This is a genomic window from Exiguobacterium sp. SH1S21, from assembly GCF_004337175.1.
Taxonomy (GTDB): Bacteria; Bacillota; Bacilli; order Exiguobacteriales; family Exiguobacteriaceae; genus Exiguobacterium; species Exiguobacterium aurantiacum_A.
In genome coordinates this window covers 170,720-211,114 of the sequence record NZ_SJUY01000006.1, presented here as the reverse complement: position 1 = coordinate 211,114, position 40,395 = coordinate 170,720, and the positions used below count along the sequence as shown (strand labels likewise).

The following is a 40,395-nucleotide window of genomic DNA, read 5'->3' as shown; positions in this document are numbered from 1 at the left end:
TTCAGGGAACAATCCCTTGTCTGGTGGCGATAGCGAAGCGGCCACACCCGTTCCCATGCCGAACACGGAAGTTAAGCGCTTCAGCGCCGAAAGTAGTTGGGGGTCTCCCCCTGTGAGGATAGGACGTCGCCAGGCAAACGGTGGTTCTGGAGCATTCGCTCAAGGGCCGCCGCTTTTTTGTATTTTGTATCGTGACTCAAATGAAGGAGAGGAATAACAGATGGCCAAGAAAATCAAAGTATACGTCGAGCCAAACGAGACAGTCGGTGAGTGTTTAGACCGAATCGCTCAAATGGGGTATCGCCCGGTACGAAGGATTGAAAAGCCTGTCTTTGAAAAAACGGGAACCAAAGACGAACCTGTTCATTCTCATCAATCAATCTTATTTGAGTGCGTTGCTCTCAAACCATAATGCCAAACCGTCACGAATGCGTGGCGGTTTTTTTTGTTTTTGTAAAAACATCGTAAAGACGAACGATAAATATTCAGACAATTAAATTGTTCGCTGTTTGTTGACATGTTTTCAAAGAACAAGGTACGATAGGCTTGTGAGTTAAGAAAATCAAATATTGCTCCATATAATCGCAAGGAAATGGCTTGCAAGTTTCTACCTGATCACCGATTCTGATCAGACTATGGGGTATAGCCGACATTTTTTTGTCATGGCCTATACCCTAAACTGTTTAATCAGTTTAGGGATTTCTTTATTTAAGGGGGACGTTGATGTGAAGGCAACAGTAGGTGTGATCATGGGAAGTTCTTCTGACTGGGAGACGATGAAGCATGCGTGCGACGCGCTAGAAGAGTTAGACATTCCATACGAAAAGCAAGTCGTCTCCGCGCATCGAACGCCGGACTTGATGTTCCAATACGCCGAAGCGGCTCGGGAACGAGGGATACATGTCATCATCGCCGGTGCAGGCGGGGCGGCCCACCTTCCGGGTATGGTAGCAGCGAAGACGACGCTTCCGGTCATCGGAGTCCCGATTCAATCGAAAGCACTGAACGGACTTGATTCGTTACTGTCAATCGTTCAGATGCCAGCAGGTGTTCCTGTCGCAACGGTCGCCATCGGTAAAGCCGGAGCGACAAACGCCGGACTGTTTGCCGCTCAAATTCTCAGTCTTCAATTCCCTGAAGTCATCGATCGTCTAGAAACGTATCGTCAACAAAAACGAGACATGGCGCTGCGCGGAACGGAGGAGCTAGTCTAATGAGAATCGGGATATTAGGCGGAGGACAGTTAGGGAGGATGATGTCACTCAGTGCGAGCGCAATGGGTTACGAGACGCTCAGTCTCGACCCGAACCCGAAGGCTCCGGCAGCCCAAGTCGCACCGAGTATCGTCGCCGGGTTCGACGACATCTCAGCGGCAAAAGAACTAGCAGCCCGTTCAGACATCGTCACGTACGAGTTTGAAAATATCGACTCGGCGATGATTGAGGCGATTTCCGATAAATGTCCGCAAGGGATGGACGTGTTAACAGCGACGCAGCATCGTCTGTTCGAAAAACAGATGATCGAGGCGGCCGGATTGCATGTAGCACCTTACGTGCCGGTCCGATCGGTACGGGACGTTTACCGGGCCGAAGATTTGCTAGGACTTCCATTGGTCATCAAAACATGCCGCTTCGGTTATGACGGGAAAGGGCAAACCGTGGTCCGAACATCACAGGACGTACGCGCGTTCATAGAACAGTTCAATGAAGATGAATATGTCGCCGAGGCGTGGTTGCCATTCCGAAAAGAAATCTCGGTCATCGTGACGAGAGGCGCACATGAGACGACAACATTCCCAATCAGTGAAAACATCCATCAAAATAACATCTTACATTTATCGATCGTTCCGGCCCGGCTCGACACCGGCATTCTAGAAGATGCGCGCCATTTAGCACTTCAGCTCGCTGACCATGTCGGATTGATCGGCACGCTCGCCGTCGAGCTGTTCGTGATGGAGGACGGTTCACTATATGTGAATGAACTGGCCCCACGCCCCCACAATTCAGGGCATTATACGATTGACGCCTGCGAGACGTCACAGTTCGAACAACACATCCGCGCGATTACGGGCATGTCACTCGGACGGACGACACAGTACACACCGGTCGTCATGGTCAATCTGCTCGGCGAACATATGGATAAAGTGAACCCACAAACGTTACCATCGAATGTTAAACTACATCTGTATGGAAAAGAAGAAGCGAAACCCGGACGGAAAATGGGGCACTTGAACGTGCTCGGCAGTACCGTCGAGGACGCGCTTCACACCATCGAACAACTGGCAATTTGGAAGGAGACCGTTTTATGATTTCACGTTACACCCGTCCCGAGATGGCGGCGATTTGGACAGATGAGAACAAGTTTGATGCATGGCTCAAAGTAGAACTTTACGCTTGCGAGGCGTGGAGCGAACTAGGCGTCATCCCGAAAGAGGACGTCAACGTATTATGGGACAAGGCATCATTCGATGTCGAGCGTATCCTTGAGATCGAGCAGGAGACGCGCCATGACGTCATCGCCTTCACACGGGCCGTCTCAGAGACGCTCGGAGACGAGAAGAAATGGGTCCATTACGGTCTCACGTCGACCGATGTCGTCGATACGGCGCTATCGTACTTGATCAAACAAGCGAATGACATCCTTGAAGCCGATATCGATCGCTTCATCGACATCCTCGCCGAGAAAGCGAAAGCCCACAAATATGACATCATGATGGGGCGTACACACGGAGTCCACGCAGAACCGACGACGTTCGGTTTGAAACTCGCACTCTGGTACGAAGAGATGAAGCGAAACAAGAAACGGTTCATGGCCGCACGCGAGACGATCGAGTTTGGAAAAATGAGCGGCGCCGTCGGGACGTTCGCAAACATCGACCCGTTCATCGAGTCGTATGTGTGTGACAAGTTAGGGATTCAAGCAGCCCCGATCTCGACACAGACGTTACAGCGTGACCGCCACGCCGAGTACATGTCGACGCTTGCTTTGATCGCCACATCCATCGAGAAAATGGCGACCGAGATCCGCGGCCTTCAAAAGACAGAGACACGTGAGGTCGAAGAGTTTTTCGCCAAAGGCCAAAAAGGTTCGTCGGCGATGCCGCATAAACGTAACCCGATCGGTTCGGAGAACATGACGGGACTCGCCCGCGTGATTCGCGGTCATATGGTGACGGCATATGAGAACGTCCCGCTTTGGCACGAACGCGATATCTCGCACTCGTCAGCGGAACGGATCATCCTCCCTGACGCGACCGGCCTTCTGAACTACATGCTCAACCGCTTCGGCAACATCGTGAAGAACTTGACGGTGTTCCCGGACAACATGCGCCGCAACATGGACCGGACGTTCGGCATCATCTTCTCGCAACGCATCCTGCTCGCCTTGATCGAGAAAGGCTGGTCACGTGAAGCCGCTTATGACGCGGTCCAACCGAAAGCGATGCAAGCGTGGGAAGAAGAAACAATGTTCCGGACGTTGATCGAGCAAGATGCCGAGATGGGCGCACTCTTCACGAGTGACGAGCTCGATGACTTGTTCGACCCGAGCCATCACGTACGTCGTGTCGATACAATCTTTGAACGCTGTGGTTTGTGATCGTTGAGGGGCGCTATGCCCCTCTCACTTTAAAGGGGGACGATACAGGTGGAAGCAATCTACGAAGGTAAGGCGAAAGCGTTATACGAGACAGAAGAACAAGGTGTGCTCCGTGTCTACTATAAAGATGACGCGACGGCATTCAACGGAGAGAAAAAACAATCGATCGCAGGGAAAGGCGTGTTGAACAACGCCATCACGACGCGTTTGTTCGAGCTCATGCACGACAACAAGATTCCGACCCACTTCATCAAGAAACTGTCAGACCGCGAGCAGCTCGTACGCCGCGTCGACATCATCCCGCTTGAAGTCGTCGTACGCAACGTCGCCGCAGGGAGTCTCGCTAAACGGCTCGGCTGGGAAGAAGGGACGCCGCTGTTGTCGCCGATTGTCGAGTTCTACTATAAAGATGACGCACTCGGAGATCCGCTTTTAACAGAGGACCATATCCGTTTACTGCAAGTCGCCACACACAAAGAAGTCGAAACATTGCGACAACTCGGGTTGTGGGTGAACGATGTCTTGCTCGACTTCTTCGACAAACACGGTATCGATTTGATCGACTTTAAACTTGAGTTCGGTAAACTCGATGACACGATCATCCTCGCCGATGAGATTTCGCCCGACACGTGTCGCCTGTGGGATAAAGAGACGAAACAAAAGCTCGACAAAGACGTGTTCCGCAGAGACCTCGGATCACTGACAGAGACGTACGGCCAATTGTTAACACGCATAGGGGGAACTGACCAATGAAAAAAGTAAACGTGTACGTGACATTACGTGAAAGTGTACTTGACCCACAAGGCGTCGCCGTCAAAGGCGGACTCGAGCATCTCGGCTTCGCAGGCGTCGAATCAGTACGGATCGGTAAAGTCATCGAACTTCAAGTCGCAGACGAGACGACCGAGGCGATGGTCCGTGACATGTGCGAGAAATTGCTCGTCAACACGGTCATTGAGAACTATCGGATCGAGATGGGGGTACTCGCATGAGGTTCGCAGTCATCGTCTTCCCGGGATCAAACTGTGACCTCGACATGTATCATGCGGTCAAAGACGTGCTCGGGGAGGAAGCGGAATATGTATTCCACACGGAGACGTCACTTGTCGGTTTTGATGGTGTGCTGTTACCAGGCGGGTTCTCATACGGGGACTACTTGCGTTGCGGCGCGATCGCCCAGTTCTCACCGATTATGAGTGAGGTGAAGCGGTTCGCTGAAGAGGGACGTCCGGTACTCGGCGTCTGCAACGGGTTCCAAGTGCTCGTCGAGGCAGGACTTCTACCCGGCGTATTGATGCGCAACCGTGATTTGAAGTTCATGTGCAAGACGGTCGAACTGAAAGTCGAGACGAACGAGACGATGTTTACGAGCGATTATGCGGTGGGCGAGACGATTCGCGTCCCGATTGCACATGGAGAAGGCAACTACTACTGTGACGAAGCAACACTTGAGACATTGCGAACGAATGGCCAGATCGCTTTCACCTACACAGACAACCCGAACGGATCGGTCGCGAACATCGCGGGCATCACAAACGCGCAAGGAAACGTGCTCGGCATGATGCCGCACCCGGAACGAGCGGTCGAGGCGATGCTCGGCGGAGAAGACGGCAAACGGTTATTCACTTCGATTGTAAAATGGGGGACACGACATGTTACTTACAACTGAACCGACAGCGACGCACATCCGTGAACAAAGACTGTATGCCACAATGGGGCTCACTGACGACGAATACGCACTCGTCGTCTCGCTCTTAGGCCGTGACCCGAACTACACCGAGATCGGTTTATTTTCGGTCATGTGGTCTGAACACTGTTCGTACAAAAACTCGAAGCCAGTGCTCCGTAAATTCCCAACGACCGGAAAACACGTCCTTCAAGGACCCGGTGAAGGGGCTGGAATCGTCGATATCGGCGATGGTCAGGCGGTCGCCTTCAAAATCGAGAGCCATAACCACCCGTCGGCCATCGAGCCGTATCAAGGTGCGGCGACAGGTGTCGGCGGGATTATCCGCGACATCTTCTCGATGGGCGCACGTCCGGTCGCACTCCTCAACTCGCTCCGCTTCGGAGATTTGAACGAATCACGTGTGAAACATCTCTTCGGCCACGTCGTCTCCGGCATCGCTGGCTACGGCAACTGTGTCGGCATCCCGACGGTCGGCGGAGAAGTCGCGTTCGATCCGGCCTACGCCGGCAACCCGCTCGTCAACGCGATGTGTGTCGGTCTCATCCGCCACGAAGACATTCAAAAAGGGATTGCCGAAGGAGTCGGCAACTCGGTCATGTACGTCGGGGCGACAACGGGACGCGACGGCATTCACGGTGCCACGTTCGCCTCTGAAGAGCTCGGCGAAGACGCCGATGAGAAACGTCCGGCCGTCCAAGTCGGCGACCCGTTCATGGAGAAGTTGTTGATCGAGGCGTGTCTTGAAGTCATCAAACATCCGGCCCTCGTCGGCATTCAAGACATGGGTGCGGCCGGTCTGACGTCGTCTTCGGCTGAGATGGCATCGAAAGCGGGCATGGGTATCGAGATGAACCTCGACCTCGTCCCACAACGTGAGACGGATATGACGCCTTACGAGATGATGTTGTCCGAGTCACAAGAACGGATGCTCCTCGTCGTCAAGGCAGGACACGAAGACGAGATTGAAGCGATCGTAACGAAGTGGGGACTTCATGCGATCAAGATCGGCGAAGTCATCGAGCAGAAAGTGCTCCGTCTCGTCCATCACGGCGAAGTAGCCGCTGAAGTGCCAGTCGACGCGCTCGCGGAAGATGCGCCAGTCTACCATAAACCGTCAAAAGTTCCAGCATACTACGAGGCGTTCCAAGCGATGACACCAGTTCAACCGGTAGTCACAGACGTGCTCGCGACGTGGAAAGACGTGCTCGCGATGCCGACGATTGCTTCGAAACGCTGGGTGTACGAGCAATACGACCATATGGTCCAAACGTCGACCGTCGTTGCACCAGGCAGCGACGCGGCCGTCATCCGGATCCGTGACACGGACAAGTCGCTCGCGATGACGACCGACTGTAACGCGAAATATGTCTACCTCGACCCGCGCGTCGGCGGTGCCATCGCAGTCGCTGAAGCGGCGCGCAACATCATCGCGAGCGGTGCCGAACCACTCGCGCTCACCGATTGCTTGAACTTTGGGAGTCCGGACAAACCGGAAGGGTTCTGGCAGCTCGACCAAGCCGTCGAAGGTATGGCCGAGGCGTGTTTAGCACTCGACACACCGGTCATCGGCGGGAACGTCTCGCTTTATAACGAGTCGAACGGGACGGCGATCTACCCGACACCGGTCGTCGGCATGGTCGGTTTGATCACGAAGCCGGAACATATCACGACGTCACACGCCAAGACAGCGGGAGATGTCATCTTCCTTCTCGGTGATACGAAGCCTGAATTTGGCGGCAGCGCGCTACAAATGTTGCAAGACGGAAAAGTGAGCGGACAAGCACCGACGCTCGACCTCGAGATCGAGAGCCGTCACCAGCAATCTCTGCTCACGGCAATTCGTCAAGGACTCGTCACGGCAGCTCACGACGTCTCAGAAGGTGGCTTAGCGGCGGCACTCCCTGAGCTCGTGTTCGGAACGGGATTCGGTGCAGACGTCAGCGTCGGCACGGATCTCGTGACGACACTGTTCAGCGAGTCACAGTCGCGCTTCCTCGTTACGGTCGCGCCAATTCACGCGGACACGTTCGCCAAATTGACGAACGCCACACGAATCGGTCAAGTGACCGAAGTGGCGCAACTGAAGGTCCGCTCGAGCGATCGGTTAATTGAAATGGACGTCACTGAACTTGAACGTGTATGGGAAGGAGCTATTCCATGTTATATGACATCCGAGGCATGAACGAGGAGTGTGGGGTGTTCGGGGTGTTCAATCACCACGAAGCGTCACACCTCGCCTACTACGGACTGCACAGCCTGCAACACCGAGGTCAGGAAGGGACGGGTATCGTCACGACCGACGGCGAACGTCTGCACGCGAAACGCGGGCTCGGTCTCGTCGCCGAAGTGTTCGACGAACTGTCGCTCGATGCCCTCACCGGACATCACGCCATCGGTCACGTCCGTTATTCGACCGCGGGCGGCAACACGCTTGAGAATGTCCAACCGCTCCATTTCAAATCGCTCACCGGGGACCTTGCGATGGCGCATAACGGCAACCTCGTCAACGCCAACGAGTTGAAGCATATGCTCGAGGCAGAAGGAGCGATCTTTCAGACGACGTCTGACACGGAAGTCGTCGCCCACTTAATCAAACGGAGCCGCGGCAACTCGTTGAAAGAGCGGATCTCGGACAGCTTGGCGCGTCTCGTCGGCGCGTTCGCATTTCTTTTCTTGACGGAAGACGCGCTCTACGTCGGCGTCGATGTCCATGGTTTGCGTCCCCTCTCGCTCGGAAAGACTGAAGACGGGGCGTTCGTGTTCGCTTCAGAGACGTGCGCGTTCGACGTCGTGGGGGCGACGTACGTACGTGACGTCGAACCGGGCGAGCTGTTGATGATCACGAAAGACGGGATCGTCTCAGAACGTTACAGTGAAGCAGCGGTCCGGGCGATGTGTTCAATGGAATACATCTACTTCTCGCGGCCAGACTCGATCATCGATGGGATCAACGTGCATACGGCCCGTAAGGCGATGGGGAAAAAGATGTTCAACGAGGCACCGGTCGAGGCGGATGTCGTGACTGGTGTCCCGGACTCGAGCATCTCGGCAGCCATCGGGTACGCCGAGGCGAGCGGGATCCCGTACGAAATGGGTCTCATCAAAAACCGTTATGTCGGGCGGACGTTCATACAGCCGTCACAAGAATTGCGTGAGCGCGGCGTCAAGATGAAGCTGTCGGCGCTTCGTGGGGTTGTCAACGGCAAGCGTGTCATCATGGTCGATGATTCGATCGTCCGGGGCACGACGAGCCGTCGCATCGTCAAGTTGCTGCGGGAAGCCGGGGCAACCGAAGTACATGTGCGCATCACGTCACCACCGATCAAACATCCGTGCTATTACGGTATCGATACATCATCAAAGGACGAGTTGATCGCGGCCACCAAATCGATCGAAGAGATTAAACAAGAGATCGGGGCCGACTCATTAGCGTTCCTCACATTAGACGGTACGGTCGAAGCGATCGGCCGACCGTTCGAAGGAAACTTGCGCGGGCAGTGTGCCGCTTGCTTCACCGGACTTTATCCAACTGAACTGGCGGAACTTGTGACAGAGACAAAAGCTTGAGGGGGACTGACGATGAGTTTAAGATATGAACAAGCGGGTGTGAATTTAGAGGCAGGTTATGAAGCGGTGTCACGCATGAAGCGTCACGTCGCACGGACGATGCGTCCAGAAGTGATGACCGGACTTGGCAGTTTCGGGGCGATGATCGATCTCGGCTCGATGCAATTGAAACATCCGATCCTCGTGAGCGGGACGGACGGGGTCGGCACGAAGCTAAAACTCGCGTTCGCGCTCGACCAACATGATACGATTGGAATCGATTGCGTGGCGATGTGCGTCAACGACTGTCTCGTCCACGGAGCCGAACCGCTCTACTTCTTAGACTATATCGCGACTGGAAAAGCGGAACCGGCGAAGCTCGAACGCATCGTCGCGGGTGTGGCCGAAGGCTGCGTCCAAGCAGGGTGTGCCCTCGTCGGCGGCGAGACGGCCGAGATGCCGGGCATGTATCCGGACGGGGAGTACGATATCGCCGGGTTTGCCGTCGGTGTCGTCGAGAAAGAGCTACTCATCGATGGACGGACGATCGAAGCGGGGGACATCGTTCTAGGGTTAGCTTCGTCAGGTGTCCATTCGAACGGTTTCTCGCTCGTTCGTCACATCGTCGAGGCGCAAGGGCTTGAGTACATGGATGAAATCGCGATGCTCGATACGACGCTCGGGAACGCCTTATTGCTACCGACCCGCATCTATTCGGAAGCGGCGAAAGCGGCCATTTCGACCGGGCTCGTCCAAGGGATGGCCCACATCACTGGCGGCGGTTTCTATGAGAACGTGCCGCGCATGCTGCCTGAAGGTCTTGGTGTCACGTTTGACGCATCAAGCTGGCCGAGCCTGCCGGTATTCGACTGGCTCGAACAAGTCGGCCACGTGTCGAAGCAAGAGATGTTCAACGTGTTCAATATGGGCATCGGCTTCATGATCACGGTACGTCCCGAAGACGTCGACACGGTACAAGCCGCGCTCGAACGGATCGGGGAGACGTCGCATCGGATCGGCAAAGTCGAAGCGAAACCAGGCGTCCGGATTATGGGGGTCGACCAGTGAAGCGGTTCGCTATCTTCGCCTCTGGCTCTGGGAGCAACGCCGAAGCGATTTGGGAAGCGATTGAGCGTGGCGAGCTGAGCGGACAGTGTATGCTCCTCGTCACGGATAAGCCTGAGGCGAAAGTGCTCGAGCGGGCAGACCGTCATCATATCCAGACGTTCTCGTTCAAGCCGAAAGCGTATGCGTCAAAGTCAGAGTTTGAGTGGGAGCTGCTCGTTCTGTTAGAAGCGCTACACGTCGACTATATCGTCTTGGCGGGTTATATGCGTTTAATCGGAGATGTGCTGCTCGCGGCGTATCCGGGTCGGATCATCAACATCCACCCGTCGCTCTTGCCGGCCTTCCCAGGAAAAGACGCGATCGGTCAAGCGCTTGCGGCGAACGTGTCGACGAGCGGTGTCACCGTCCATTACGTCGACGCCGGGATGGACACGGGTCCAATCATCGCGCAACAAGAAGTCGACATCGCGGGATGTGACCGCATCGAGGCGGCCCACCGGATTCAAGCGATCGAACACCAACTCTATCCACGCGTACTACAACAAGTGTTGAACCAACAGGAGGTTTTCAAGTGAGAGCATTACTGAGTGTGTCAGATAAAACAGGTATCGTCGAACTCGCGCGCGTCTTGCACGACGCGGGCATCGAACTCATCTCTACAGGTGGGACGGAAGCGGCACTCGTCGCGGCCGGACTGCCCGTGAAAAATATTTCGGAAGTGACATCGTTCCCCGAGATGCTCGATGGACGTGTCAAGACGCTGCATCCGCTCGTCCATGGCGGTCTGCTCGGACGTCGTGATTTAGACTCACACGTCGAACAGATGAAACATCACCATATTGAGCCGATCGACTACGTCGTCGTCAACTTGTATCCGTTCAAAGAGACGATCGCAAAAGAGAACGCGACGTATGAAGAGGCGATTGAAAACATCGATATCGGTGGCCCGAGCATGCTCCGTTCAGCCGCGAAAAACCATGCCAGCGTGACGGTCGTCGTCGACCCGGCCGACTACGGCAACGTTGCCGCAGAGATTCAGAATGGCGGTACGTCGTTTGAGACGCGGCAACGACTCGCTTTGAGGGCGTTCCGTCATACGGCAGCGTACGACGCCTTGATTGCCGACTATTTAGGTCAGCAAATCGGCGAGACGTTCCCGGAACAGCTGACGGTCACGTACGAAAAAGTCCAAGACCTTCGTTACGGGGAGAACCCGCACCAACAGGCGGCGTTCTATAAGACACCGCTCTATGACGGCATGACGCTCGCCAACGCGGTGCAACTCCACGGCAAAGAACTCTCGTATAACAACATCCAAGATACGAACGCGGCGCTCGAGGCGCTCAGCGAGTTGACGGAACCGGCAGCGGTCGTCGTCAAACATATGAATCCATGCGGTGTCGCTGTCGGTCGGACGATCAGCCAAGCGTTCGCTCGCGCCCATGCGGCCGACCCGATCTCGATTTTCGGCGGTATCGTCGCCCTCAATCGTGAAGTCGACCTCGAGACGGCAGAAGCGCTCCGCAACATCTTCTTAGAGATCGTCATTGCCCCATCCTTTAGTGAGGCAGCACTTGACCGATTGAAAGAGAAAAAGAATTTACGTCTATTGACGCTTGAGATGGGGCAGATGACAGGCATGCGTCTGACGGCAGTCGCGGGCGGTCTCCTCGTCCAAGACGGCGACGACATGATACTCGACGATGCTTCGTGCCAAATCGTGACCGACCGTCGTCCGACGGCGGCCGAATGGGAAGACTTGAAGCTCGCGTGGCGTGTCGTCAAACACGTGAAATCAAACGCAATCGTCGTGGCGAAAGACGAGACGACGATCGGCATCGGTGCCGGACAGATGAACCGAGTCGGTGCGGCGAAAATCGCTTTCGAACAGGCAGGGGACCGTGCAGTCGGTGCCGCGCTTGGCAGCGACGCGTTCTTCCCGATGGGCGATACGGTCGAAGCTGCAGCTGCAGCCGGCATTACGGCCATCATCCAGCCAGGTGGTTCGATTCGGGACGACGAGTCGATTGAAGCGGCGAACCGTCACGGCATTACGATGGTGTTCACTTCAGTCCGACATTTCAAACATTGAGAGGAGCAAGAGGATGAACGTACTCGTCATTGGCCGCGGCGGCCGTGAACACGCGCTCGCGTGGAAGTTGAGACAAGACGGGCATGACGTATTCGTCGCCCCGGGTAACTTGAACATGGACGGTGTGACGTGTGTGCCGATTGAAGAGACGGACGTCACCGCACTCGTCCGCTTCGCAGAGACCGAAGACATCGATTGGACGATCGTCGGGCCTGAGTCAGCGCTCATGGCGGGTGTCGTCGATGCGTTCAACGCGAGCGGACGACGCATCTTTGGACCGACGAAAGCAGCGGCGTTGCTAGAAGGCAGCAAAGCGTTCGCGAAAGAAATCATGCGTGAAGCGAACATCCCGACAGCAGCTTATGAGACGTTCACGGAAGCGGAAGCTGCGCTCGCTTATATTGAGTCAATCGGGGCACCGCTCGTCGTCAAAGCGGACGGTCTTGCAGCTGGAAAAGGAGTCACGGTCGCCTTCTCGCTCGATGAGGCACGTGCGGCGATTCGCGACATCTTCACGACCGACAAGTTCGGTGACCAGTCACGCGTCGTCATCGAAGAATTTTTGGACGGAGAAGAGTTTTCACTCATGGCGTTCGTCTCCGGTGAACACGTCATCCCGATGATCACGTCGCAAGACCATAAGCGCGCGTTCGACGGGGACAAAGGACCGAACACGGGCGGGATGGGCGCGTATAGCCCGATGCCGCATTTAGAAGAAGCCGTTTATAGTGAGTCGGTAGAGCGTGTGCTCGTCCCGCTCGCGCGGGCGATGGTGGAGCGGGGGACGCCGTTCGAAGGATTTTTATATGCGGGTCTGATTCTGACGGAAGACGGACCGAAAGTGATCGAGTTCAACGCCCGGTTCGGTGACCCGGAAACGGAAGTCATCCTCCCGAACTTGGCGTCGCCGCTCCTTGACGTCATCGAGGCGGTCGTCGCTAAACGACCGTATGCGATTGAATGGCTTGACGGGTATACGATCGGTGTCGTCGTCGCGGCCGCCGGTTATCCGGAACGAGCGACGACAGGGCAAGTGCTCTCAGATTTTGAGCGCTTACCGAAAGACGTGCTCGTGTTTCATGCGGGGACGACGCGTGACGGTAGTCACATCATCGGGAACGGTGGGCGACTGTTCGTCATCACGTCGACGAAACCGACCTTGCTTGAAGCGAAGACGGCCGTTTACGCCGCGCTCGAACAGTTAACATTACCGCACACGTTCTATCGTCGAGACATCGGCGGACGGGCGCTTGCGCGGATTTTTTAAAGGATGGGTCAACCCATCCTTTTTTTCATGCGAAAAAAAGGGAATACCGGCTTCCTGCTCTACAATGGTGAAGTAGATTGAAGGAAGAAGGTGGTCGACGTGCGCATTCGGACGAAGCTGATGATTGCGGTTGCCGTGAATATACTCGTGTTTGTCGGTATCATCTTTTTTGTGATCCGTCCCTACTTTATCGAAAAAAGCATGGAGCAAGACCGTCAAACGGTCGAGAGTCAAGTTGCGAGTGTGACCGAGACGCTCGCGAATCGAAAAAGTACGCTTGAACGGACGCTCGTCGACTGGGCGGTTTGGAACGACACGTATACGTTCATTCAAAATCAGAACGATTCTTACATAGCGAGCAACATAAGTGAGGAGTCGCTCGAAAACTTGGGTGTGCAAGCGATTGTGTACTTGAATCGTGAAGGCGAGGTCCACTATTCGACATTCCGTCAAGAAGACGCCCCGTTGACTAAAGCCGATCGACAAACGATCATCTCAGATATTACGAATCGGTTGAGCCCGGTCCCAGAAACACAAGACGGTGTATATGACAGCGACTATGGACCGATCCTATACGCCAGTCACCCGATCTTACGGAGTGACAGGAGCGGACCTGTTCAAGGAACGCTCGTCATGCTTGAATTTATTGATGTGGATTTTTTGGCAGACTTAAGCGCCCAGACGAAAATCCCGCTGACGATCCAACCTGTCCAACATAATGAGACGAAGATGACGCTCAAAAACGACGGGACCGAGGTAGTCGTGCCACTCGATACCGTCTTTCAAACGGCAGACTTTGAAGTCGGCTTTATCGTCGAACCGACCCATTACCAGAACACGATCTCGATGCTGAGGCTAGGGATGTTGTCGTTGCTTGTTTTAGCGTTAGGTCTGTTCTTGTCGCTTCTATGGACGATTCATCATGTCGTGATTCGGCGGGTGATGGAAATCGTCGATGAGTTGAAACACATCACGGTCGAGCGGGATAGCCGGCTCCGTCTGCGTCGAGATCAACATAGCCGAGACGAGATCGAACAGATGGCGACGAGCATGAACGAAGTGCTCTCGGCACTCGAAGATACGCGGGCAGAAGTGCTCGATCGCGCGTTTCGTGATGCGTTGACGTTGCTGCCAAACCGGCTCGCCCTCGAAGACTATTTTTCGACCATAAGGGGGAGCCATGAACGGATCGGTGTGATCGGTTTGGACTTAGACGACTTCCGACGTATCAACGACCAGTTCGGTCACCGTACCGGTGATGCCGTCTTGATTTACATCGCGTCGCGTCTGAATTTCTATAAAGAAGCCGGATTTGCGGCCCGGCTAGGTGCGGATGAGTTCATTTTCTTGCACCCGGATTGGACATTCGAAGAATTGAAGCCGATCGCGCGACGGCTGACGAAAGATTTGAAAAACTGGTCCGACGTGAACGGTGTCAAAGGAATGACGGCGACAATCGGTCTTGATGTATTCGCCTGTCGCGAGTCGCATCATACGTACGAAGTCATGATGGGACGTCTCGACGTCGTCATCCATGAGGCCAAACTGTCCGGGAAAAATCGGATCCTGTCGTTCCAAGACATCGAGGATGGAAGTCACTATCTCCAGACGCTCGAGATGGAGCGTGACTTACGCTACGCGCTTGAACATGATGAGTTCGAGCTATACTACCAGCCGATCGTGTCCCCACGCCCGTTCGCTGTCCGCGGGGTCGAGGCACTCATTCGCTGGAACCATCCGGGTAAAGGACAAATTTCACCTGGGCTGTTTATCCCGATTGCGGAGCAACTGGGACTCATCTCGGATATCGGACGCTGGGTACTCAGGCAGTCCATATTGGAGATGAAAGAGCACGCAGCCCGCCATCACTTGTTCTTGTCGATCAACGTCTCGAAGCGTCAAATTGCGGACGGTTCGTTCCTTCAGGAGTTAGAGGATGTGTTGCACGAAACAGGGTTTGACCCGCTCCTGCTTCATGTCGAGATTACGGAGAGCGAGGTCGGGGGTAACTTGTATGAGCTGCAACAGTTCATCCGTTCGCTCAAAGCGATCGGCGTCAAGATCTCACTCGACGACTTCGGTGTCGGCACATCGTCGCTGTCGTTCTTGCAGTCGCTGCAACTCGATATCATCAAGATTGATCAAAACTTCGTCAAAGGGATTCCCGAGAACACGTTCGATCGGGCCCTCCTTGAAGGACTTTACCAGACGTTCCATACGCTCGGGCTCGACATCGTCACCGAAGGGGTCGAACGTCCGGAACAGCTCGCGTTCGTGCTCGAGCATAGCGGTTCATTGATTCAAGGCTACCATTACAGTAAGCCGGTTCCGCTCGCGCAACTGGAGCATTATTTGAAGAAAACGGCAACGATGTACGATTGGTGAAGGCGCCTCTGTGAAGAGGCGTCTTTATTATGTGAATTTCGTGTGAATTCCGTTACAATTGGCAACATAGCTTGCAGGTGTTTCATAGAAAAGGTAAACTTGAAACAAATGAAAGAAAACGCTTACAATATTATTTTTTGATACTATTGAAGCGATTAAGGGAGGACTGGGTTCGATGCCTTTAAAACGATCGGCGCGGGCACCGTGGTCAAAAGCGATGATTCGCTCACAACTTGAAGTCGTGGATCAATTGCGACCACCTTCGCTCGTATTGACAAATGCCACATACTTAAACGTGTACGTGAAACAGTGGAAACAGGCTAACATATGGATTGAAAACGACCGCATCGTTTACGTCGGACCAGACGTGCCGGATTCGGCCGTCGAGACGGTCGACATGACCGGGAAATATATCGTACCAGGTTACATCGAGCCGCACGCGCATCCGTTCCAACTTTATAATCCGGCGACGCTGTCGAAGTATGCAGGCGAGCGGGGTACGACGACGCTCGTGAACGATAACATGCTTCTTTTTTTACAAGACAAGGAGCAAGCGTTTGCGCAACTCGAGGCGATTCAACAGCTCCCGACGAGTACGTATTGGTGGGCTCGGCTCGACACGCAAACCGAGCTCGACCGCGACAGCGTCCTCGTCGATTCGGAGCGCGTCCACGCGTGGTTCAATCATCCTGACGTCGTCATGGCCGGAGAATTGACGGCTTGGCCGCGTACGTTAAAAGGTGACGATGAGATGCTCCAATGGATGCTCGACGCGGAGACGTGCGGTCTCCCGGTCGAAGGACATTTCCCAGGCGCGTCCGCGAAGACGTTGACGAAGATGGCGTTGATGGGTGTTCACAGCGACCATGAGGCGATGACGGCGAACGAGGCGTTATGCCGACTCGAACACGGTTATACGACGACGCTCCGCCATTCGTCGATCCGTCCCGATTTGCCGGGCATGATTCGCGGGTTATTGGACGCAGGTCTCGAAGCGTACGACCACTTGATGGTGACGACGGACGGTTCGACGCCTGGATTTTATCAAGACGGCCTTCAGGACGCGCTCGTGAAGATTATGATCGAGGCAGGTCTGCCTGCCATCGAGGCGTATCGGATCGTGTCGCTCAACGTGGCGCGGCATTTCGGACTCGATCACGTCCTCGGCTCGATTGCACCGGGGCGGATCGCCCACTTGAACATTCTCGATGCAATCGATGAGCCGCGTCCGTCTGCCGTAATCGCGAAAGGCCAATGGATTTACCGGGACGGGGCCTCGCTCTTCCCGAACGAACTCGTCGAGGCGGCGCTCGCGCTCATGCCGGCGACCGACGTCACGATCGACTTGACGCCAAACGATTTATCGTTCAGCATGCCGGTCGGTCTCGATATGGTCAACTCGGTCATCATGAAGCTGTTTAAAATTACACACGACACCGGTCAAGACGAACTGCCGCGTGATTGCGACGAATCGTTCTTGATGCTGTTAGATAAAGAAGGGAAATGGCGGCTCAATACGGTATTGAAAGGGTTCGCCAACGATTTCGGCGGTCTTGTCAGCTCGTATTCGATCAGTGGCGACTACTTGATCCTCGGGAAGTGTAAACAAGACATGTTGATGGCGTTCGAACGGATGAGAGAGCTCGGCGGCGGGATCGTCCTCGTTGACCGGGGGGGAATCATCGCGGAGATCCCGTTACCGCTTTGCGGGATGACTTCGACAGAGCCGCTCGAACAATTGATTGTCCAAGAACAACGGTTGCGTGCCGAGCTGATCGCCCGCGGCTATCACTTCGAGGACCCGATCTATACGTTGCTGTTCCTGGCGTCGACCCACTTGCCTTACGTCCGGGCGACACCGCTCGGTATATACGAAGTTATGAAAAAACAAATACTATTTCCGGCGATTTTACGATGAACAGTTGAGTCCGAGCCGGTCGTGCTTTAGAATGATAAAGAAGTACGATGAGAGAGGATGCTTGCGGATGCAACTCGATAAATTACGAGGACGAGAGCTCGATCAGCTTTTTGAAGCGATTTTGAAGCTCGACACACTCGAAGACTGTTATCAACTATTCGAAGATTTAGCGACCGTCAACGAAGTGCAGGCGTTGTCCCAACGGTTAGAAGTGGCACGCCAAATTCGTGAAGGCAGCACGTATCATAAAATTGAAGAAGCGACAGGTGCTTCGACGGCCACGATTTCTCGCGTCAAGCGTTGCTTGAATTACGGGTCAGGCGGCTATGATCTTGCCCTTGAACGTCTACAACAATCAGAAGGTGACTCGTAAGAGTCATCTTGTTTTTGATGGAGAGGAGGGGCGAGATGCAAGATAAGTTCATGAAACGAAATTTACAATTGTTCTTTCGAAAGTTGACACCGGTACAGACGCTCGTTTTAATTTATAGCGCGGCGGTCGTTCTTTCCGTGGTTTTGCTGGCGCTACCAATCGCAAGACAACCAGGTGTCACCATCACGTTCACCGATCTCGTCTTCTTCGCGGTCAGTTGTGTCAGTGTTACCGGACTCACCCCGATTGTCGTGACTGATACGTTCTCGACGTTCGGACTGTTCATCATTTTGTTCATCGTCCAAGTGAGTGGGGTCGGTTTGATCAGTCTCCACGTCATCATGTGGATTTTGCTCGGGAAACGGATCGGTTTCCGTGAGCGCCAGTTGATTTTGCGCGACCAAAACCAGACGTCAATGTCCGGGATTGTCAAATATATCGCGGAAATCGTCATTACCGTTATCACGATTGAAGCAATCGGGGCCATCCTGCTCGGGGTCCATTACTTAAACTACTTTGACACGGCTGGAGAGGCGTTCCTGCAAGGGCTATTCGGTTCGATCAGTGCGACGACGAACGCCGGGTTCGACATTACCGGCAGCTCGCTCGCCCCGTTCCGAGAAGACCCGTTCGTCATCTTCACGCAAATCGTGCTCATGACAGGCGGAGCGATCGGCTTCCCGGTGCTCGTCGAGATTCGGACGTACTTGACGAACCGGATCAGTCGTAAGAGCGAGAACTTCCCACGCCGCTTTTCTTTATTCACAAAGTTGACGGTGTCGACGTTCTTCAGTTTGATTGCGATCGGAGCGGTCGGGCTGTTCTTGTTCGAATACAATAATGCGTTCAAAGATTTACCGCTTTGGCTCGCGCTTTCTGATTCATTGTTCCAGTCTGTGACGACACGAAACGGGGGATTGACGACAGTCGACGTCAACTTGTTCTCCGAAGGCAGTATGCTGCTCTTATCCATCTTGATGTTCATCGGGGCCTCGCCGTCTTCTGTCGGTGGGGGGATTCGGACGACGACGTTCGCCGTCGCCGTGCTCGGGGTCATCGCGTTCATTCGCGGGGACTCGTCCATCAAGGTGTTCGGACGTGAGATCGTGCTTCAAGATATTTGGAAGGCGTTCGTGATCATCACGGTATCGCTTGCCGTCCTGCTTACGGCTGTGTTGATTCTTACGTTCTTTGAGGATGCCTCGCTCACGCGCATCTTGTTTGAGGCGTGTTCGGCGTTCGGGACGACCGGGCTTTCGGTCGGGCTCTCGTCTGAGTTTAGCAACGTCGGTAAATGGGTGCTCACCATACTCATGTTCATCGGTCGGATCGGTGTCATCGCCTTCATCTTGCTCTTGCAACGGAGACAGCCGAAGCGAATGTACAACTATCCGAAAGAATCGATTATCTTAGGTTAAGGAGATTGTGACATGAAGGCATTTTGGATCAATTTCGGTTACGTGTTCGCTGTTCCGGTGTTGCCGTTTATCGCCGTCGTGAACGGGACGGCGCTTTGTTCGCCGGATTCACCGCTACTCGATATCCCCGTGCTTGGCTTTTTCTTGGCCAACCCGCTCTGGTTCGTCCCGGTCTATGGTTTGTTCGCGCTCCTCGTCGCCAAATGGTTGACGGAGCGCGAGCGTAGCCGGACCGCACGTACATGACTTGCTTCGGCAAGTCTTTTTTTGTCCAACAGATGCAACCTGTCCTAAAAATCGCTACACTAGAGAAGGTATCGAATGGAGGGAAGATGGATGGATTTTCAGACGTGGCGCCATGTGTTTAAACTGGACCCGAACAAACAGCTCGATGAATCGGCACTTGCCGCGCTCGTCCGTTCAGGTACGGACGCGTTTCTCATCGGTGGTACGGACGGGGTCGATGCGGAGAACACGTTTGCCCTTTACGCACGGCTGCAAGGTTGTGGGATTCCGGTCGCGCTCGAGATGAGTCATCCTGAACATGCCATCCGTGGATTCGATCATTACTTTATCCCGACGGTGTTGAACGCCGACACCGTCGATTGGGTCGTCGGTCATCAAATGCGGGCTTTCGAACGGTACGGCCATCTGTTTGACTCAAACAACGTGACCGGGCAAGGGTATATCGTCTTGAATCCGGAGGCGAAAGTGGCCGCTGTGACCGGGGCGAGAGCAACGTTGACGCTTGAAGAAGTCGTCGCCTACGCGGAAATAGGTCATCATCTGTTCCGTCTCCCGTCGCTTTATCTCGAATATAGCGGCACGCTCGGTTCACCTGACGTCGTCAAAGAAGTGAAGCTGGCTTTACCCGATGCCCATGTGTTTTATGGGGGCGGCATCGACGGGAGCGACACGGCCCGGATGATGGCCGAATACGCCGACACGATCGTCGTCGGCAACATCATTTACGACAATCTCGAAGGGGCGCTTGCGACTGTGCAAGTAGTCCGTTAAAATAAGAACAAATGTTTGGAAATAAGGAAGGATACCCCCTATGTATAACTTAAGCGAAGAATTAGTCAAAGGCATGAACCCGCCACAAGCAGAAGCGGTCAAATATACAGACGGTCCGCTCTTGATCATGGCTGGTGCCGGATCAGGTAAGACACGTGTGTTGACGCATCGCGTCGCCTATTTGATGGCGTCGAAACAGATCGCGCCATGGAATATTCTCGCGATCACGTTCACGAACAAAGCAGCCCGTGAGATGAAAGACCGGATTGCCCGTCTCGTCGGCGGCGTGGCGGACGACATTTGGATTTCGACGTTCCACTCGATGTGTGTGCGCATCTTGCGCCGCGACATCGACCGGATCCGTTACGACCGTAACTTCTCGATTTTGGATTCTTCCGATCAGCTCACGGCGATCAAGCAAGTGCTCAAAGAGTTGAACCTCGATCCGAAGAAGTACGAGCCCCGGACGTTACTCGGGATGATCTCGAACCATAAAAATGAACTGCGCACAGCGAAGGACGCGGCCGGACTCGTCGGCAACAATCCGTACGAAAAAGTCATCTCGGACGTCTACACGGCGTATGAGAAGAAGCTGAAACACAACAACGTCCTCGACTTCGATGACCTCATCATGAAAGCGATCCAGTTATTCCAAGAAGCGCCGGACGTGCTCGCGTTCTATCAGAAGAAGTTCCAATACATCCACGTCGATGAGTATCAAGATACGAACCGGGCCCAGTATACGCTCGTCAAGATGCTCGCGGCCGCTCACGAGAACCTATGTGTCGTCGGTGACTCGGACCAGTCGATCTATCGCTGGCGCGGGGCCGACATCGCCAACATTTTGACGTTCGAGAAAGACTATCCGAGCGCGCACGTCATCTTGCTCGAACAGAACTATCGGTCGACGAAACGGATTCTAGAAGCGGCGAACGGGGTCATTAAAAACAACTCGACCCGTAAAGACAAAAACTTATGGACCGATAACGACGAAGGAGAGAAACTGCTCATCCACGTCGCCTCGGACGACCGGGACGAAGCGTTCTTTATCATCAACGAGATGAAAGAACTGCGTCAAGAAGGCATCGAATACGGCCAGATGGCCGTATTATATCGGACGAACGCCCAGTCGCGTGGTCTCGAGGAAACGTTGCTCAAGTCGAACATCCCATACAAGATGGTCGGCGGCACGAAGTTCTATGAGCGTAAAGAAATTAAAGACATCCTGTCGTACTTGCGCTTGATCGCCAATCCGGACGAGGACCTCTCATTCGTCCGCGTCGTCAACGAACCGAAACGCGGCATCGGCGCGGCGACGGTCGATAAGCTCGGCGACTTCGCCGGTATGCAAGGCGTCTCGCTCATGGAAGCGATTCGCGACATCGAACTGTCGGGCATCGCGCCGCGAGCGGCGACGAAGCTGACCGAGTTCCGCCAGCTCATGATCGACCTTCGGCAAATGGCAGACTATTTGTCGATCTCTGAACTGATTGAAGAAGTGCTGAAGAAGTCAGGCTATGAAGAGATGCTTAAAATCGAGAAGACGCTCGAAGCCGAGAGCCGCCTCGAGAACTTACAAGAATTTCTCTCGGTCGCTCAAAACTTTGAGAAGGAGAGCGAAGAGCAGACGCTCGTCGCCTTCTTGACCGATTTGACGCTCGTCTCAGACCTTGACTCGCTCGAAGAGGTCGATGAGTTGCATCAAGTGACGCTCATGACACTTCACTCGGCGAAAGGGCTCGAGTTCCCGGTCGTCTTCTTGATCGGGATGGAAGAAGGGTTGTTCCCGCACAGCCGTTCGTTGAATGACCCGGAAGAGATGGAAGAAGAACGCCGTCTCGCCTACGTCGGCATCACCCGTGCCGAGAAGCGCCTGTATTTGACACGGGCCCAGTCGCGCATGTTGTACGGACGCTTCCAAAACAATCCGGAATCCCGTTTCTTGCACGAGTTGCCGGAAACGCTGCTCGAACGTTCCGGCAAAGCGAAGAAAGCGATGCCGTGGAATCCGGTCGAATCACCCGGGAAGTTGCCAGTCAACGGGTTCAGCTCGAAACCGAAACCAAAAGTCGCCCAATCGTCAGGTGCCGAGTCGATGAGCTGGCAAGTCGGGGATAAAGCGAATCATAAAAAATGGGGACAAGGGACGGTCGTTCAGACACGCGGCGAGGGTGATCAGCTCGAACTTGATATCGCCTTCCCGCAAGTCGGTATTAAGCGCCTGCTCGCCAAATTTGCCCCGATCGAAAAAGCGTGAGGTGATCGTATGGAGATGACAGAACACGTCGAAACGTTACGACAAAAGTTGAACCAATACGGCTATGAATATTATGTGCTTGACCGACCGAGCGTCCCGGACGCCGAGTACGACCGGCTCATGAACGAGTTGATTCAAATCGAAACGGACTATCCGGAGCTTAGGAGCCCGGATTCGCCGACGCAACGCGTCGGCGGCGCCCCGCTCGATGCGTTCGTGAAAGTGACGCACGATACCCCGATGCTCTCGCTCGGCAACGTGTTCTCGAAAGACGATTTGATCGAGTGGGTCGAGCGGATTGAAAAAGATCTCGGGTATGCGCCATTGTTCGTCGCCGAGCTGAAGTTCGACGGGCTTGCCGTCTCACTCAAATACGAAGACGGTCGCCTCAAGCGCGGGGCGACGCGTGGAGACGGGACGACAGGCGAAGACATCACGCAAAACTTGAAGACGATTCGTACGATCCCGCTCCGTCTGAATGAGGATGTGACGTTCGAAGTGCGCGGCGAGGCGTATATGCCGAAACGTTCGTTCGAGCACTTGAACGATGAGCGGGAACGCCTTGGGGAGCCGTTGTTCGCCAATCCGCGTAATGCGGCCGCGGGGTCGTTGCGTCAGCTCGATTCGAAGATCGCGTCGTCACGAAATCTCGCCTTCTTCGCGTATGGGCTCGTCTCGAACGATGAGCTCGTCGCGTCACATGATGAGTCGCTCGAATACTTGAAGCGTCTCGGGATCGCCGTAAGCGGGGAATATACGACATGTCGGACAGCGGACGAGCTGTGGGACTATATCGAGATGTACGTGACGAAACGTTCAGAACTTCCGTATGAGATTGACGGGATCGTCATCAAAGTCGCGGCTTACGAAGAACAAGAACAGCTCGGTTTTACGGCCAAGAGCCCGCGCTGGGCCGTCGCCTATAAATTCCCGGCCGAAGAAGTCGTCACGACGATCGAAGACGTCGATTTTAGTGTCGGACGGACGGGGAAAGTGACGCCGCGGGCCCGGTTCGCGCCGGTTGCAGTCGCGGGATCGACCGTGACGTACGCGACACTCCATAACGAAGACTTCATCAAAGAGAAAGACCTTCGGATCAACGACCGGGTCGTCATTAAAAAGGCCGGGGACGTCATTCCGGCCGTCGTGTCCGCGCTCGTCAGCGAACGGACCGGGAACGAGGCAGAAATCGTTTTCCCGACCCGGTGCCCGGCTTGTGAGTCCGAACTCGTCCGCTTAGACGGTGAGGCGGATCATCGCTGCGTCAACCCGGAATGTCCGGCCCAACTGCTCGAAGGGCTGATTCATTTCGTGTCGCGACCAGCGATGAATATCGACGGTCTCGGTGAAAAAGTCATCACCCAGCTTCATGCGGCCGAACTCGTCCATAACGTCGCCGACTTGTACGTCCTCGAGCGAGAAGCACTCCTTGATTTAGAACGGATGGGTGAGACGTCAGTGACGAACTTGCTTGCCGCAATCGAACAATCGAAACAGAATTCGCTTGAACGGGTGTTGTTCGCCCTCGGGATTCGTCTCGTCGGTCAGAAAGCGGCCTCACTCATCGCAGAGCGGTTCGAGACGATGGACGCGATTATGGACGCTTCGGTTGAAGCGTTGATCGAGATTGACGGGATCGGGACGAAGATGGCGGAATCGATCGTTCTTTATTTCGAGAAGCCTGAGGCGCGTGAACTCGTCCGTGAACTCGATACGGCCGGTGTCAACTTGACGTTCAAAGGAGTGAAGCGGTCCGTCGCCGCCGACGCTCCGCTCGCCGGTAAGACGGTCGTCTTGACCGGGAAGTTGTATGAGATGACACGCGGTGAGGCGGGAAAACGGTTAGAACTCCTCGGCGCGAGCGTGACCGGAAGTGTCAGTAAGAACACCGACCTCCTCGTCGCTGGCGAGAAGGCAGGTTCAAAACTGTCGAAAGCCGAAGCGCTCGGTGTCGAAGTATGGGATGAATCGAAACTGCTCGCCTTTTTAGCGGAACACGTCTGAACGGAAGACCCTCAAAGAAGCGAGGGTCTTTTTTCATTGACCTGATTTATAAAAATCTCAGTATATGGACGGATTCACTAAAGTGGTGGACGGGTAATGAATAGTAACAACAAAATTGTAAAATTTTTCTGCAACCGAGGTACTCTTGACATCACGACTCGTGCACACTCACCCTCTATCTCCCCTCCGTGCCAGAGCGCTGTCGTCGGGACATTTTGTCACTGATGGACATACATCTTAGAGGAGGGGACCACCATGCGTAGCGCCACCAAACGGTTCACGGCATTCATCACGTTATTCGTTTTACTCATCGGCATGTGGGCACCAAACGTTCTTTATGCGAGCGACACGACGGAAACGAGCACGCTGTACGTCCAAGTCGATCTCACCGCTGAAGAGCAAACGACACTAGACGAAGCTAGTCTTGTCTATGCCGATATTACGTATTATGGGGTTCGCGAGACCGCGGACGTCTGGCGTTTTATCGTGGACGTTCAAGCAGTCGAGACGTCCTTAATTGATCAAGTCACGTTATATAACGAGGAAGGCGTACCGTACTCGTTTACGCCAACGTCGATTACAGCTGAGCTACCGATTGAAGAACTACCGATTGAAGAGCCAGCGCTCGAGGTGACAGAACCTGGTGTCACAGACGAGAGCAGTGAACCAATGAGCGAAGTGGCAGAACCTGGTATCACCGACGAGAGCAGTGAACCAGTGAGCGAAGTGACAGAACCGGCAACCGAAGCGCCGATGACCGAAGAAGTCGCGGCGACGACGGTCGAACCAGCGGTCGCAATCGGACTTGAGGTCGGCAAAGAGGCGAACATCGACCAAGCCGTCGTCGGAGGGCGCATCCCTTATACGTTCGTCATCGAGAACACGGGCGATGCGACGTTGACGATCACATCGATTGAAGACGAGTTTTTCAGCGGTGGGATTCAAGACGATGCCATCACTGCTTTCAACGAGGAAGTACGCAGCAAGCTGACGGCGCTCATCGGTGACGATGGTCTCGCTTCCGGCGAACGCGTCGAAACGACTGTAATTCTCGATGTGCCGAGCGACTACGACCAAGTGATGCATCCTGAAGTTGGGAACATCTTCCGTGTCGCTGCGACTGATGAATCGGGGCGTGTCGTCAACGCCGAAAGTCAGCAAATCGTTTTGCTCAACCGGCTCGATTTCACGGTCACGAAAGTCGCGAACCCGCAAACGGTTCATCCGGGCGAGACGATCCTTTACAAGTACACGCTCACGAATACGTCGAACGTCACCCTTTACTTCGTCGACGTGGTGGAAGAGTGGACGAGCGGAGCTTTGACAGCGAAAGAACAACGCGAGACGACAGAGGTGCTCCGCGACGGGATGCGAGCGCTCGCTGAAGTCGAGAACGGATTGATTCCGGGCGAGGAAATCGTGCTCGAACTAGAAAAAGTGTTGCTGCCGTCATACGATGTTCGAGCCGGGGGGATTTTGACGAACCGGGTCACGTTCACGTTTGAAGTCAACGAGGCAGCTCGCGTCTCCCGATTGGCGGAAACGACAGTCCACGTCAAACAAGCGATTCCGGAACGGGAAGACGACGAAGCGGTATACGTACCAGAACCGACCACGCCCGTGTCACCTGAGCAAGGCACATTGCCAATGACCGGCACGACCGAGACATGGGCTACTGTGATCGGCCTCGTCTTGATCGTACTCGGCCTATTGTTCTTCACACACCGGCGCCGGCCGTCTTCAAAAACTTGAGCATACGTCCTTCGATGAAAGTCGAGGGACGTATTTTTGTGATTCTCGACTGATTCCGCTTCGACACTTTTTTCAACAGACGATTTTGTTATAATGGACGAAGTGTATAACGAATTGATTCGTCAAAGGAGTTTGGACATAGATGAAATGGAAACAAATAATAATCCCCGCCCTCGCCGCGACGGTATTTCTCGGTGGGTGTTCAATGAAAATTCCGATGGGGGAAGAAGAAGTGACGCCGACCGGGAACGAGACAACGTCAGAAGGTGTCACACAAGCGATTGAAGCGCGTGACTCGTATTACCAGATGGTGATTCCGTTCAAGCCGGCCGCAGCGCGCGGGCTCGCCCAACGCCAAGTCAGTTCATCGCTCGAACTAGAAGAAGTCGAGCTCGGTCTCATGCGCCATTCGACCGGCGCGTTCGTCCCTGAACAATACGTTTATCAAGAAGGGCAATTATTGACGGCTGAAGACGTCTCTCGTCTGCTCGGACGAAAAGATAAAACGTCTGAAGGCCTGACACCGCTCAATCCGGCCTATGCGAACGGGACGGCAGAAGTGGCAGAGGACAAGTTCGTTGAAGAAAACAAGAAGTCGCCGCTCTATTTGGCGTCGCTCATCGAACAAAACTATATGACAAAGACGGATAGCGGATATCAACTCGAAGGTGTCTCGTTCGCCCTCATTTTGAACCGTGAGTATGTCTTCCAGGCCCCGAACTTCGGTCCGACCTATACGGAAAAGTTAGATGCGAAAAAAGTCATCGCAGAAGGGGAACGGATGGCAAATGAACTCGTCGCACAACTGCGGAAGCGTGAAGACTTTAAGGGTCTTGACATTAACGTTGCCCTATACATGAAGTCGGCGCAAGGGTCACCGACACCGGGCAATTATGTCAAGTCAGCGTTCGTCGGGGAAGGTGCGGAAGTAGCCGCGTCTGATTGGAAAGCAATCGACGAGAAGTACTACTACTTCCCATCGAATACGGCGACGACCGAAGTGCGTGATGACGCACAGAAGTTCACGTTGTTTAGCGACCGAATCGCTGATGTCTTCCCTGACTTCAGCGGCATGATCGGTAAAGGATTCTATCAGAACGGTGACTTGTCACGCATCGAGATCGACATCCCAATTCAATTCTACAGCCGGGCCGAACTCGTCGGTTTCACGCAACACGTCGTCGGTTTGCTTGAGAACCGTTGGGAATACAATCGGAACGTCCCGGTGCGTATCAATGTCACCTCACTCGGCGGCACACAAGAAGTGACGATCGTGTTCGAAGAAGGCATGGATACACCGAAAGTTTACTTTTAACAGATGAGGGGCTTCGTAATGAAACGAAGCGCCTCTTTTTTTCGTATGTATTGTAACGAGGAAAATCTTTGACCTTCTTTGACCAAATCGGTAGAATAGACTTAACAGAAACGGGAAAGAATAAGGTGAGGTGAATCGAGATGACGAAAAACTACTATGACGTGCTTGGCGTGTCGAAACAGGCATCCGACCAAGACATTAAGAAAGCTTATCGAAAACTAGCGAAACAATATCATCCGGATGTGAATAAAGAGCCGGGGGCACAAGATCAGTTCAAAGCAATCCAAGAAGCGTTCGATGTGTTGAGCGACCCCGACAAGAAAGCGAATTATGACCGTTACGGCAGTCCGGAAGGCCCGACGTTCGGTCAAGGGACGTATGACGGTGACGGATACGGGGAAGGTTCGGCGCAATTTGAAGACTTGTTCCGTCAGTTCGGTGGCGGATCACGCACGACGTCGCGGACGTTCGGATTCGACGACATGTTCGGAAGTTTCTTCAACCAAGCGGTAGAAGAAGATTTAGATGAGACGGTCCGGGTCAACGTGCCGCTCAGTCAGTTGACGAGTGATTCGAAAGTGAGTTTGCGCCTGCAAACGGGTACGGTCAACGTGAAGATTCCGCAAGGCGCCCATGAGGGCCAGAAACTTCGACTGAAAGGTAAGAGTAGCAAAGTCGGTCAATCAGGCGACCGGGGCGATGTGTACGTCGAACTCCATTTCACCGATGACGAAACGTATCGACGAGAAGGAGCGAACGTCATCACCGTCAAACGTTTGCGGCCACTCGCTTTCCTAGACGGTACCGAAGTTGTCGTCTCGACGCTCGACGGCGGCCGGGTCAAGCTGAAAGTCAAACCGGGTTCACGTCCGGGCCAACGGATGCGGATTCCGGGCCGCGGTTTCATGACCGCTTCAAAAGTCCGGTCCGACTTGTTCATCCAACTCGAGGTCGACTTACCGCTCGAAGCCGCCCACCGGTCTGTTTATGAACAACTAGAACGCTGAGCATAAGGAGGAAACAACATGGATTTCAATCGATTTACAGATAAAGCGCATGAAGGGATCGTCAGTTCGCAAGCACTTGCTAAACAGTATCATCATAGCGAGATGAATGAATGGCACGTCCTCGCCTCGATGATTTCGCAAGCTGACGGCATCATTCCACTGTTGTTGCAAAAGATGGAGTTGAACGTCGCGGAGATAGAAGCAGAAGTAGCAATGGCGCTCAAGAACGCACCGAAACTTCAAAATCCGACGACACCAATGATCTCGGCCTCGCTGCTTAACGTGTTGACGACGGCCGAGCGTGAAGCGACCGGTATGAGTGACGAGTACGTCTCGGTCGAACACGTCCTACTCGGAATTCTCCTCAACAAGAGCCAAGCGCAAGCGATGCTCGAGCGCAAAGGCGTGACCGAGGACAAGTTACGCGAGGCGCTCGTCGCCGTGCGCGGCAACCGACGCATCACGTCGAAGTCACCGGAAGCGACGTACGACGTCTTGACGAAGTACGGCCGTGATTTGATTCAAGAAGTGAAGACCGGAAAAATCGACCCGGTCATCGGGCGCGACAGTGAGATTCGCCGCGTCATCCGCATCTTGAGCCGGAAAACGAAAAACAACCCGGTGCTCATTGGGGAGCCAGGGGTCGGGAAGACGGCGATCGTCGAAGGGCTTGCCCAGCGTATCGTCCGCGGTGACGTCCCGGAAAGCTTAAAAGACAAGACAATCTTCAGCCTCGACATGAGCTCGCTCGTCGCCGGTGCCAAATATCGCGGTGAGTTCGAGGAACGGTTACAAGCCGTCTTGAACGAAGTGAAAGAGGCGGAAGGGAAGATCATCCTCTTCATCGACGAGTTGCACACAATCGTCGGGGCTGGTAAATCGGAAGGCGCGATGGACGCGGGCAACATGCTCAAACCGATGCTCGCCCGCGGTGAACTTCACTGTATCGGCGCGACGACACTCGATGAGTACCGCCAATACATCGAAAAAGACCCGGCGCTCGAACGGCGCTTCCAGCAAGTGCTCGTCGATGAGCCGGACGTCGAAGACACGGTCTCGATTTTGCGCGGATTGAAAGAACGCTTTGAGATCCATCACGGCGTCCGCATTCATGACAACGCGCTCGTCGCGGCGGCTGTGCTGTCGAACCGCTACATCACCGACCGGTTCATGCCGGACAAGGCGATCGACCTTGTCGATGAATCGTGCGCGATGATCCGGACCGAGATGGAATCGATGCCGGCTGAACTCGACGAACTCGTGCGCCGCGTCATGCAACTTGAAATCGAAGAGGCCGCTTTGAAGAAAGAGAGCGACGAGGCCTCGAAAAAACGTCTCGACGTGCTCCAGCAAGAACTCGCCTCGACGCGTGAACAAGCGGATGCACTCCGCCTGCGCTGGGAGAACGAGAAAGAGTCGACACACCGCGTGCAACACATCCGCGGAGACCTCGAGAAAGTGAAGCTCGAACTGCAAGAAGCCGAGAGCCGCTACGACTTGAACCGGGCTTCCGAGTTGAAGTACGGACGGATTCCAGAGCTCGAACGTGACCTCGCCGAAGCCGAACGTCTCGCCGGCTCAGTGACGCGTGAACTCGTCCGGGAAGAAGTGACGGAAGAAGAGATCGCCGAGGTCGTCTCGAAATGGACGGGCATCCCGGTGACGAAGTTGACAGAAGGTGAGCGCGACAAGTTGCTCAATCTCGAGACGGTGCTGCATCAACGTGTCTTCGGACAAGATGAGGCGATCCGACTCGTCAGCGACGCCGTTATCCGGGCCCGGGCCGGCATTAAAGACCCGAACCGTCCGATCGGCTCGTTCCTGTTCCTCGGTCCGACCGGGGTCGGGAAGACCGAACTCGGGAAAGCGCTCGCCGAAGCGATGTTCGATTCTGAAGACCACATCGTCCGTCTCGACATGAGTGAGTACATGGAGAAACACGCCGTATCTCGCCTCGTGGGGGCACCTCCAGGATACGTCGGCTACGAAGAGGGCGGTCAATTGACCGAAGCGGTGCGCCGCAGCCCGTACTCGGTGCTCTTGCTTGACGAAGTCGAGAAAGCGCACGCCGACGTGTTCAACATCTTGCTACAATTGCTCGATGACGGTCGCTTGACCGATTCACACGGTCGCGTCGTCGACTTTAAGAACACGATCGTCATCATGACTTCAAACATCGGGGCCGATATTTTACTCGAGGCCGCGAAAGACGGTGTCATCGATGAAGAGGAAGAACGTCAAGTCATCGAGCGGCTTCGTCGCCACTTCCGGCCGGAGTTCTTGAACCGGGTCGATGAAACGATCTTGTTCCATCCGCTCACGCGCGCCCAAATCGGACAGATTGTCGAGAAAGCGGTCGCTCGGATGGGCAGCCGCTTGACGGCACGCTCGATTCGGATCGAAATCTCGGACGCGGCGAAAGCGTTCATCGCCGACGAAGCGTACGAGCCACAGTTCGGCGCCCGTCCGATCAACCGTTACGTACAACGGACGATCGAGACGAAGCTCGCGCGCAGCATTCTCGCCGGTGACGTCGAGGATGGTCAGACCGTCATGATCGACGTCGAGAACGGAGAATTGACGCTCCGTCCGACGACGGTGGCGTACTAAACAATAAGGAGCACAGGCCGAGGCCTGCGCTCCTTATTTCGCGTGTTCAGGTTGATATGTACAATACGGTTCCTCTGCCTTATAGTCGCCGGTGACAGCGTAGGCTCGGGCCCGCGATCCGCCGCATAAGTAACGGTATTCGCAGTAGCCGCATTTGCCGCCGTGCGTGTCCGGGTCACGCAGCGTCTTGAACACCGGATGTTCCCGATAAATCTCGGCGAGCGGTGTCGTTTTGACGTTGCCGCAGTTGATCGGCAGGAAGCCGGACGGTTGGACATCACCGGTGTGCGAGATGAAGACGAAGCCGTTGCCGTCATTCGTCCCGCGTGGCGCTTTGGCGAGGTCGTCATGCGGATGACCGATCGGCGCGAGTCCTGCGTCTTTCCGTTTTTGATTTTCTTGCCGGGCGACCCGGCGATAGAACTGGGCCTCGGTCGTCGAGATGATGTATGGCACATGTTCTTGCAGCGCGAATGCCCAGCGCAGCACGTCCTCATGTCGTTCCGGTGAGATTGGTTGCAGGAGCGAGCCGCGACCGGTCGGGACGAGGAAGAACAACGTCCAGACCGAGACGCCGAGCTCACCAACGAGTTTCGCGATCTCTGGCAGTTGGTCGACGTTGTACTCGGTCACGGTCGTATTGATTTGGAACGACATGCCTTCCTCCCGGAAATAGGAGATGCCGCGGATCGTCCGCTCGAAGCTCCCGCGTGTCCCGCGGAAATGATCGTGCGTTTTCGCGTCCGCACCGTCGAGTGAGAACGCCCAGCGTGTCAATCCGGCCGCTTTGGCCCGTCTGACCGCGTCATGAGTCACCCGTGGCGTCGCTGATGGGGTCATTGAGACGCGCATGCCGAGTGACGCCGCGTATTCAGTCAACTCGAACAAGTCTTCGCGCATGAGCGGGTCGCCGCCCGTGAAGACGAGAATCGGGTTGTCCATCGCGTAAATGTCACGAATGAGCGCTTTGCCTTGTGCCGTGTCTAATTCATCCGGGTAACGATGGTACTGCGCCTCGGCCCGGCAATGGACGCAAGACAAGGCGCAGGCGCGCGTCACTTCCCAGATGATGATGAACGGGTTCTCATTGTAATCAATCCGTTTCATGAGCGCACTACCTGCTTCGCCGTCATCGCCCGTGTGACAGCCTGTTTGGCGGAATCGACACAGTCGGGAAGCCCGACCCCGTGTAAGATTGCCCCGCACGCCTCGACGCCATCGAGAGCGGCCAAGGCATGTTCGAACGCGTGTACATGTTGCTTATGGCCGACCTCGTACTGCGGCATCGTATCGACGTGGCGCTCGACTTTCGTGAAGAGCGGTGTCCCGACGTGTTGAATTTTGCGGAGCTCGTTTAACGCAAACTCGGCGACCGCTTGATCCGTTGCGGCTAATAAGTCGGGAACGTGATCGGAACCGATATAGACGCGCAAGAGCGCCTTACCTTTCGGTGCCATGTGGGGCCATTTCTTATGCATCCAACTGCAGGCGGTCAACGCATTGGCTTCCGCTTTGGCGATGACGTAACCTGTCCCGTCGAGTGCCGCCACATCTTTCTCGTCGAACGCAGCGAGGACGGTGATCGATGAGGTGCGCTTCAATTGAGATAATCGCTCCGCCTCGGGGACTCCGAGGATCGGACCGAGTGCATTCGGCGAAGTCGCTAAGATGATGCCGTCAAACTGTTCGATCGTACCGTCCTCGAGCTCGATCTCATGAGGGCGGACCGAGGCGACACGGGTGCCGGTGTAGAGGCGGTCGATCGACGGACGGAGCGCCTCGATGAGGATTCCGAGCCCGTTTTGTAACGATAAAAACTTCCCGGCCTCACGCGGTTTCACTCCGGCTTGTACAGGCGGCGTGAGTGCTTTCATGCCGAGAATCAAGCTGCGTGTTTTTTGTTCAATCGTGATAAACTGAGGGAAAGTAGACTCGATGCTCATATCTTGAAGCGTCCCGTTATAAATGCCTGACAGGAGTGGTTCGATCATCGATTCGACGACTTCAGAGCCGAGCCGGGTCCGGAAAAACGTATCGAGCGAAATGTCTTCGCCCGCATAGACGCGGGGGAGCACCAAGTCCATCCCGGCCCGAGCCTTTCCACGCCACGTGAACAGGTCGGTCTTCACCATCGGCCAAAATTTCGTGGGGATGCCCATGACAGAACCGTTTGGCATTTGCCGTAACTTGTTGCGAACGTATATGTAAGACGTGCCGGTCTGTGAACGAACGAGCTGTTCATCAAGACCGAGTTCGGTGATGAGTTCGGTCAACGTCGGCTTTCTGGCCATATAACCGTCGGGACCGCATTCGAGTACAAATCCGTCCCGATAAACCGTCTTGATTTTCCCGCCGATCCGATCACTCGATTCATAGAGTGTGACGTGTGCACCGGCCTGTTTCGCATAGTAGGCAGCGGCCATGCCGGTGATGCCGCCCCCGATAATCGCAATGTTGTTCAATCGATTCACCCATTTCTATTATAGTCTTCGAATTAACCGTACCGAGAATATGGGTGTAGACATAGGATAAGTATCACACGGTTCTAGACGAAATTGTCACGGATGAAAGGGAGGGGCGACTATGGTTTGGTTCGGCATCACAGCTTCGATTGTCGTCGTTGGGATTGTCGCATTCATCGCCGCGATGAACCGACATGGAGAGAAGCTTGCCGGGGATGAGGAAAGCCCGCCGGTCATTTGGGCCGACGAGGACTGGTACAAGCCAGGATGGTCCAAAGATGACGGTCCCCCGGATGGCTAAGCTTGAGAAGATATGATAAGATGAGCCGGTTGTAAACTATCGGATATGGGGTGAGTTTGATGAACGTATTAGAACAGCAGTTGGCGCATTTGGTCGACGAGTGTCGTCCGTATACGGCTCAAGGGAAAGTTGCGGATTATATCCCTGAGCTCGCACATGTCAAGGATGACTTGCTCGGCGTGGCGATTTGCCTGCCTGACGGTTCTTACATCCATGCGGGTGATGTCCATCATAAGTTTACGATTCAAAGCGTCTCGAAAGCACTCGCGCTTTGTTACGTGTTGATGGAGTTCGGCGAGGACTTCGTGTTCTCGAAAGTCGGGATGGAGCCGACGGGTGATGCGTTCAACTCGATCGCCAAGCTCGAAGAGACCGTGCCATCGAAACCACTCAATCCGATGATTAACGCCGGGGCGCTAGCCGTCACGAGCATGATATTAGGGGATACGGCAGAACTTAAAATTTATCAGTTCCGTCAATTTTTAGCGACGTTACTCGGTGTGCCGGTCGAAGAAGTGACGTACAACGAAAAAGTCGCCCGCTCGGAATACGAGACGACCGACTTGAACCGGGCCTTGCTTTATTTCATGCGCCACCACGGCATCGTGGAAGGCGACGTCGATGAGATCATCGACGTCTATACGAAACAATGTGCCATCGAGATCGACTGTTTTGACTTGGCTCGCATCGGACGGGTGCTAGCGGGCAACGGGGAAGACCCGGTCACAGGCGAAGAGTTGATTCCGCGCCGGGTCGTCCGCATCGTCAAAGCGATCATGACGACGTGTGGCATGTATGATGCTTCCGGTGAGTTTGCGGTCCGTGTCGGTCTGCCAGGGAAGAGCGGGGTGTCGGGTGCGATTCTCGCGACCGGGAAGCACGAACTTGGCCTGAGCGACGTCGGCTTCGGGATTTTTGGCCCCGCGCTCGACTCAAAAGGCAATTCGATTGCTGGCATGAAGCTACTCGAACTGCTCGTCGAACGCTACACGTCACGCTAGAGCTTGATGGCGTCGACAGAAGCGTCAAGTTGCTCGTGCAGTGTGTCGATGAGTCGTTCATACGCCGAAACGTATTCGGTCGGCGGTGAAAAATCGGTCCAGCGCAGCAGCAATTGATGACGGTCATTCATCTCACCGAGCTCGGTTTGGAGCCGTTTTAACTTTTGGACCTGGTCTTTTGAGGCCTTTTCTTCGTAGTTTAACAAGTACTCGTGCAAGTAGCGTTCACGCTTCACGGCGAGCCGGACTTTATGGAGTGCCTCGAGCCGGTCATACTTTGATGTGGCGTGGTGGTGGGACTCGACGCGGCGTTTCCGCTCCGATTTTGCCTTATCGAGAAACGCTGAGGCGTCTTGCTTCTTTAACGAGCGATACAATTGACCGCCGATGAAGCGGCGCACTTGTTGGTCGAGCGACGGCGTCATCTTTTCGGTGACGCGCGAATTTAATAACGTCCGGTCTTTGGCGCGGTTCGCTTCCATGTGATCGGCAAACGCCTGCTCGAGCCCGGTCTCGATTGCGAGACCTTGGAGCAACACGTCCCCGTCACGGACCGCGCCTAGCGCTTCCATCAGCTGTTTCAATTGCCGATACGTGGAAGGTTTCGTTTCGTACAGTTGCATGAACGTCAGCAACTTGCGCAAATGGACCCGGGCCTGATGCACGTCTTCTGTGTTTTGAAAGGTGAGCGCTTCGGTCATATAATGGTTGAACGTATTCCATGTTTCCAATAGTTCGTACTTTAGCTTCTCTGCATTCCGTTGATTCATCCGAATTTGTTCCTTTCTGAAATGAGATGAGGGTTGTCCATGTATCAAACGCATTCACTTAACGAAAAAATAAAATTGTTCTTCACGATTTTCTTTCCGATTTTAGTCACGCAAGTATCATTCTACTTAATCAGCTTCTTCGATACTGTCATGTCAGGCCGAGCCGGAGCCGTCGACTTGGCTGGCGTCGGTGTCGGCTCGAGTCTATGGATGCCGGTCTATACGGGACTGAGCGGGATTCTGCTTGCCGTCGCACCGATTGTCGCTCAGGCGCTCGGGGCCCGTAATATCCAACATATCCAACGGACGTTGTATCAAGGCGTTTACTTAGCGATCGGACTGAGCATCGCGACACTCGTCCTCGGTGCGTTCCTCGTTCCTGTCGCAGTGGACGGGATGGGGTTGAGCGAGGAAGGAAAACGGATCGCCAAAGGCTATTTGCTCGCGCTCGGATTCGGCGTCTTGCCGATGTTCTTGTTCAACGTGCTCCGGACGCTCATGGATTCACTCGGAAAAACCCGAATTTCCATGTTGCTTATACTATTAGGGTTACCCATTAACGTCGGGTTAAACTACATCTTCATTTTTGGTAAGCTCGGACTTCCTGCTTATGGGGGCATCGGGGCCGGCATCGCTTCTGCGATCACGTATTGGCTTCTCTTCTTCATGGCGTTCGCGTTCGTCCGGAGCGGAAAACCGTTCCTTGAGTATCGGTTCCTGCGCGCGCCGGATCGTTTAGCATGGCCGCGCCAAAAAGAGCTGCTCAAGCTCGGGACGCCGATCGGCCTCGCCATCTTTGCCGAGGTCAGCATCTTCGCGGCCGTGACCTTACTCCTTAGCGAGTACGGGGACAATATCGTCGCCGCCCACCAAGCGGCGATCAACTTTGCCTCGTTCGTCTATATGTTGCCGTTGTCCGCTTCGAGCGCTTTGACGATCGTCGTCGGCTATGAACTCGGTGCGCGTCGACTCCAAGACGCGGTGCGCTATGCCAAGATTGGGATCGCGCTCTGTCTGGCCGTATCGTCATTTTCAGGCGCCTTGTTGTTCTGGCAGAATGAACGCGTCGCCGCCATTTATACGAATGACGCCGCTGTCGTGGAACTTGCGGCCCACTTCATGATCTTTGCGGTCTTCTTCCAATTGTCTGACGCCGTCGCCGCACCGATTCAAGGCATCTTGCGCGGCTTCAAGGACGTCAACGTGACGCTCGTGTTGTCGCTCATCGCCTACTGGGTGATCGGGCTGCCGCTCGGTTTCTTACTCGCGGAACGGTTCGGCTTCGGTCCCGATGGTTATTGGATTGGGCTCATCGTCGGACTTGCCGCCGGGGCAGTGCTCTTGTTCATGCGCCTCGTCCATATCGTCAAACGATACAATGCAAAAGCAGCTGTCGAAGAGACAGCGTGACAAAATAAGGTTGGATGCCGGTTCGCCCGGGTTCAGCCTTTTTTTGTTTGAGTCGCAGGGAAGTCGGGCAAATGACTGATGATTTGATGATTTTTTTTAAAACGGAAAAATTGGTCTATACAACTATACTGATTTTTGTTATGCTATTGTCGAGAATAGTAGTGAAAGGGTGGATGACTGATGATGGTGATTATTAACGCACACCTCGTTTCTGGACAGGAGACGTGGGAACGCGGTTATGTTCGGATAAACGGGAAAACGATTGAAGCGGTCGGGGCGATGGCTGACTATGAGGCTGGAGATGAGACAGTGATCGATGTCGCAGGAAAACTCGTGACACCGGGCATGATTGATATACATGTCCACGGGGGTTATGACGTCGACACGATGGATGCGGACCGAGACCGGTTACGTTTCCTCAGTCAATCGATGCTCGCCGAAGGAGTGACCTCGTTTTTTGCGACGACGATCACGCAGTCACCGGAAGAAATCACCAAGGCGCTCGAGTCTGTCCGAGACGTCATCGAGTCAAACGAGACGACGGTTGCCGGTATCCATCTAGAAGGACCGTTCGTCAACGTCGAGAACGCGGGGGCTCAACCGGCAGAATATATTATCGATCCTGACGCCGAACGGTTTCGCATCTGGCAAGACGAGGCGGGCGGTCACATCCGACTCGTCACGTATGCACCGGAACGTCCTGGCGCACGAGAGCTTGAGCGAGTAATGATTGAATCGGGTGCCATCGGCTCAGCCGGTCATACGAATGCGACGTTTGCCGAGAACAAAGCGGCTGGCGTGAAGCACGGCACACATTTATACAATCAAATGCGCGGGCTGCACCACCGTGAACCGGGGACGGTCGGTTACTGCCTGTTAGAACGGGACGTCATGGTTGAAATTATTCCAGACGGGATTCACAGCCGTCCCGAGATGGTCGATTTCGCGTATCGCTTGAAAGGCGCGGACGGTCTCGTCGTCATCACGGATGCGATGCGGGCGAAAGGTCTTCCGGACGGGCGTTACGAGCTCGGGGGACAACCGGTCATCGTCGAGGACGGCGCGGCGCGGCTTGAAGCCGGTAACTTGGCTGGAAGTGTGTTGACGATGGACGCGGCGTTCCGCAACATCATCGCCTTCACCGGGTGCACGATTCAAGAAGCCGTGAAGATGACGTCCGCGAACCAAGCCGCGGAGTTCGGCTTGAGTAAAAAAGGATCAATCGCAGCAGGGTTTGACGCTGATCTCGTCATCTGGGACGAGTCATTGACGGTCGAGAAGACAATTCACCAAGGACGCATCGGATTTGAGAAGGAGGACGTGAAATGAATATATTAGTAGCGAAGACACCAGCGGACGCTGAACAGATTGCCTATACGCTCATTAAAGAGAGGTTGGCCGGGAAACGGGAATTCGTACTCGGGCTGGCGACGGGGAGCACGCCGGTCGGGATGTATAAGATGTTCAAGCAGGACCAGCTCGATTGCCGCCATGTGACAAGCGTCAATTTGGACGAATATATCGGGCTTGCTCCGAGTCATCCTCAAAGCTACTATCATTTCATGGAAGAACGTCTGTTCAACGATGTTCCGTTCAAAGAAAGCCATCTTCCGCGTGGTGACGCAAAAGATCCTGATGCTGAAGCGGAGCGGTATGAACAGCTCGTCCGATCAATCGGTGTCGATCTTCAACTGCTCGGGATCGGTGAAAACGGGCATATCGCGTTCAACGAACCGGGGACGGCGCTCGATGCGAAGACGCACGTGACAGCGCTCACCGAGTCGACGCGGGAGGCGAATCGCCGCTTCTTCAATGCAAGCGAAGAAGTCCCGACGCACGCGATCACGATGGGACTCGATACGATCATGAACGCGCGCGAGATCGTTCTCGTCGCAACGGGAGACCGAAAAGCGAACGCGGTCCATCACATGATCGAGAGTGTGCCGTCTGTCGATTGGCCCGCGACGATTTTGCAGGCGCATCCGAGTGTCACGATCGTACTTGATACCGAGGCGGCCTCACAGTGCGCGCAAGCTTTACAGGCACGCGGAAGCGAAGCAGCCGCACGGTTCTTCTCGATCCGCTCATAACCGTTCAACCTGGGGACGCATGTCCCCAGGTTTTTTTGGTTGCAATTATGGGAAATTGTATGGAAATGAGTTTGTCATCAAAACGTTTTCGACAAAACTCGAGGATTCCTCTATAATAAGTGAAGCTCGTATCATTCGACCGTGAAGGAGAAAAACATGAACTCAAGAACCCAGGCGCGTAGACGGCGTAAAGGTCCGTCTACGTTTTATAAAGTGTTCAGCTCGCTGATCCTCATTGCCGTCATCGTCGGCTCTAGCATGTATGGGGCGGCTTTTTATAAAGCGCACAACATGTTGTCCGGCACACAAGTGACGCTCGAGGACGACCCGACGATCGAACCGACCCGGTTTGATAAAGAGGACACCGAAAGTTTCCTCGTGCTCGGGACCGACCTCTCCCCACAAAAGAAAGCGCGAGGGGAGTTCGGTCGTTCTGACGTCATGATTGTCGTCATTTTGAACAAGAAAGACAAGCAGACGACGATGCTCAGCATTCCGCGAGACTCGTACGTCAATATCGATTACACAGGATTCGATATCCCTTACGGTAAGACCGGTCTCGATCAAGACAAAATCACGCACGCCTACTATTTCGGATCGATGGACGAGTCGAATCCGAACAACGGCATGCGCATGTCGACGAATACAGTCGAAGACCTAGTCGGTGTTGAAATCGACCACGTCGTGTCGCTCAACTTCCAAGGCTTCGTCGACTTCATCGATGCCGTCGGCGGCGTCGAAATCGACGTTCCGTTCTCGTCTGAACAGAAGAGTTATGACGCATCCCGTGAAGCCGTCCAAGTCGAAGCCGGCCTTCAGCAGCTGTCGGGCGAAGAAGCACTCGCTTATGTCCGAAACCGCTATGACGACCCGCGCGGGGACATCGGACGCGGCCAACGTCAAATGGAAGTCATCAACGCTGTGCTCGAGCAGTCGCTCGGCACGTCATTGATCAACAACTATGATAAAGTGCTCAAAGCGGTCGGTGACAATATGCAGACGACGCTCGGACCGAACGACTACATGCGTTTGATTGAAGACGTCG

34 protein-coding genes, 1 rRNA gene and 1 riboswitch (1 of these 36 running past the window's edge) are annotated in these 40,395 nt (G+C 54.6%); of the genes, 32 read left to right on the top strand and 3 right to left on the bottom strand.

Going from position 1 to position 40,395, the window contains the following annotated elements; translation table 11 throughout:
- Window positions 1-19: 19 nt before the first annotated feature.
- The 26 genes from rrf (at window position 20) to clpB (ending at window position 31,316) form a co-directional block, all read left to right on the top strand.
- Window positions 20-135: ribosomal RNA gene (rrf, locus tag EVJ24_RS10150) — 5S ribosomal RNA — on the top strand.
- An 85-nt stretch (window positions 136-220) separates the two neighbouring features.
- Window positions 221-412 (top strand): NETI motif-containing protein, encoded by a 192-nt coding sequence (locus EVJ24_RS10145; protein ID WP_034809046.1) that lies wholly within the window; start codon window positions 221-223, stop codon window positions 410-412.
- Window positions 413-554: 142 nt separating this feature from the next.
- Window positions 555-656, top strand: a riboswitch (purine riboswitch).
- Between the two features lie 69 nt (window positions 657-725).
- Window positions 726-1,214: a 5-(carboxyamino)imidazole ribonucleotide mutase gene (gene purE, locus EVJ24_RS10140; protein WP_131441206.1), complete on the top strand. Its 489-nt coding sequence runs from the start codon at window positions 726-728 to the stop codon at window positions 1,212-1,214.
- Window positions 1,214-2,308 carry a 5-(carboxyamino)imidazole ribonucleotide synthase gene (gene purK / locus EVJ24_RS10135; protein ID WP_131441205.1) on the top strand — a complete coding sequence of 365 codons (1,095 nt, stop codon included), beginning with the start codon at window positions 1,214-1,216 and terminating at the stop codon, window positions 2,306-2,308. The genes purE and purK overlap by 1 nt, the downstream gene beginning before the upstream one ends.
- Window positions 2,305-3,597, top strand: a complete 1,293-nt coding sequence (gene purB / locus EVJ24_RS10130; protein WP_131441204.1) for an adenylosuccinate lyase — start codon at window positions 2,305-2,307, stop codon at window positions 3,595-3,597. The genes purK and purB overlap by 4 nt, the downstream gene beginning before the upstream one ends.
- Window positions 3,598-3,645: 48 nt before the next feature.
- Window positions 3,646-4,350 (top strand): phosphoribosylaminoimidazolesuccinocarboxamide synthase, encoded by a 705-nt coding sequence (gene purC / locus EVJ24_RS10125; protein ID WP_070328801.1) that lies wholly within the window; start codon window positions 3,646-3,648, stop codon window positions 4,348-4,350.
- A complete protein-coding gene (purS, locus tag EVJ24_RS10120) occupies window positions 4,347-4,589 on the top strand; it encodes a phosphoribosylformylglycinamidine synthase subunit PurS (RefSeq protein WP_016509255.1) in 243 nt (80 codons plus the stop codon). The genes purC and purS overlap by 4 nt, the downstream gene beginning before the upstream one ends.
- A complete protein-coding gene (gene purQ, locus EVJ24_RS10115) occupies window positions 4,586-5,266 on the top strand; it encodes a phosphoribosylformylglycinamidine synthase subunit PurQ (RefSeq protein ID WP_070328802.1) in 681 nt (226 codons plus the stop codon). The genes purS and purQ overlap by 4 nt, the downstream gene beginning before the upstream one ends.
- Window positions 5,250-7,469, top strand: coding sequence for a phosphoribosylformylglycinamidine synthase subunit PurL (purL, locus tag EVJ24_RS10110; protein ID WP_131441203.1), 2,220 nt, complete (start codon window positions 5,250-5,252; stop codon window positions 7,467-7,469). Before purQ ends, purL begins: the two co-directional genes overlap by 17 nt.
- Entirely contained in the window at window positions 7,445-8,854 is a 1,410-nt protein-coding gene (gene purF, locus EVJ24_RS10105) for an amidophosphoribosyltransferase (RefSeq protein ID WP_131441202.1), read from the top strand. The genes purL and purF overlap by 25 nt, the downstream gene beginning before the upstream one ends.
- Window positions 8,855-8,866: 12 nt before the next feature.
- Window positions 8,867-9,901, top strand: coding sequence for a phosphoribosylformylglycinamidine cyclo-ligase (gene purM / locus EVJ24_RS10100; protein ID WP_131441201.1), 1,035 nt, complete (start codon window positions 8,867-8,869; stop codon window positions 9,899-9,901).
- A complete protein-coding gene (gene purN / locus EVJ24_RS10095; protein WP_131441200.1) occupies window positions 9,898-10,476 on the top strand; it encodes a phosphoribosylglycinamide formyltransferase in 579 nt (192 codons plus the stop codon). Before purM ends, purN begins: the two co-directional genes overlap by 4 nt.
- Window positions 10,473-11,993, top strand: a complete 1,521-nt coding sequence (gene purH / locus EVJ24_RS10090) for a bifunctional phosphoribosylaminoimidazolecarboxamide formyltransferase/IMP cyclohydrolase (RefSeq protein WP_131441199.1) — start codon at window positions 10,473-10,475, stop codon at window positions 11,991-11,993. Before purN ends, purH begins: the two co-directional genes overlap by 4 nt.
- Before the next feature lie 13 nt (window positions 11,994-12,006).
- The gene (purD, locus tag EVJ24_RS10085; protein WP_131441198.1) at window positions 12,007-13,260 is read left to right on the top strand and encodes a phosphoribosylamine--glycine ligase; all 1,254 of its coding nucleotides are present in this window, start codon (window positions 12,007-12,009) and stop codon (window positions 13,258-13,260) included.
- Between the two features lie 99 nt (window positions 13,261-13,359).
- Complete coding sequence (locus EVJ24_RS10080) at window positions 13,360-15,645, top strand: bifunctional diguanylate cyclase/phosphodiesterase (RefSeq protein ID WP_236637630.1); 2,286 nt, start codon at window positions 13,360-13,362, stop codon at window positions 15,643-15,645.
- A 175-nt stretch (window positions 15,646-15,820) separates the two neighbouring features.
- Window positions 15,821-17,563, top strand: a complete 1,743-nt coding sequence (locus tag EVJ24_RS10075; RefSeq protein WP_131441196.1) for an adenine deaminase C-terminal domain-containing protein — start codon at window positions 15,821-15,823, stop codon at window positions 17,561-17,563.
- 67 nt (window positions 17,564-17,630) lie between these two features.
- Window positions 17,631-17,936 (top strand): YerC/YecD family TrpR-related protein, encoded by a 306-nt coding sequence (locus EVJ24_RS10070; RefSeq protein WP_016509246.1) that lies wholly within the window; start codon window positions 17,631-17,633, stop codon window positions 17,934-17,936.
- Window positions 17,937-17,971: 35 nt separating this feature from the next.
- Complete coding sequence (locus tag EVJ24_RS10065; protein ID WP_131441195.1) at window positions 17,972-19,354, top strand: TrkH family potassium uptake protein; 1,383 nt, start codon at window positions 17,972-17,974, stop codon at window positions 19,352-19,354.
- A gap of 12 nt (window positions 19,355-19,366) precedes the next feature.
- On the top strand, window positions 19,367-19,600 hold the full coding sequence (locus EVJ24_RS10060; protein ID WP_016509263.1) for a hypothetical protein: 234 nt from the start codon (window positions 19,367-19,369) through the stop codon (window positions 19,598-19,600).
- A 90-nt stretch (window positions 19,601-19,690) separates the two neighbouring features.
- Window positions 19,691-20,371, top strand: coding sequence for a heptaprenylglyceryl phosphate synthase (locus EVJ24_RS10055; protein ID WP_131441194.1), 681 nt, complete (start codon window positions 19,691-19,693; stop codon window positions 20,369-20,371).
- 40 nt (window positions 20,372-20,411) lie between these two features.
- Entirely contained in the window at window positions 20,412-22,628 is a 2,217-nt protein-coding gene (gene pcrA, locus EVJ24_RS10050) for a DNA helicase PcrA (RefSeq protein ID WP_131441193.1), read from the top strand.
- A gap of 9 nt (window positions 22,629-22,637) precedes the next feature.
- Window positions 22,638-24,632, top strand: coding sequence for an NAD-dependent DNA ligase LigA (gene ligA, locus EVJ24_RS10045; protein WP_131441192.1), 1,995 nt, complete (start codon window positions 22,638-22,640; stop codon window positions 24,630-24,632).
- A gap of 255 nt (window positions 24,633-24,887) precedes the next feature.
- Window positions 24,888-26,384: an LPXTG cell wall anchor domain-containing protein gene (locus EVJ24_RS10040; RefSeq protein ID WP_131441216.1), complete on the top strand. Its 1,497-nt coding sequence runs from the start codon at window positions 24,888-24,890 to the stop codon at window positions 26,382-26,384.
- Between the two features lie 205 nt (window positions 26,385-26,589).
- Window positions 26,590-27,699 carry a CamS family sex pheromone protein gene (locus tag EVJ24_RS10035; RefSeq protein ID WP_236637629.1) on the top strand — a complete coding sequence of 370 codons (1,110 nt, stop codon included), beginning with the start codon at window positions 26,590-26,592 and terminating at the stop codon, window positions 27,697-27,699.
- A 140-nt stretch (window positions 27,700-27,839) separates the two neighbouring features.
- Window positions 27,840-28,706, top strand: coding sequence for a DnaJ C-terminal domain-containing protein (locus tag EVJ24_RS10030; protein ID WP_131441190.1), 867 nt, complete (start codon window positions 27,840-27,842; stop codon window positions 28,704-28,706).
- Window positions 28,707-28,724: 18 nt separating this feature from the next.
- Entirely contained in the window at window positions 28,725-31,316 is a 2,592-nt protein-coding gene (gene clpB / locus EVJ24_RS10025) for an ATP-dependent chaperone ClpB (RefSeq protein ID WP_131441189.1), read from the top strand.
- A gap of 33 nt (window positions 31,317-31,349) precedes the next feature.
- On the opposite strand, the gene EVJ24_RS10020 is transcribed toward clpB, so the two are convergent.
- Window positions 31,350-32,423 carry a TIGR04053 family radical SAM/SPASM domain-containing protein gene (locus tag EVJ24_RS10020; protein WP_131441188.1) on the bottom strand — a complete coding sequence of 358 codons (1,074 nt, stop codon included), beginning with the start codon at window positions 32,421-32,423 and terminating at the stop codon, window positions 31,350-31,352.
- Window positions 32,420-33,787: a protoporphyrinogen oxidase gene (gene hemG, locus EVJ24_RS10015; RefSeq protein WP_131441187.1), complete on the bottom strand. Its 1,368-nt coding sequence runs from the start codon at window positions 33,785-33,787 to the stop codon at window positions 32,420-32,422. Before hemG ends, EVJ24_RS10020 begins: the two co-directional genes overlap by 4 nt.
- Window positions 33,788-33,899: 112 nt before the next feature.
- On the opposite strand from hemG, the gene EVJ24_RS10010 reads away from it, so the two are divergent.
- Both EVJ24_RS10010 and glsA read left to right on the top strand, forming a co-directional pair.
- A complete protein-coding gene (locus EVJ24_RS10010; protein ID WP_131441186.1) occupies window positions 33,900-34,079 on the top strand; it encodes a hypothetical protein in 180 nt (59 codons plus the stop codon).
- A gap of 59 nt (window positions 34,080-34,138) precedes the next feature.
- On the top strand, window positions 34,139-35,080 hold the full coding sequence (gene glsA / locus EVJ24_RS10005; RefSeq protein ID WP_035386199.1) for a glutaminase A: 942 nt from the start codon (window positions 34,139-34,141) through the stop codon (window positions 35,078-35,080).
- Here the strand turns inward: glsA and EVJ24_RS10000 are convergent.
- On the bottom strand, window positions 35,077-35,850 hold the full coding sequence (locus EVJ24_RS10000; protein ID WP_131441185.1) for a CHAD domain-containing protein: 774 nt from the start codon (window positions 35,848-35,850) through the stop codon (window positions 35,077-35,079). The two genes, glsA and EVJ24_RS10000, sit on opposite strands and share 4 nt — an antisense overlap.
- 39 nt (window positions 35,851-35,889) lie before the next feature.
- Between EVJ24_RS10000 and EVJ24_RS09995 the strand changes: the two genes are divergently transcribed.
- From EVJ24_RS09995 to EVJ24_RS09980, 4 genes are all read left to right on the top strand, one after another.
- Window positions 35,890-37,260 carry an MATE family efflux transporter gene (locus EVJ24_RS09995; protein ID WP_131441184.1) on the top strand — a complete coding sequence of 457 codons (1,371 nt, stop codon included), beginning with the start codon at window positions 35,890-35,892 and terminating at the stop codon, window positions 37,258-37,260.
- 180 nt (window positions 37,261-37,440) lie between these two features.
- Complete coding sequence (gene nagA, locus EVJ24_RS09990; RefSeq protein ID WP_131441183.1) at window positions 37,441-38,589, top strand: N-acetylglucosamine-6-phosphate deacetylase; 1,149 nt, start codon at window positions 37,441-37,443, stop codon at window positions 38,587-38,589.
- Window positions 38,586-39,350: a glucosamine-6-phosphate deaminase gene (gene nagB / locus EVJ24_RS09985; protein ID WP_131441182.1), complete on the top strand. Its 765-nt coding sequence runs from the start codon at window positions 38,586-38,588 to the stop codon at window positions 39,348-39,350. The genes nagA and nagB overlap by 4 nt, the downstream gene beginning before the upstream one ends.
- A gap of 156 nt (window positions 39,351-39,506) precedes the next feature.
- A protein-coding gene (locus tag EVJ24_RS09980) for an LCP family protein (protein ID WP_131441181.1) crosses the window boundary here: on the top strand, window positions 39,507-40,395 show its 5' portion. The gene runs 215 nt beyond the window's last position; the window shows 889 of its 1,104 coding nt (coding positions 1-889); the start codon lies at window positions 39,507-39,509; its stop codon lies beyond the right edge, outside the window.

Coding starts and splice junctions, on each gene's coding strand:
- EVJ24_RS10145 (WP_034809046.1), top strand. CDS start 221: ATGGCCAAGAAAATCAAAGTATACGTCGAGCCAAACGAGACAGTCGGT.
- purK (WP_131441205.1), top strand. CDS start 1,214: ATGAGAATCGGGATATTAGGCGGAGGACAGTTAGGGAGGATGATGTCA.
- purB (WP_131441204.1), top strand. CDS start 2,305: ATGATTTCACGTTACACCCGTCCCGAGATGGCGGCGATTTGGACAGAT.
- purS (WP_016509255.1), top strand. CDS start 4,347: ATGAAAAAAGTAAACGTGTACGTGACATTACGTGAAAGTGTACTTGAC.
- purQ (WP_070328802.1), top strand. CDS start 4,586: ATGAGGTTCGCAGTCATCGTCTTCCCGGGATCAAACTGTGACCTCGAC.
- purL (WP_131441203.1), top strand. CDS start 5,250: ATGTTACTTACAACTGAACCGACAGCGACGCACATCCGTGAACAAAGA.
- purF (WP_131441202.1), top strand. CDS start 7,445: ATGTTATATGACATCCGAGGCATGAACGAGGAGTGTGGGGTGTTCGGG.
- purM (WP_131441201.1), top strand. CDS start 8,867: ATGAGTTTAAGATATGAACAAGCGGGTGTGAATTTAGAGGCAGGTTAT.
- purD (WP_131441198.1), top strand. CDS start 12,007: ATGAACGTACTCGTCATTGGCCGCGGCGGCCGTGAACACGCGCTCGCG.
- EVJ24_RS10075 (WP_131441196.1), top strand. CDS start 15,821: ATGCCTTTAAAACGATCGGCGCGGGCACCGTGGTCAAAAGCGATGATT.
- EVJ24_RS10070 (WP_016509246.1), top strand. CDS start 17,631: ATGCAACTCGATAAATTACGAGGACGAGAGCTCGATCAGCTTTTTGAA.
- EVJ24_RS10065 (WP_131441195.1), top strand. CDS start 17,972: ATGCAAGATAAGTTCATGAAACGAAATTTACAATTGTTCTTTCGAAAG.
- EVJ24_RS10060 (WP_016509263.1), top strand. CDS start 19,367: ATGAAGGCATTTTGGATCAATTTCGGTTACGTGTTCGCTGTTCCGGTG.
- EVJ24_RS10055 (WP_131441194.1), top strand. CDS start 19,691: ATGGATTTTCAGACGTGGCGCCATGTGTTTAAACTGGACCCGAACAAA.
- pcrA (WP_131441193.1), top strand. CDS start 20,412: ATGTATAACTTAAGCGAAGAATTAGTCAAAGGCATGAACCCGCCACAA.
- ligA (WP_131441192.1), top strand. CDS start 22,638: ATGGAGATGACAGAACACGTCGAAACGTTACGACAAAAGTTGAACCAA.
- EVJ24_RS10040 (WP_131441216.1), top strand. CDS start 24,888: ATGCGTAGCGCCACCAAACGGTTCACGGCATTCATCACGTTATTCGTT.
- EVJ24_RS10035 (WP_236637629.1), top strand. CDS start 26,590: ATGAAAATTCCGATGGGGGAAGAAGAAGTGACGCCGACCGGGAACGAG.
- EVJ24_RS10030 (WP_131441190.1), top strand. CDS start 27,840: ATGACGAAAAACTACTATGACGTGCTTGGCGTGTCGAAACAGGCATCC.
- clpB (WP_131441189.1), top strand. CDS start 28,725: ATGGATTTCAATCGATTTACAGATAAAGCGCATGAAGGGATCGTCAGT.
- EVJ24_RS10020 (WP_131441188.1), bottom strand. CDS start 32,423: ATGAAACGGATTGATTACAATGAGAACCCGTTCATCATCATCTGGGAA.
- EVJ24_RS10010 (WP_131441186.1), top strand. CDS start 33,900: ATGGTTTGGTTCGGCATCACAGCTTCGATTGTCGTCGTTGGGATTGTC.
- glsA (WP_035386199.1), top strand. CDS start 34,139: ATGAACGTATTAGAACAGCAGTTGGCGCATTTGGTCGACGAGTGTCGT.
- EVJ24_RS10000 (WP_131441185.1), bottom strand. CDS start 35,850: ATGAATCAACGGAATGCAGAGAAGCTAAAGTACGAACTATTGGAAACA.
- EVJ24_RS09995 (WP_131441184.1), top strand. CDS start 35,890: ATGTATCAAACGCATTCACTTAACGAAAAAATAAAATTGTTCTTCACG.
- nagA (WP_131441183.1), top strand. CDS start 37,441: ATGATGGTGATTATTAACGCACACCTCGTTTCTGGACAGGAGACGTGG.
- nagB (WP_131441182.1), top strand. CDS start 38,586: ATGAATATATTAGTAGCGAAGACACCAGCGGACGCTGAACAGATTGCC.